We start from the raw sequence: 57,103 nt of genomic DNA on the forward strand, positions 1-57,103 counted from the left end.
CGCCGTAGGTATCGCGCTCGCCGCGCTGTTCCTCACGCCGCTTCTCTACTTCTTGCCGGTTGCGACGCTGGCTGCGACGATCATCGTGGCGGTTCTGTCTCTGGTGGATTTCTCGATCCTCAAGAGCACATGGGGCTACTCAAAAACCGATTTCGCCGCCGTTCTCGCGACGATCCTCCTGACGCTCGGGTTTGGTGTGGAGACGGGCGTGTCCTCTGGTGTGATCCTCTCGATCGCGATGCACCTCTACAAAACCTCGCGGCCGCATATTGCAGAGGTCGGTTTGGTGCCGGGTACGGAGCATTTCCGCAACATCAACCGTCACGACGTTCTGACGACGACGGATGTGGTGACGATCCGTGTGGACGAGAGCCTCTATTTCGCAAATGCGCGGTTCCTAGAGGACTATGTTCTCGACCGGATTGCGGACGACAAGGACATCAAACACGTGGTCCTCATGTGTCCGGCGGTGAACGAGATCGACCAATCGGCACTTGAGGCGCTCGAAGAGATCAACAAGCGTCTCGACGATGGCGGGATCAAGCTTCACCTCTCCGAGGTGAAAGGCCCTGTGATGGACCGCCTGCAGAAATGCCATTTCCTGCACGAGCTGACGGGGCAAGTGTTCCTGAGCCAGTATGCCGCGATGAAGGCGCTCGGGGATGTGACGGTGCCGCCGGTGGCGTCAGAGACCGACGAAGACAAGGTGGCCTGAACGCTCTGACAAGTTGATAAAACGCCCTTCCGATCTCGGGAGGGCGTTTTGCGTTAGGCTCCCATCCGCGCTTTGAGGACCCGCGCGACGATCTGCGCATGATCCGGCTCGATCAGCCACGAACACGCCGCTTCCCACGCGAGGGCGGCGGTTTTCTCTGCGGCTGTGGCCGATGCTGGGCGCGTGCGGAGCGTGTCAAACGCGAGGACATCGACGCGCGCCTCGTCCCAGTCAAGGAGCGCGGGGCCATCAGGCGTGTGCAGCAGGTTGCCTGCCGCCAAATCCCCGTGAATGACCCCGAGCGGACCGTCACAGGCAGTCCACGCCTTTCGACAGAGTGCGAGCAGGTCGGCGGGCAGGGCGGCGAGATCGACGTCACCGCCGTCCATGACCGTTAGGAGGTCGCGGGAACTCGCAAAGCCGGGACGTTGGTCCATTTGGCCAACTTCGCTATGGAACCGGTCGATATGGCCCGCGATTTGGGGGAGGTCTTCTGCGAGGAACGGACGCCCGTCGATAACCGGCTCGCAGGTCCATCCATCGCCATTCAGTCGCCCGTCCTGTGTCTCGATCAATTGCGGCACGATAAATCCGGCGCGCTCTGCGACCTCCAAGACGGGAGGTAGCCAGCGCAATTGCGCCTCGGTGCGACGCGTCGATTTGAACACGACATCGCGTTTGAGTTCCGTCGTCCGGAACACCGCATTCCGATGCCCGCCGCCGACGGGTTCAATCGGGGCGTCGATGCCCCAGAGGTGAACGGGTGGTAGGGTCAATTGATCAACCTTGCTGGACGAAAGTTAAAACTTCTGACACGTGAATGCCCAGGCGCACGTGAGGGATCGTTTACTCGTATGTGCCGACGGGTCAACGGATTTTGCAGGAGGGTCGCGCGGATTTGCGGATTTGACAGGGGGTAGGAAAGCTGTTTCGGTCCCGCGAACAATCCTGCTGATTGAGCGGCTGCAAGGAGAACGGAATGACACTCAAACTCGACACTGGATGGCGCTTGCGCGATGAGACTGGCGCGCATGAATTTGAGGCCAATCTGCCTTTCGATGTGGTGTCGTCGCTCTATGACTGCGGCGCGATTCCCGATCCGTATTGGGGACGGAATGCCGAGGGGTTGCGGTGGATTGCTGAGCGGAAGTGGACGGCAACGCGGAGCTTTTCACTCACTGACACGGCGGACGAGCTTGTCCTCTCTGGCCTCGACGGGGTCGTAGATGTTCTGATCAATGGCCAGAGCGTTCTCACAACCGAGAATGCGTTCCGGACGTGGCGGGTCAATCTCTTCGAGGTGGCGAATGAGGGCGAGAACGAGATCACGCTGCGGTTCCGGTCGGTCATTGAAGAAGCTGCCAAACGACAGGCCGCGCAGCCGTTCATTCAACCCTATGCCGAAATGAATTGCCCAATTCCCAACATTAACATGCTGCGCAAACAGCAGTGCGATTTCGGGTGGGATTGGAACTGTGCGCTCGCGCCCTTTGGCGTCGCTGGCATGATCCAGATCGAGCCAGCGGGTGCGCCGCGCATCACGCATATCAATGTCGATCAGGAACACCACGATATCGAGTCGGAGAGTGTCTCGCTCACCGTCGTTGCAGACCTCTCGAATGTGCCCGACGGTTCTGAAGTGAAAATGCAGTTCGCGGACCGCGAGCGGATCGCCGTCGCTGAAAACAACCGCGCCGAAGCAAAGTTCTTTGTCGAGGTGCCGGAGTTCTGGTGGCCTGCGGGGCAGGGGGCGCAGACGCTTTACGATCTGTCGGTCGAGGTCGTCGGGCGCCGTGTGACCCGCCGCATCGGCCTTCGCCGGATTGAACATGTGACCCATGTGGACGACCACGGGCGGGGCTTCAAATTCCGTGTGAATGGCCGTGATGTTTACGCCAAAGGCGCAGCGTGGATTCCCGCAGACGCGCTCTCTGGCCGTATCCGTCAGGACCACGTACGCGCGCTGCTTCAGTCCGCTGTGGACGCCAATATGAACATGATCCGCGTGTGGGGCGGCGGGCGATATGAGCCGGATTGGTTCTATGATCTGTGCGACGAACTCGGACTGATGGTCTGGCAGGACTTTATGTTCGCCTGCGCCATGTATCCTGCGGACCCCGCGTTTCTGGAAAATGTCGGCGAAGAGGTGCGGGAGCAGGTCCGGCGTCTGTCACATCACGCTTGTCTGGCGCTCTGGTGCGGGGACAATGAAATCATCGGGATGCTCGAGGAATTGCCGGAAGCGCGCAAGCACCGCGACCGCTATCTCGTGCAATATGACCGCCTCAATCGCCATGTTGAAGCCGTGCTCAAAGCCGAGGACCAGAACGCAAATTGGTGGCCGTCTTCGCCGTCGCTCGGGCCGCTCGACTTCGGGGACGCATGGCACAGAGACAGCTCCGGTGACATGCATGTCTGGAGCGTATGGCACGAGAACAAACCGTTCGAGACCTACCGCGATCTCACCCCGCGTTTCGTGAGCGAGTTCGGGTTCCAATCCTATCCCTCGCTAGATGTGATCGCGTCCTTTGCGGAGCCGAAAGATTTCAACATCGCGGCGCCGGTGATGGAAAGCCACCAAAAGAACGCGGGCGGAAACGAGCGGATCGCGGCGACGTTGATGCGCGAATTCCGTTTCCCCGAGGGGTTCGGAAATTTCGTATACCTCTCGCAAATCCAGCAGGGGCTCGCGCTCAAAACGGCCGTCTCCGCGTGGCGTGCGCAAAAGGGGCACAACTGGGGTGTTCTCTATTGGCAGCTCAACGACACATGGCCTTGCGCCTCGTGGTCGACGCTCAATTATGGCGGCGGCTGGAAGCTCTCGCATCACATGGCGCAGCGGTTCTATGCGCCTGTGTTTGTCGCTGTAGTGCCAGAGGCCGACACATATGTTTTCAAAGTTATGAATGACTTGCCGGAGAATGTTGAAGTCTCCGTGCAGGTCGCGGCGGTGAATATGTCCGGCGAAGCGCGACCGCTCGCGGATGCCGTGATTTCGGCGTGGCCGAGCAAGGCGCTCGAACTCTTTGAGTTGCCGAAGGAGGCTCTGCAAGAGGACGAGATTTTCGTCTATACTTGGCAATATGACGGTGGGGCGAGCGGCGATTTCTTCGCGCCGAAGCCGTGGAAAAGCTACGATATGATCGATCCGGAGATTACGGTGGAAGTCACACGGGACGCGGGGAAATATGAGATTGTTCTGACGAGCACGGCACTCGCGCCCTTCGTTGCGCTTGAGGCCACTGTCGCTGGGCATTTCAGCGCGAATGCGATCATGCTTTTGCCGGGAATGCCTGCGACAATCACGTTTGAGCCAAAGGAGCTGAACGCCAAGGCGGAATTCACGCTCCGCGACCTGTACTCGGCGACCTATGGAGGGACTCAATGAAGCGATCCACGATCAACGAGATCATCCGCGAGTCGGATGCCTTTATGAAATCCTTCGGCTTCACTTTGCCGCCGTTTGCGTATCTGTCGCCGGAGCAATTGCAGGCCCATGTCGTGGAAAACAGTCCGATGATCCGCGACCATATGCTCGGGTGGGATATCACCGACTACGGGCAGGGCGATTTTGAGAATCTCGGGCTGTTCCTGTTCACTGTGCGCAACGGCTCAGCCGCCAATGTGGCGCAGGGCATGGGGCCGCTCTATGCGGAAAAACTGCTGATCTCCGAGGAAAACCAGATCAGCCCGATGCACCACCATATCAAAAAGACGGAAGACATCATCAACCGCGGCGGCGCGACGCTCGTGCTCGAACTTTGGACGCGTGGTGACGAGGGTGGTCTCGATCCGAATGCGCCGGTTGAGGTGATGACCGACGGACAGAAGCGGGTGCTCAAAGCCGGTGAACATCTCGCGCTTGCGCCGGGTGAGAGCGTTACACTGGAGCCGTGGCATTGGCATGCGTTCTGGGGGGAGGGCGGTCGGGCTCTGATCGGGGAAGTGTCGAATGTGAACGACGACCGGACGGACAATATCTTCCGCGACCCGATCGGGCGCTTTTCGACCATAGAGGAAGACACCGCGCCGCTGCATCTGTTGGTGAGTGATTACGACGCTTGGCTCGCCTGAGAGGAGGGCAGGCTGCGCCAAGTCATTGTGGCCTGTCTAACGCCCCTCTATGATTGACGAAAATAACGGGAGAATCCGCCATGGCGGGATGGGTGTCGCGTCTGATGATTTATGATCTGGAGGAGGCCGAGGCCTCCCCAGTGCTTGAGACCGGTATGGAGATCGCCGCGCCGAACTGGACTCCGGATGGCTCTGCTCTAATCGTGAATGGCGAAGGCAGCCTGTTCTGGGTCGATCTGGATGAACCAGACCTGTTGGAAATCGACACTGGCCTCTGCATCAATTTGAATAATGACCACGGCGTTTCTCCGGACGGAGATACGCTCTTTTTCACCGATCACACCTATGGTGGTCCGGCGAAAATCTGGCGGCAGAATATCGGCGATGACAGTGATCCCGTGCAAGTAACACGCAAAGAGCCGTCGTGGTTTCATGGCATTTCTCCTGATGGGCACATGATCTGTTACGCTGCCGTGCGTGAGGGGCTGTTCGGCATCTACACCGCGCGGGCCGACGGATCGCACGAGAACTGCGTTATCGAGGGCGCACATCACTACGACGGGCCTGATTTCTCCCATTGCGGGCAATGGATTTGGTTCAACTCAGACCGGTCCGGCACGTCCGAGATTTGGCGCGTGCGCACGGATGGCTCGGGACTTGAGCGTATGACCGAGGATGCCGAGGTCAACTGGTTCCCGCATCCCGCGCCTGACGGCGAGAAAGTCGTCTACATGGCCTATTCCGAAGGGATTGTAGGGCACCCTGCGGGGATGCATGTCGATTTGCGGCTCTGGACGTCAAAAGACCGAAAACCGGAAACGCTTGTGTCGCTCTATGGCGGGCAGGGGACGTTTAACTCCCCATGCTGGTCGCCGGACGGGATGGCTTTTGCCTATGTCGAATACGCGGAGTGAGCGACAGGTTTAGTCGCTCAGTGTCCGACGGATCGCATCTTTCCAGCCGCTGTATTTCTCTTCGCGTAGAGCCTCGTCCATCGTGGGGGAGAACGTCGCGTCGACGGCCCATTGCCGTGCGAACTCTTTCGGTTCCGGATAGAGCCCCACGGACAGCCCCGCGAGATAGGCCGCCCCGAGCGCGGTTGTCTCCAGATTGCGGGGGCGGTCTACGGGTGCACCGAGGACATCGGCGAGAAACTGCATCGCAAAGTCATTGCCGGACAGCCCGCCATCGACGCGAAGGGTCGTGTCCTGATCCGTCTCCCAATCCGCTTTCATCGCCTCGATGAGATCGCGTGTCTGGTAGCCGACGCTTTCGAGGGCCGCGCGCGCGAATTCATTCGGGCCTGTGTTGCGCGTGAGGCCGAACATGGCACCCCGCGCCTCCGCATCCCACCACGGCGCGCCGAGGCCGGTGAACGCGGGCACCAGATAGACGGTTTGCTCCGGATCGGCCTTTTGCGCCATCTCAAGCGTCTCGGACGCGTTGCCAATCATGCCCAACCCGTCCCTGAGCCACTGCACCACCGCGCCCGCGACAAAGATCGAGCCTTCGAGCGCATAGGTCGGTTTGCCGTCGAGTTGATACGCGATGGTCGTCAGCAGGCGGTTCTCGGACCGCACCGGCGTCTCGCCGGTGTTCAGGAGCGCAAAGCATCCCGTCCCGTAGGTCGATTTCATCATGCCGGGTGTGAAGCAGGCCTGACCGACCGTCGCGGCCTGCTGGTCTCCAGCAACGCCACGGATCGGGATCGTATCGCCAAAGAGCGTCGTTTCCCCGAAATCCCCTGAGCTATCACGCACTTCGGGCAGCATCTCGAGCGGGATGCCGAGGCGGTCGCAGATCGTTTCGTCCCATTGGTGTTCATAGATGTTGTAGAGCATCGTGCGACAGGCGTTCGTGGCATCCGTTGCATGCACGCGGCCCTCGGTGAGGAGCCAGATAAGCCATGTATCCACCGTCCCGAATTTGAGCTGACCCGTCCGCGCCATCTCATGCGCGCCCTCATATTGATCCAAAATCCATGCGAGTTTGGTCGCGGAGAAATAGGGATCGAGCAGCAGTCCGGTGCGGGCAGTGACCTCTTCCTCAAACCCGTCCTTGCGCAGCCGCGCGCAGAGATCGGCCGTCCGGCGGTCCTGCCAGACGATGGCTTTGTGGAGTGGTTCGCCCGTCTCCGCGTCCCAGACAACGGTGGTCTCTCGTTGGTTCGTGAGGCCAATCGCCGCAGGGCGCGTGCGCGTCTCATCAAGGATCTGTTGGATGCAGTGTTTTGAAGTATGCCACAAATCCATGGCGTCATGTTCGACCCATCCAGAGCGGGGGAAATGCTGGGCGAATTCCTCCTGCGCGCTCGTGATCGGGGTCAGGCCGCTGTCAAACAGGATCGCACGGGTAGAAGTGGTGCCCTGATCAAGGGCGATAATCGTTTCGCTCATAAAATGCCTCCCAGTGCCTCAACGATAGGGCGATGGGGGCGAGGCGACAAGCGAGGGCGCGTGATGGCGCATCCAGTCATCTACTGCGGCGATTTCGGCGGCGGACATGTAGAGCCCGAGCTTGGTGCGGCGCCAGAGCACATCTTCGGCGGTGCATGCGAATTCTTCCCGCACGAGATAGCGCAGCTCGGCCTCTGTAAGCCCATGGCCGAAGTCGTCTCCGAGATCATCAAAGGTCACTGCGCCCTCAAGGATCATCTTTGCGTTGCGGCCATAGAGGTGGATCAAGCGGTCCGCGAGGTCGGGCGTTAGGAAGGGGAATTCGGCTGTGAGGGCCATCACTTCCTCAGACGCGTTGCCGTAAGTAAAGGCACCCGGCAGTGGCGCGCCCGCCGTCCACGGGCCTTCGCCTGTCACATGGTCGGAGAGTTTCTCAAGCGCCGCCTCGGCGAGTTTGCGATATGTCGTGATCTTCCCGCCGAACACGTTGAGCAGAGGTGCGCCATTTTCGTCGAGCGACAACACGTATTCCCGCGTCGCGGCCGTGGCCGAACTCGCCCCGTCTTCATAGAGCGGGCGCACGCCGGAGAAGGAGTGCAGAATGTCTGCCTCTGTGAGCGGCGTCTTCAGGTATTGATTTGCGAAGTTCAGGAGGTAGCTCTTCTCTTCCGGCGTGGCATGCGCCTCCAAAGGGTCGCTTTCATGCGCGCCCTCCGTTGTCCCGATCATCGTCAGGTCTTTCTGATAGGGCAGGAAGAAGATGATCCGCCCATCGGTGCCTTGTAGGAAGTAGGCCTTGTTATGCTCCGCGAGGCGTTTCACGATGATGTGGGAGCCGCGCACGAGGCGCACGGACTCCTTGGAGTTCATCCCGACAACGCCCGTGATGATATCGGCGACCCACGGCCCGCCGGCGTTTACCAAGGCCTTTGCGTAGAACGTGCCCTTGCCTGCGACCTCGATCACCCATTGGTCTCCGTCGCGTCGCGCAAAGGTCACCTTTGCACCCGTCATGATCTGCGCCCCATGCGCACGGGCGTCCATCGCGTTCAGGATCACAAGGCGTGCATCATCCACCCAGACGTCGGAATATTCGAACGCGCGTCTGAACCCCTCTTTGAGCGGTGCGCCTTCCGGTCGTCCCTTGAGATCATAGCCCGTCGTGCCAGGGAGGATCTTCCGTTTGCCGAGTGTATCATACATCCACAGCCCGATCCGGATGATCCAGCCGGGGCGCTGCCCCTTCAGCCAAGGCATCGTGTAGCGGAGGAGTTTCGAGATCGGCGTGTCCGCCTCAAATCGCATGTCTTTCGAAATCGGCAGGATAAACCGCATGGGAAAGGCGATATGCGGCATGGCTTGGAGCAGCACTTCGCGTTCTTCGAGCGCCTCACGCACCAGTCGAAACTCGCCGAATTCGAGATAGCGCAGCCCGCCGTGGAAGAGCTTGGAGGACGCAGACGATGTGGCCTGCGCCAGATCGCCCATTTCCGCCAAAGCGACCTTAATCCCGCGTCCTGCGGCGTCGCGCGCAATGCCGCATCCGTTGACCCCGCCGCCAATAATAAAGAGATCGTAGACAGTGTCTGCGCGGGTGGTCGGGGAGTCGATGTCGTGAGGCATTTCTGGCTTTGTCCTAAGTTTTAGAGACCCCCTAAGGCTGTGGCATGACAGCTATTTGTCAAGTGCAGGTTTTTCTTCACAATCTTTGTGCGCACTTGCCATTTCTCTATGGATGGGGGACTCTGCCACAAATCCCATCAAGAAGGTAGCCGCATGAAATTCTTTCCCATGTTCCTCCGGATGCAGGACCGCGATGTGCTCATTGTCGGTGGAGGCGAAACAGCGGCGCAGAAGGCGCGGTTGATGCTCAAATCCGAAGCGCGCCTGACCTTTGTGGCGCCGGAGTTGGATATCGAGCTGGAGGCCTTGGTGCATGAGGGGAAGGCTTTTCATGTGTCCGGCGCGATCACGCCCGAAACCTTCAGGGACGCGCAACTCGTCTTTATCGGCACTGGTTGTCCGGGGATTGATGCCTGTCTGCATGATCTCGCCAAACTCGGCGGGGCGCTCGTGAATGTCGTCGACCAACCGCATCTCTGTGAGGCGACGACGCCCTCTATTGTGGACCGTGATCCGCTCGTAGTCGCAATTGGCACCGAAGGGGCAGCCCCCGTTCTGGCCCGTCAGGTAAAAACACGGCTGGAGGAAATTCTCGAACCACGCCTTGGCGATCTCGTGGCTTTTGGTGGTCGGATGCGTGAGGCCGTGGCCTTCCGCGTGCCGCGTGAGAAACGGCGCGGGTTCTGGCGGTGGGTCTATACGGACGCGCCGCGCAAGCTCTACGCGCGAGGCGCAGAGCGCGAGGCGATGGAACAGATCAAGGCCGCGATTGAGGCGGGCGGTGCGCCGTCAGATAAGGGCGCGGGGCAGGTGAGCCTCTTGCCCGTGTCTGCGACCGATCCGGACCTTCTGACCCTGCGCGCCGTGCAGCGGCTTCAAGAGGCCGATCTGGTGGTTTGTGCGGACCCGTCCTTCGCGCCGATGTTGGAACTTGCCCGCCGTGATGCGGAAAGGGTGATCGTTGGACAGGATCACGGCACAGAGGACTGGTTGCTGTCGGATCAGCGGAATGTCGTTCTGGAAGACTTCGAGAAAGGCGCGCGGGTTGTCTGGCTCGTCGCGCGGCGCGATGCGGAACGGGCGGCGCTCGGGCTGCCGGATGATGTCGAACGTGTGCCTGCGGTCAGGGTATAGGAGAGAGATATGAGCGATTTGGAACATCGGATTGCCGTCGCGCGCGGCGAAGCGCCTGCAGATATCGTGCTCAAGAACGGGATGATCTTCGACCTGATGACGGGCGAACTCATTGCGGGCGATGTGGCAATTGTCGGCGACCGGATCGCGGGTGTGTTCGAGAGTTATGAGGGCAAGCGCGAGATCGACGTCACTGGCAAAATTCTCGTCCCCGGATTCATCGACACGCATTTGCACATCGAAAGCTCTCTGGTTACGCCGTTTGAATTTGACCGCTGCGTCCTTCCGCGTGGGGTGACGACGGCGATCTGTGATCCGCACGAAATCGGCAACGTCATTGGCGCGGCAGGTATCAGGTATTTCCAAGAAGCGTCGCAGCACACACTCATGGATATCAAGGTGCAGCTTAGCTCCTGCGTGCCCTCCACCCATATGGAGACCTCAGGCGCGGAGTTGCTCGCAGAGGACCTCGCAGAGTTGATGGGGCATCCGTCCGGTATCGGCCTCGCGGAATTCATGAACTATCCGGGGGTGATCTATCGAGACCCCGAAGCGATGAAGAAAATCCGCCTCTATGAGGACGCCCATATCGACGGCCATTGCCCGCAGCTCTCAGGACGCGATCTCAATGCCTATATCTCCGCCGGTATCCGGACAGAGCATGAGGCCACGACCGTCGAAGAGGCGCGTGAGAAGCTTCGCAAGGGGATGCGGGTGCTGATCCGTGAGGGGTCGGTGTCGAAGGATACGCACGCGCTGCAACCGCTGCTCACGCATTTCACCGCGCCGTATATGTGCCTGTGCACCGACGACCGGAACCCGCTCGACATCGGGGAATATGGCCATCTCGATTACGTCATCCGGACGCTCATCGAGTTGGGTAGTCCTGCGCTGGCCGTCTACCGCGCTGCCACTTTATCGGCGGCAGAGGCTTTTGGTCTCAAAGATCGCGGCATGATCGCGCCGGGGAAACGGGCGGACATTGTGGTGCTCGATAGTCTCGAAAGATGTAATGCCGACATGGTCTTCGCCGGTGGTGTCGAAGTGAATGACGCCGCCTTCGCCGCGCGTGGCCATGTCGCGCCGGTGGGGCGTGGCTCTGTCAAAGCACCGCAGGTGCGCGCCGAGGATTTCCGCACGACCGGCAACCGCGAAGAGGTCGATGTGATCGGCATTCTCGAAGGCAAGATCATCACGGAGCACCTCAAGGAAACCGTGCCGATTGTGGACGGTGACAAGGCCCCCGATCCGGCGCGCGATCTGACACGCATCACGGTGATCGAACGCCACGGCAAGAACGGCAATATCGCGAGCGGGTTTGTGAAGGGGTTTGGCCTAAAGGCGGGCGCGATTGCGTCGACCGTTTGCCATGACCACCACAACATTGCCTGCGTCGGCGTGGACTACGACGACATGGCGCTTGCTGCCAATCGTCTTTCCGAGATCGAGGGCGGGTTCGTTGTGGTGAAAGACGGGGAGGTCCTCGCGGAACTTGCGCTGCCGGTCGCGGGGCTGATGAGCCTTTTGCCGTTCGAGGATGTGCGCGACCAACTTGTCGATTTGCGGGCTGCTGCGCGGACGCTTGGGGTGACTTTGGAAGAGCCGTTCCTGCAACTCGCGTTCCTCGCGCTGCCGGTCATTCCGGCGCTCAAGATCACCGATCGCGGCATGGTCGATGTGACGAAGTTCGAGATCATTTCCTGAATTCGTCGCCGTGTATTTTCGGCGGCGGCTGACTTGTCACAATAAGTGAACTGTTTAGTTCACTTTTGCGCCCTGTGCGCCTTGATCTTGCAGGGGACAGGGCAGATATCAGCGGTGATAGTTCGTTTATTCACGGAGAAACCAAATGAAGTCTCTCATCCTCCCCGCTGCTCTCATGTCGCTCACACTCGCCGCCTGTGCACCGATGGATAAATATCCGGTATCGCAATGCACGACGGCGGATCACTATCCGGTGGCTTGCCAAGACATCCACGAAGGCGACCATCCGCAGGACCTTCACGGCCTCGACGCGCTAATGGTGAATTAAGCGTTTTGAAAGAGGACGTCGGTCGAGAGATGGTCGACACAGGCCTCTGCCGACGAAAAATCGTCTGACGCAGTGTAAGCGGAGGGCGTGGCAATCACACGAAGGCCCGCCCTTTGCGCGGATGTGACGCCATTCTCGCTGTCCTCGAACGCGAGACAGGCGTGTGCCGGTAGGCTCAAACGCAGGAGCGCGAGCAGATAGACATCCGGTGCGGGTTTCTTATTCGCGACCTCGTCCCCTGCGGCGACCACGTCGAACACTTCATTGGCGGGCCGTCCCCAGCCGCATTGGCAGAGCGCATCGACATTCGGGCGGTTTGTCGTCGTCGCAACCGCGAGTTTGAGGCCCCGCGCGCGGGCCACTTCGATCACCTCCCGCACACCGGGCCGGAGGGTCAGGTCGCCGCGTGCGAGGATGTCTGCGTAAGTGCGCGTCTTGGTTTCGTGTAGCGTCGCGATCTCGTTGTCCGTCGGAAGTTCCGCACCGAGCGTCTCGCGATAATGGCGCATCCGCTCCTTGCCGCCCGTGATTTTAAGGAGCGCGGTGTAGGTCTCTCTGTCCCAGTGCCAGCCGAGACCGGCGGCCTCAAACGTCTCGTTAAAGGCGTGTCGATGGGCCTCTTCCGTTTCCGCGAGAGTTCCATCGACATCGAAGATTAAGGCTTTAAGCGTCATGGCACCTCTTCTGTCAATTTGGCGACGTGATCGGGCAGGGCCGCGAAGTCGGAAAAAATGACCGCCGCGCCGAGACTGTCTGCGGGCGCTTTACGATATCCTTCGGTGTAGAGCAGGAACGGAACGCCCGCGTTCTTCGCCGCCTCCGCGTCAATCTCGCTATCCCCGACGAAAAGGCATGGACCGTTTCCAAGTTGCGCAAAACCTTCGGTGAGCATCAGCGGGTCCGGTTTGTGCGTCGCGCAGCTGTCGCCCCCGAGGATCACATCGAAAAATGGCGTGAGACCGAGATGATCGAGAACCACACGGGCAGGGGCCTCCGGTTTGTTGGTCGCGACGCCGAGCGTATGGCCTGCGGCTTTCAGCGCCGAGAGCGCATCCACGACACCCGGATAGGGCTGCGTCAGGTCCACGGCGTTCATGTAGAGCGCGAGAAAGGCCTGATGAAGGCGGGGTATGTCGCTCTGCGAAATGTCGCGCGCGGCACACATTCTCTCGACAAAAACCTTCGCGCCGTTGCCCACAAAACTGCGGGCCTGCGTGAGGGACAGAGGCTCCTTGCCCTCGATTTCGAGCAGGCGGTTGGCCATGGCGTGAATGTCGGGTGCGCTGTCGATCAGCGTGCCGTCGAGGTCGAAGAGTATCTGGGGCATGGAGGGTCCTATGCGTCGTAATCGGTGCGTTATGCGGCAATCCGTGCGCCTTCTGCAGCGCGTCGGATTGCGGCGATATTCTCACCATAGACCTCGGGTTTGTCCACCGACCCGCCTCGGAAAACAGCAGACCCAGCCACAAGCACATCTGCCCCCGCATCGACAACAAGCGGGGCCGTAGTCGGGTCCACGCCGCCGTCGATTTCAATATGGATTGGGCGGTCTCCGATCATCTCGCGCAGGGTTCTGATCTTTTGCGTCATGTCGATGAACCTCTGCCCGCCGAACCCTGGATTGACCGTCATCACACAGACCAGATCGGTGAGATCGAGCAGGTGCGAAATCGCCTCCGCAGGCGTTGCCGGATTGAGGGCAACACCGGCCTTCATTCCCGCGCCGCGGATGGCCTGTAGCGTGCGGTGGATGTGCGGACCAGCCTCCTGATGGGCGGTGAGGATATCTGCGCCTGCCTCCGCATAGGCGTCGATATAGGGATCGACCGGCGTGATCATCAGGTGGACATCCATCACCGTGTTGACATGCGGGCGGAACGCTTTGACGGCAGGCGGGCCGAAGGTCAGGTTCGGGACAAAGTGCCCGTCCATGACGTCCACATGTACCCAGTCCGCACCTTGGGCTTCGATGGCCTGAATCTCCTGCCCGAAGTTGGCGAAATCGGCGGAGAGGATGGAGGGGGCGATTTTAACGTGGCGGGAAAAGGTCATTCTGCGGCTTCCTTTTGGAGAGGACGGTCAACGTCGAGACCTCCGGAGTAGACACGGCTGGCCCGCAAATCGGCCTCTGTGATGGTCGAAAGGGCTTTGGCGTCGAGCGGGCCTTTTGCCTCAGAGAACAGACGATTGGCCTGACGCAGGCGCGCGCGATCGAGGGCGTTGCGGATTGAGCGGGCGTTCGCGAAATGCGGCTGTGTGCGACGCAGGCCGATGTATTCGGCCATCGCGGTTTCTGCGGCGGCGTCGAATTCGTAGTTCTGCTCGGACAACATGAGCTCCGAAATCCGCAGTAACTCGTCATCCGTATAATCTGGAAAGTCGATGTGGTGGGCAATGCGGGAGCGAAAGCCGGGGTTGGCGGAGAAAAACCTGTCCATCCGGTCCGCGTATCCGGCCATGATCACCACGAGATCGTCGCGGTTGTTTTCCATGACTTGTAGCAGGATTTCGATGGCTTCCTGTCCATAGTCGCGTTCGTTGTCGGGTTTATAGAGATAGTAGGCCTCATCAATAAAGAGCACGCCGCCCATGGCTTTCTTGAGCACGTCTTTCGTTTTGGGCGCTGTGTGGCCGATGTATTGCCCGACGAGGTCGTCGCGCGTGACCGACACGAGATGCCCTTTGCGCACATAGCCAAGGCGGTGCAGAAGGCCCGCCATCATCCGCGCGACCGTGGTTTTGCCCGTGCCGGGATTGCCGGTGAAGGACATGTGCAGGGTCGGGGTTTCCGTCGAAAGCCCCATATCCCGCCGCGCCTTGTCCACGAGGAGGAGCGCCGCCGTCTCCCGAATGCGTTGTTTGACGGGGGCGAGGCCGATCAACTCCTCGTCCAATTCGCGCAGGACCTCCGCGACACCGGAGGCTTCGTATTCCGCCGCCAGATCGATGTGGGTTGGCCGATTGGTTTCCTCTTCGTGCATCGTGACCTCCGCGAGACTTTAGTGAGGGGAAGGGTGCATGGCGCGATTGAGGGTGCGCGCCATGCGGGGGGAGGATTAACGGCAGTCCCAGGCGTATTTCTGGGAGCGGCCTTCGAAATCCGTGCGTTGCATGTGGATTTTCGGTTCCTCGGAGGGGCGGTTCACAATGAAGGACATCTGCACCGTCTCGAACCCGCGCGTGTCGTCAAACGCCTGAATGCGGATGTAGGCGTCGGGATGCGCTTTGCGGCACTCGTCGAGCTCCATCATCGCGCCCTTGGCATCCCGCAGGTCGAACATGGGGTGGCCCCACATCTCCCAATAGGTGTTCCGCGGGTGCGGATCGTAGGTGTACTCGAGGCTCACGGCCCAACCCTTGTCGAGGATGTATTGCACCTGCGCGGTGATCTGGACGTCGTCGAGATCGGGCAGGAAGGAAAAGCAACCTTGGGTGATACGCATGATCTGTCTCCTTACATCGCAGGCGTTGCCGTCGGCACGAAGTCCGAGGTGTCGGTGGAGGTGTAGTTGAAGGTGATGTTGCCCCATGTGTCCAAGGCAGCCTCCAGCGGTTTGCACCACTTGGCGGCGTCGCGGAGGATTTCCGGGCCTTCGTTCTTGATGTCGCGGCCTTCGTTGCGGGCGAGGATCATCGCCTCCAGAGCCACACGGTTTGCCGTCGCACCGGCCTGAATGCCCATCGGGTGCCCGATGGTGCCACCGCCGAACTGAAGCACCACGTCATCGCCGAAAAGGTCGATCAGTTGGTGCATCTGCCCCGCATGGATGCCGCCGGAGGCAACCGGCATGACCTTTTTGATGTCGGCCCAGTCCTGTTCAAAGAAGATCCCGCGCGAGAGATCGATCTCGTTATGAGTCTCGCGGCAGACGTTGTAATAGCCCTGCACGGTGAGCGGATCGCCCTCCAGCTTGCCCACGGCGGTGCCGCAGTGGAGATGGTCCACGCCCGCAAGGCGCAGCCACTTCGCGATGACGCGGAAGGATATGCCGTGGTTTTTCTGGCGGGTGTAGGTGCCATGCCCAGCGCGGTGCATGTGCAGGATCATATCGTTCCGGCGGCACCATTCGGAGATGGACTGGATCGCGGTCCAGCCCACGATCAGATCGACCATAACGATGACGGAGCCGAGCTGTTTGGCGAACTCCGCACGGGCATACATTTCCTCCATCGTGCCCGCCGTGATGTTGAGATAGTGGCCTTTGACCTCGCCCGTCTCGGCCGACGCCTTGTTCACCGCCTCCATGCAGTAGAGGAACCGGTCGCGCCAGTGCATGAAGGGCTGGGAGTTGATGTTCTCGTCATCCTTCATAAAGTCGAGACCACCCTTGAGACCCTCATAGACCACGCGGCCATAGTTCTTGCCGGACAGGCCGAGTTTCGGTTTCGTCGTCGCGCCGAGCAGCGGTTTGCCGAATTTGTCGAGGCGTTCGCGCTCGACCACGAGACCGGTCGGCGGGCCTTTAAAGGTTTTGCAGTAGGCGACAGGGAAGCGCATGTCTTCGAGACGTGCGGCCAGCAGCGGTTTGAACGAAAACACGTTCCCGATGATTGACGCCGTGAGGTTCGCGATGGAGCCTTCTTCGAACAGGATCAGATCGTAGGCGACATAGGCGAAATACTGGCCCGGCTGTGCGGGCACTGGTTCGACTTTGTAGGCCTTCGCGCGATACTGGTCGCAGGCGGTGAGGCGGTCGGTCCAGACCACGGTCCACGTCGCGGTGGAGCTTTCGCCCGCGACAGCCGCCGCCGCCTCAATCGGGTCAACGCCGTCCTGCGGGGTGATGCGGAAGAGGGCGAGGACATCGGTGTCCTTCGGGACGTAATCGCCATCCCAATAGCCCATCTGGGCGTATTTCAGGACACCTGCGGAATAGCGTTTTTTCTTATCGGTGATCTCGGTGGATTTGCTCATGTCATTCATTTGGAAACCTCCTCTCGTTTCCGGATTAAGCGGCCTGATTGGCGGCAAGTTGGGGGTCAAGCGCGCCGGATGCGTAGCGCTTGGCCATGTCGTCCATTGAGACGGGGGTGATCTTTCCGGCCTGTCCGGCGGTGCCGAAGCGTTCGAACCGGTCGCGGCAGAGCGCCTCTAACTCGTTCATCGCGGGGATCATGAATTTGCGCGGGTCAAATTCCTGCGGATTGTCCATTGCGACCTTGCGGAACTGGCCCGTCATCGCCATGCGGCAGTCCGTGTCGATGTTGACCTTACGTACCCCCATGCGGATGCCTTTTTCGATCTCCTCGACGGGGACGCCGTAGGTCTGGGGCATCTCTCCGCCATGCGCGTTGATCAGGTCCTGAAGCTCTTGCGGCACCGACGAAGACCCATGCATCACGAGATGCGTGTTCGGCAGTTTTGCGTGGATTGCGGCGATGGTGGCCATCGACAGGATGTCGCCATCGGGTTTGCGGGTGAATTTGTAGGCGCCGTGCGAGGTGCCACAGGCAATCGCGAGTGCGTCGCATTTGGTGCGGCGGACGAAATCCACGGCCTCGTCTGGATCGGTGAGGAGCTGGTCGTGAGAGAGCTTGCCCTCCGCGCCCGATCCGTCCTCGGCGGCTGCTTCCCCCGTCTCCAGGGAGCCGAGCACGCCAAGCTCCCCTTCGACGGAGGCACCGACTGCGTGCGCGGCCCGTGTCACGCGAGCGGTGATCTCGATGTTGTAATCATAGCTGGAGGGCGTCTTCATATCCTCTTCGAGCGAGCCGTCCATCATCACGGACGTGAACCCGTGACGGATTGCGGAGAGGCAAGTCGCGTCATTGTTGCCGTGGTCCTGATGGAGCACGATATGGTTGCGCGGAAACATCTCGGAGAGTGCTTCGACCATGTGCCGGAGCATGATGTCGCCCGCATAGGACCGTGCGCCGCGCGAGGCCTGCAGGATCACAGGCGCGTCGCAGGCCGAGGCCGCGCGCATGATGGCAAGCCCTTGTTCCATGTTGTTAATGTTGAACGCAGGCACGCCGTAGCCACGGTCCGCTGCGTGATCGAGAAGTTGTCTCAGGGTGATCAGGGCCATTGTCGGGTCCTCCGGTAAATGTCAGTGGATCAGGGTGCCCATGGCGACGGCGGTGTCGGCCATGCGGTTGGAAAAGCCCCATTCGTTGTCGTACCAGCTCAGGATGCGGACCATCCGGCCCTCCATCACCTTGGTCTGGTCCATGTGAAAGACGGAGCTGCGCGGGTCGTGGTTGAAGTCCACGGAGACATTCGCACGGTCGGTATAGCCGAGGATGCCGCGCAGAGTGCCGTTGGCGGCGTTGCGAATGGCCTCGTTGATCTCTTCGACCGTGGTGTCGCGGCTGGCCTCGAACACGAGATCGACGACCGACACATTCGGCGTCGGCACCCGGATCGCGACACCATCGAGACGTCCGTTGAGTTCCGGCAGGACAAGGCCCACCGCCTTCGCCGCGCCCGTAGACGTCGGGATCATCGACTGTGCCGCAGCACGGGCGCGGTAGAGATCCGAATGCATCGTGTCGAGCGTCGGCTGATCGCCCGTATAGCTGTGGATGGTGGTCATGAACCCTTTCTCGATCCCGACCGCGTCATTGAGGGTTTTCGCAACGGGGGAGAGGCAATTCGTCGTGCAGGACGCGTTCGAGACGATGAGATGCTCGCTCAGCAACTCCCGATGATTGACGCCGAAAACGACCGTCTTGTCGGCGCCTGTCGCGGGTGCAGAGACCAGCACGCGCTTGGACCCGTTCTCCAGATGCAGCGCGGCCTTGTCCCGTGCTGTGAAGATGCCTGTGCATTCGAGGGCGATATCGACGCCCTGCCACGGCAGGTTCGCGGGGTTGCGCTCTGCAGTGACCTCAATCGGGCCGGAGCCGATGTCAATCGCGTTACCCTTGACCGTCACTTCGCGCGGGAAGCGGCCATGCACGCTGTCGAATTGCAGGAGGTGCGCGTTCGTTTCCACGGGGCCGAGATCGTTGATGGCGACGACCTCGATGTCATTGCGGCCCGACTCTGCAATCGCGCGAAGCACATTGCGTCCGATGCGTCCGAACCCGTTGATGGCGACTTTGGTGGTCATACTGTCTGTTCCTTCTCGATGCGGCGTTTGGCCGAGGCGACGATGGCCTCAGGCGTGATGTTGAAATGGCGGTAGAGGTCTTTCGCGGGCGCAGAGGCGCCGAAGCCGGACATGCCGACAAACCCGTCGGAGCGTTCCAGAAACAGATCCCATCCCTGGCGCACGGCGGCCTCGATCCCGATGCGCGGGGCGCAGCCACGAACGGCGGCGCGGTAGTCGGGGGATTGACGCGCGAAGAGTTCGAACGAGGGGGCGGAGATGACGGCGGCGCGCAGTCCTTCGTCCGCGAGCAGTTTGGATGCGGCCATCGCAATCTCGACCTCCGATCCTGTGGCGATCAGAGTCACGTCACGACCGCCTTCCGGCTCATGGACCACATAGGCCCCGCGTGCCGTCAGGTTCTGATCCGTGTGACGTGTCCGAAGCGTCGGGAGCCCCTGACGCGAGAGCACCAAGAGCGTCGGCGTGCCGTCCGAGGTGGCGGCGATTTCCCAGGCCTCGGCGGTCTCAATGGCATCCATGGGACGGATCACCGTGAGGTTCGGCATGGCGCGGAGCGAGGCGATGGTTTCGACCGGTTGGTGCGTCGGGCCGTCTTCGCCGAGACCGATGCTGTCATGCGTCATCACATAGGTCACAGGGACGCTCATCAGCGCCGAGAGACGGATCGCGGGGCGGCAGTAATCGGCGAAGGCGAGGAATGTGCCTCCGTAGGGAATGAACCCGCCGTGAAGCGCAATGCCGTTCATCGCAGCGGCCATGCCGTGTTCACGGATGCCGTAATGGATGTAGTCGCCGGAATAGTCCTCCCGCGTCACGGCACGCATTCCGGAGGTCTTGGTGTTGTTCGATCCCGTCAGGTCCGCCGATCCGCCCACGGTGTTGGGCAGGGTGCCATTGACGATTTCGAGTACCATTTCAGAGGCTTTGCGCGTGGCGACCTTGGGGAGGTCTTGGCTCAGCGTGTATTTGTAGGCCGTGATTGCGGCATTGAGCGCGTCGGCGTCAGGCGCTTCATGCGCGGCGTCGAATTTGGCCGAGAGCGGGTGCTTCGCCTTGCGGGCGAGCCAAGCGGTGCGCGCCTCTGCGCCGCGTCGCGCGATCTGTTGCCATGCGGAGCGAACAGTGTCCGGCACTTCGAAGGCCGCATATCGCCAGTCGAGGGCTTCGCGCGCCGCTGCGATCTCGGTCTCACCCAACGGAGCGCCGTGCACCTTGTGGCTCCCCGCCATCGTCGGTGCGCCTTTGCCAATCACTGTGCGGCAGGCAATCATCGAGGGGCGACTGTCTGCGCGGGCGCGCTCGATCGTCCGCGCGATGGCCTCAGGATCGTGCCCGTCGACGGATTGCACATGCCAGCCGGCGGCCTCGAAGCGTTTGATCTGATCTGTCGAGGTCGACAGGTCAGTGCCCCCGTCGATGGTGATCCCGTTGTCGTCCCAGAAAACGATCATCCGACCGAGGCCCATATGACTCGCGAGATCAATCGCCTCGTGGCTGATGCCCTCCATGAGACAGCCGTCACCAGCAAGCACATAGGTCCAGTGATCCACCAAATCCTTGCCGAACCGCGCGTTCATCATCCGCTCTGCGAGCGCCATCCCAACGGCGGTGGAGATGCCTTGGCCAAGGGGACCTGTGGTGGTCTCGACGCCGAGCGTATGGCCGTATTCCGGATGACCGGGCGTATTCGACCCGAGCTGGCGGAAATTGCGAAGTTGGTCCGCGTTCATATCCGCATAGCCGAGCAAATGATGGATCGCGTAGACGAGCATGGAGCCGTGGCCAGCACTCATCACGAAGCGGTCGCGATCTGGCCATGTCGGGTTCTTCGGATCAATCGTGATGAAGCGATTGAACAGAACCGCCGCCACATCCGCGAGGCCCATCGGCGCGCCGGGATGGCCGGAATTCGCGGCCTCCACAGCGTCCATTGTCAGGACGCGAATGGCATTGGCCATCAGAGTTTCGTCAGCATGAACAGGGGTTTGCAACGTCATGGTAAAGTCCTCAGGCGCGTTTTGAATCGTTGACGAGGCGCAGGATCATCGGTGTGAAAATGAGCTGCATGGCGAGGTCCATCTTGCCGCCGGGGATCACGAGCGAATTGGCGCGGGTCATCCAGCTGCCTTCGATCATCGACATGAGATAGGGAAAATCGATCCCGCGCGGGTTCTTGAAGCGGATCACAACGAGGCTCTCGTCGGCCGTCGGAATCCAGCGTGCGATAAAGGGGTTCGAGGTGTCGACGACAGGGACGCGTTGGAAATTGATGTCGGTTTCCGAGAACTGCGGGCAGATGCAGTGCACATAGGCGTGCATCCGGCGCAGGATCGTGTCGGTGACGGCCTCTGTCGTGTAGCCGCGGCTTTTGCGGTCGCGATGGATTTTCTGGGTCCATTCGAGGTTGATCACCGGCACGACGCCGATTTTCAGATCAGCCTGTGCGGCGAGGTTCACCTCGTCGTTCACAACGGCCCCGTGGAGACCTTCGTAGAACAGGAGGTCAGAGCCTTCATCAAACGGGGCCCAGTCGGTGAAGTGGCCGGGTGCGGTGCCATGACGTTCCGCCTCGATGTCGTCGTGGATGTAGTGCCGGGTTTCGCCTTTGCCGGTCTCGCCATAGGTGCGGAAGACGGCCTCGAGTTTCTCCAACTCATTGGCATCATAGCTGAAATGGCTGAAGGTTTCGTCACCGGCGGCTTTGCGTGCTTCGAGTTCGGCCTTCATCTCGGCGCGATTGTAGCGGTGAAAGGCGTCGCCTTCGATTGAGACGGTCTTGATCCCTTCACGGCGGAAAATCTGGTCGAACGTGGCCTTGACCGTGGTCGTGCCTGCGCCGGAGGAGCCGGTGACGGAGATGATCGGGTGTTTCTTGGACATGGGGTAATCCTGTGTCAGGCGCGGAAGAGGCCGCGGTTGCCGAAGAGGGCGGAGACCTCTTGGTCCGGCAGGTCGTGATAGGTGGCGACGCGTTCAACCTTGGTTTTCGTGCCAAAGACAAAGGGAACGCGGGCGTGGAGATGGTCGGGGGTGATCGTCAGAATGCGGGTCGTGCCGGTGGTGGCCATGCCGCCGGCCTGTTCGACGAGAAAGGCGATGGGGGCACATTCATAGATTAGTCGCAGGCGGCCATGGCGGTAGCCGTCGCGGTCGTCGGACGGGTAGAGAAAGATGCCGCCGCGAGACATGATCCGGTGAGTCTCCGCGACCAGAGATGCCACCCAGCGCATGTTGAAATTGCGGCCGCGGGGGCCTTGGTCTCCTGCCAGGCAGTCGTCGATATAGGCGCGGACGGGTTTGGACCAGTGGCGATAGTTTGACGCGTTGATCGCAAACTCGCTCGCATTTTCCGGAATGGCGGGGGGCTGCGGCGCCTCTTCGAAACAGCCCGTGTCGCGGTCGAGAACGAAATGCCGGACACCATCACCGAAGGTCGCGACGAGAAGGGTTTGCGGCCCGTAGATGAAATAGCCAGAGGCAATGAGGGCGGACCCGTCGCGCAGGAACGTCGCATCGCCGTCGTCGAGCGCGGGCTGGATGCCAAAGATGGTGCCGATGGAGACGTTTACGTCGATGTTCGATGAGCCGTCGAGCGGGTCAATGGCGAGAGCAAGCGCGCCGCCACGGTCGATCTCGACAACTGTTTCCTTTTCCTCGGACGCATACCAGCGGATGCCGGTGCCCTTCAGAGCGGTCGCAAAGGCGTCATCGGCGATCACGTCGAGCGCTTTTTGCGTGTCGCCATCGGTGTTCGCCCCGACCTCAGCACCGAGCCCGCCGCCGAGCGGTCCGTGGGCAATGGTGCGGCTCAGATCAGCCGCAACGTGACAGAGTGCGTCGAGCACTTTCGTCAGAGATGCAGGGATCTCGCCATGTATTGTGTGCATGTTGTGCGGCATCGGAGAGGCCTCCCTTCCTCGTCCAGGTCGGCTTCACCATTCGCGAATTGCGAGAATAAAAAAATTTAAAAATTTGGATAGAAGTGTAAATTAAATTTATGAAACGACTCGATTACATCACACTCAAACAACTCAAGACTCTCCAAACCGTCGTGCAGGCCGGCAATATTTCTGCGGCTGCGGAATTGCTCGGACTTACGGGACCTGCGGTACATAGTCAGTTGAAATCTCTTGAAGAAACGATTGGCTCCACTTTGCTCGACCGGCACGGGCGCGCGCGGAATGTGGTGACGCCGCAGGGGCAAATCCTGCTCGACGCCTGGGTGGAGATGCGCGCGACGCTTGAGCGCGCGATCACGAATATCAACGCAATTGATCAGGGCAAATCGGGCAGTGTGGTGCTCGGGGTTGTGTCGACCGGTAAGTATTTTGCCCCCAGAATCGTCGCGCTGTGCCGCAAGGTCTTCCCCGATATCGACGTCTCCCTGAGAATCGCGAACCGCCGCGACACGATCATTGGTCTCGAGAAAGGGGCCTTTGATCTCTGCATCATGGGCCGACCTCCGAGAGCGCCACTCACGGACGAGGTCATCTTGGGCCCGCACCCACATATTGTGATCGCCAGCGCGGACCACGAATTGGCGCATGGCGGCAAGGTCCCTCGTGAGGCGCTCATGAGCGAGACGTTTGTGATGCGTGAGCAGGGGTCGGGCACACGTATCCTCGCCGCGCGCTTTCTCGACGAGATCGGCCACGGCCATCAGGCGGCAACCGTCGAGATGGACAGCAACGAGACGATCAAACAGGCGGTTCTGAACGGGCTGGGCCTTGCCATGATTTCGGCCCACACAGTCGCGGAGGAATTGGCGAGCGGGCGGCTCGTGGCGCTCGACATCGACGGATTGCCGATTGACCGGACGTGGTATCTCTTGTCGCCGAAGGATCACCCGCTCACTCCAGCGTCCGAGCGCATTCGCGATTGGCTCGTGACGCATCGTGAGGATTATTTTCCGAAAGTCTGAAAAGCGGCATCGTTTGGCGCGAATGCTTGGCAATTCGGTCGAGACGGACTATGTGCCTGCGGCATGACGGATCAACTCACACAGGCTGCACGTCTCTCGGTCGCTCCGATGATGGATTGGACGGATCGGCATTGCCGGTATTTCCATCGTCTGATGTCGCATGAGGCGTTGCTCTATACCGAAATGGTGACGGCTCCCGCGCTTGTGCGTGGCGGGGCTTTGCATCTGCTCGACTTCTCGTCGGAGGAGCATCCGGTGGCGCTTCAATTGGGCGGTTCCGAGCCGGAGGAACTCAAAGAGGCGACCAAGCTTTGCGTGGCGCATGGCTATGACGAGGTGAACCTCAATGTCGGCTGCCCCTCTGATCGCGTTCAGTCTGGTGCGTTTGGCGCTGTCCTGATGAAGTCCCCCGATCTCGTGGCAGAGTGCGTCGCGAAGATGATGGAGGGCGCGGGGGATGTGCCCGTCACCGTGAAATGTCGGATCGGTGTGGACGATCAAACGCCCGAAGAGGTGTTGCCCGCGTTTCTCGAAAAGATGCAATCGGTTGGCGTGACACGGATCACAGTGCATGCGCGCAAAGCGTGGCTGCAGGGCCTGTCTCCTAAAGAAAACCGCGATATTCCGCCGCTCGATTATCCGCTCGTGCATCAAATGAAAGAGGCGTTCCCCGCGCTGCACCTGTCTATCAATGGCGGGATTGCCGATCTTTCGACTGTTGAGCAGGAGTTGGAGGTCATGGACGGTGTGATGGTCGGACGCGCCGCGTATCATCAGCCCTATGACATTCTCGGCCACGCGGATCAGACGATCTACGGGTCTGACCGCGCGCCTTTGAGCCGTCACGACGTGGCGCTGGCGATGGAGGACTATATCGGTCGTCACGTTGCTGCAGGTGGCAAGCTCGCGCAGGTGACGCGGCATATGCTCGGGCTGTTTGCGGGCCAACCTGGGGCGCGGCGCTGGAAGCGCGTGTTGTCAGAGGGTGCCCATAAAGAGGGCGCGGATTTTGCATTGGTGCGTGAGGCGCTGCCGCGATAAGTGGACCATCAGATCAGATGAAAAAAGAGAGGCGCTGAGGCCTCTCTTTCTACTTTACTCAGCCGCTTTTGGGCCGTGTCCGGTTTCAGGATGTTCCGGCTCGACCTCCATAACGCTTTCGGGCGTCGCGGGCGGTTGCTCCGCCGGTCGCTTGGGCGCCTCTTTCTCTGACGGCTCTGCGGCGCGGTGGGCCTCGTAACCCACAGGCGCCCCCCAGCCCCCATCTCCAGTCGTCCAAACGAACTCGGGGTTCTTCGCGCGTTTCGCTTCACGGCTCAGGCGATAGTCCTCTGCCGTCCGGCTCTGGCGTCCGAACAGCGTCGCAAGGCGCATCGACAGGTGATGTACGATGTCCCAGAACCAGACGCGCAGCGCGAGCATGGCGGGCGTGAAGATCAGTGTCAGAACGGTCGCGATGCCGAGGCCAAAGACCACCGCCGTCGCGAGGTTCGTCCAGAACTGCGCCGTCGGAGAGTTGATCGTATAACCGCCATTGATGAAGTCGAGCGAAAGGCCGAACATCATCGGGGTAAGGCCCGCCATCGTTGTGATCGTAGTCAGGAGCACAGGTCGGATGCGGTCCTCCGCTGTGCGCACGATGGCCTCGATCTTGGGCATATAGCGCGCGTATTCCTGATAGGTGTCGATCAGCACGATGTTGTTGTTCACCACAATCCCCGCGAGCGCGACGATCCCTGTTCCGGTCATGATCATGCCGAAGGTCATATCCATCACCAACAGACCGATCAGCACGCCAGCCGTCGACATGACAACGGCGAGCAGCACCAGAACGGAGTTGTAGAAGCTGTTAAACTGCGCGAGCAGGATGATGAACATGAGCGCGAGGGCGGCGCCGAACGCCTTGCCGAGGAAGGCCCCCGTTTCGCGTTGTTCCTCGTCGTCGCCGGTCCATTCCCACGCGATTCCCTGCGGGAGCGGTTGTTCGGTTTCGAGCCACTCTGTCAGCGTATCAATCCGCTCGGTCGCTGTGATCGTCGTCCCGTCTTCGCGGGTTTCACCAGAGGCCACGCCTGCTTTCACGTCGTAGTAGCGTTTCTGGTCCACACGGTCGATCTGGGCGAGTTTTTCGACAGGTTCGCGGGTGATGAAGTTCGAGAGCGGCACGAGGCCGTCGGAGGTGCGGACCTTGAGCGTGTCGAGCGTCGAGAGTACGCGGTCTTCTTCAGGCAGGCGCACTCGGATTTCAATCTCTTCGTCAGAGCTATCGACACGCATCGTGTCGAGCAGAATGCCCCGCGTCACGAGCTGGATCATCCCGCCCACGGTCGCCACGTTCGCGCCGTAGCGTCCGGCCTTCTCCACATCCACGTCGATCTGCCAGTCGATGCCGGGCAGGGGACGTGTGTCTTCAATGTCGGTGAGGGCTTGAGTGGCGTCGAACTTTGCGCGCACGATTTCGGTGGCCTCTTCTAGGACCGCGAAATCATCTCCTTTGAGACGCAGGTGCACCGGTTTCGCAGACGCCGGACCCATCGCGAGGTTCAAAGTTTCGGTCTGAATGCCAGGCAACTCGGCAAGCTGGGCTTCGATCTGGGCGAGGACGTAGTCGCCGTCATACTCGGGGCGCACGTGCGTGTCTTTGAAGAACAGGAACCCGTCTTTGGTCTCCGTCGGGCGGTCTTCCCACGGGATGAGTTCGACCTGAATTTGCCCGATTGTGTCGCGCGGTGCTGATGTGCCGCCAGTGTTCGCGTTCAGCCCTCCTTCACCCGCAAAGACGAAGGCGTTGTCCACACCAGGCTGGTTGAGCACGATCTCTTCGGCTTCAGCGACGAGTGCGTCTTTTTCGGCGAGCGACAGGTTGCCGCGTGCTTTCACGTAGATGATGGCCTGTTCCGGCTCGGTCGCGGCGAAGAACTCCACACCTTTGTTGTTCGCGCCGTAGTACCCGAAGATCGAGATGACCGAGAAGATCACCGCCCCAATCGCGACCACCGGCATGACCGGATTGCCCGCGATGAAATGGGTGAAGTGGCCGAAGGGCGTGCGTTTATAGCCTGCGTCGACCTTCTTGCGGCTGCGTTCGATCCGTGCCGCGGAGAGCGTGATGCCAGTGAGGGAGGAGCCGACAAGGAACAGGAGGCCGCCCAACATAACAGGCGCGAGGCCTTCTGTCTCCGGCGCCATGAGATAGGCGGGATTCATGAGCTGCATGAGCCCCATGAAGACGAGATAGGCGGACGGCACCACAAGCACGGCGCGCAGCCAGTAGGGGGCCACAGCGCGCAATCCTGCGGACGCTCGGTCAAAGACACGCGCAATCCGGCCAGACACCCCACCCATAACGGGCAGGTAGATCAGGGCCACAATAAGGGACGCAGACAGCACGAAGATGATCGTGACTGGTAGCATCCCCATAAACTCACCCGCGATCCCCGGCCAGAACAGCATCGGCAGGAAGGCACAGAGTGTGGTGGCCGTGGAGGACACGATCGGCCAGAACATGCGCTTCGCGGCTTCGACAAAGGCGGTCATGGGGCCTTCGCCCTCATCCATTTTTCGGTCGGCGTATTCGACCACGACGATGGCGCCGTCGACGAGCATCCCGACTGCGAGGATGAGGCCGAACATCACGATGTTGGAGATCGTAATCCCCATGAGGCCGAGCAGGATGAAACACAGAAGGAACGACGTCGGGATCGCAAAACCCACGAGGAGCGAGGACCGGATGCCGAGGGCGGCGAGCACCACCACCATCACGAGGGCGATAGCGGTAAGAACGGAGCCTTCAAGTTGGCTCACCATGGAAGACACCTGACGCGACTGGTCGTTCGAGGTGCCGACGATGATCGCCTGTTGTAGCGGTTCGGGCCATGTGTCGAACTCGGCCTGCACTTCCTCTTTGACGAGAGCCACGGTGTCGATGATTGGATAGCCTTTGCGTTTGACGACTTGCAGAGCGACGGTCGTCTCGCCGTTAAATCGTGCGGTGCCGAGGCGATCTTCGAACGTCAAACGGATCTCTGCGAGATCGCCGAGGGTGATGACGCGGTCGCCATTCACCTTCACGGGCAGGTTCATCACGTCCGCTTGATCGTCAAAGGAGGCCGGGATTTTGACGGAGAAGGTGCCCTGATCCGTTTCGATTTCGCCCGCTGCAACGAGTTGGTTGTTGGCGGTGACGACGTTTATCAACTCACTCGCGGTGACGTTGTAGCTCTCCAACCGCAGAGGATCGATGATCACTTCTAGCATCTCGTCGCGGTGGCCGGTGAGTGCGGCGTCTAGGACGGGTTCGAGCCCTTCGAGACGGTCCTGCATGCGCTTGGCATAGGATACCAGTGTCCGCTCCGGCACGGGGCCGGTCAGGTTTACGATCAGGATCGGGAACTCCGAAAAGTTCACCTCACTGATCGTGTAGCTGTCCGCGCCCTCGGGGAATTCGGATTGCACCCGACCCATCCTATCGCGCACATCGGCGATGATCTTTGTCTTGTCCCAGCCGAATTCAAACTGAAGCCAGATACCCGCATAGTTCTCCGCCGCCGTCGCCGACATGACATCGAGCCCGTCGAGGTCGGACAGTTCGGTCTCCATCGGTTTGACGAGGAGCTTTTCCGAGTCCTCGGCAGAAATGCCGGGGAAGGGGACAGAGACATAAAGTCCGGGAATTTCGATGTCCGGCTCGCCCTCTTTGGGCAGGCTCACATAGGCATAGGCCCCCGCAATGAGTGTCAGCGCCACGAAGGCGAGGACCATGCGGGCGTGTTCACCCGCCCAATCGACGATGCCTCTCATTGGCCGGACTCCATCGCATTGGCTGCGCTGTGTGGATCGACCAGAACGCCCTCACGGACAAATTCCTGACCAACTGTGATGATGCTGACCGTTTCCGGCAGGCCAGCGACCCAAATGCCTTCGCGTGTATCACGCAGGATGGTCACTGGGGCGAATTCGACGAGGTTGTCGTCCCCCACGAGGCGCAGACCGATCTGGCCCTCGTCATTCAGGGTCAGCGCACTTTGCGGCACGAGGTGGGCGAGGGTGCCCTCTGAGGAGATCGCCATTTCGACCGTCTGACCATCGCGGATCGCGGCATCGGGATTCGGGATTTGGATTTCCACGCGGAAGGTCCGGGTCGCTGTGTCGGCAGAACGTGACAGGAAGGTCACCTGACCGTTCACCGTGTCGCCGGAAATGAGACGCGCCATCGCGGGCGATCCGACAGAGATTTTCCCGACTTCCGTCTCGGGCGCGTAGGCCACGAGTTTGATCGGATCGAGTTGCAGGATCGTGGCACAAGCCGCACCGGCGGACAGAAGAGTGCCCAGTTCTGCTGTGTCGCTTTCGAGCAGGCCGGAGAAGGGGGCTTTGACGGAGAGGTTTTCAATGTCGCGGTCGACTTGCGCCAGAGCGGCGCGCGCGCTCTCGACACCGGCTTCGGCCGTCAGGACTTGGGTCTCGGATGCATAACCGCCCGACGCGAGTTTGCGTGCGTTTGCGAGGGCGACCTCTGCTTCTGCGAGCGCGGCCTGCGCCTGCGCCCGTGTCGCATCGCGGGTGCCGCGGTCGATCTCACAAAGCACGTCACCTGTCGCGACAGTTGCGCCTTTGCGCAGAGGCTCGTTGATGACGCGCCCCGAGGTCTCGGCGGTCACAGTTACGTTGCGCGCGGCTTCTGTCTCTCCACGGAGGATGACCGCGCTGTCGAGGGTTCGGGCGGTAGAGGGCGTGGCCACAACAGAAACAGCGGTTTGCTCGGCTGCGGCTTTCTGCGCGGGCGGTGCGAACCGGTTGTCTTCCGCCTGAACGGTTTCCGTCGCGGCGGTGTCGTCCCCTGTGATCCGGTCGCGCTCGAAAATGAACAGATAGAGCACGACACATACAAGAACGGCGGTGAGAACGGGGATAATACGCATCGGCTGTCTCTTCTGTCTGGGTTCACGATGTCGGGGTGTGCCGACGGCGTTCGTTACGGAGTTAATAGTATTAACATTGTGCTCAACATGGGGAATTCGCCAAAAGATCACAAGGTCGCGATTTAAAAAATAGAATATGTCACCTCAATCGCAACATTACGTCACAGATATAAGAAAACTTCGCGCTCTCGCTGCGGCATTCCGTTTGAGAGACCTCTCTTTCCGGAACCGTGCACCGAGACTTGGCATTCCCGCGTGGATCAGGGTAAGAGGGGTGCGATAGAAATTCTTCAATTATCTCGCGACATCAGCGGGGTCAGGGGCAAAAGTGAGCCAGAGCGATTCCTTTATCGAAGAAGTGACTGAAGAGGTCCGCAGAGATAAATTCTATGCCTTTCTGAAGAAATACGGCTGGATCGGTATTCTGGCCGTCGTGGTTCTCGTCGGTGGGGCGGCGTTCAACGAATACAATAAGGCCAAGAACCGCCAGCAGGCCGAGGCCTTCGGTGATGCAATCTCAGCTGCGCTCGGGGCCGACAATGCGGCTGCGCGGGCTGATGCGCTTGCGACTGTTCCTGCCGAGGGGGATGCGCAAGTGATTGCTGCAATGTTGCGCGCAGGCGAGCTCGAAGCCGCAGGTGATCCGAAAGCCGCGATTGCTGTGCTTGCTCCGCTGACGGCCGACGACATGCTTGATCCTGTGTATCGCGATCTCGCAGTCCTCAAAACGGCGATGATCGGTGCGGCTGACATTGCGCCAGAAGATCGTATTGCGCAACTCGCCGCCATCGCGAGCCCCGGTGCGCCGTATCGTTTGCTCGCAGAAGAACAGATTGCTGCGGCTCAGGCCGAAATGGGGGATGTCGGCGCAGCGATTGAGGGATATCGTGCGTTGTCTCAGGATGTTGCGGCAAGTTCGGCCTTGCGTCGTCGCGCCGCGCAGATGATGGTTGCGCTTGGAGCCGATCCGGCAGCCGAGTAAGAGTAAGCGCAGGGACGACGGAATAAGGGAGAATGCAGGCATGATCGGTCAAGCAGCAAAAGCGGGTCTTTTCACTGCGCTCCTTGTGCTCGCAGGGTGCGCAAACCAAGACACGATTCTCGTTGGCGAGCGGCTTGATTTGCGTGACGGGTCTGTTCTCGGCGGGTCTATCGCCGAAATTCCCGAAAACCGGACCGTCGATATTTCTCTTGGCAATCCAGTGAGCCGCGATGCCTGGACCATGACAGGATCGGGCCGACTGCATAATGCGGGCCACAATGCTTTCACGAGAGATGTGCCCGCGTTGGTCTGGAAATCCCCGATCGGACAAGGCGAAACGCGCAAACTGCGCCTGACCGTGGATCCGGTCGCTGCACAGGGTCTCGTCGTAGCGATGGATGCCGAGGCACGTCTGACGGCAGTTTCCGCCAGTTCGGGCGAGGTGGTGTGGAGCGTTGATCTGACAACCGTGGGTGAAAAGGCTGCGGGCGTTTCCGGTGGTGCTCTGGCGATCTCTGGCGATGTCCTCTACGCGACGAGCGGATTTGGTGATCTTGTTGCACTGGATCTGAAAACAGGTGGTGAACTCTGGCGTCAGCGTCTCAACGCGGTCGGCGCTGCAGGTCTCAATGTTTACGACGGTCTTATTTACGTTGTCGCTGGCGACGGGCAGGTCTGGGCCGTCAATACCTCTGATGGTCGTGTGAAGTGGCAGCTCTCCGGTCCCGAGACAGTTACATCACGCGTCGGGGCGGCGTCTCCGGCCGTGACAGATCGCATTGCCGTGCTTCCGTTTGCCTCCGGCGATATCTACGGTGTTTTCCGCAAGGGCGGTCTGCGTCTGTGGTCAGCATCAATCGCGGGGCAGCGACAGGGCGTCGTTTACGCCAATGTCTCCGATATCACGTCTGATCCGGTGATTGTCGGCAACACGATGTATGTCGGCAACCAAGCGGGGCGCTATGCCGCGTTCGAACTTGAAGGTGGCACACGTCTTTGGACGGCGGACGAGGGCGCCTACAGCCCCGCTTCTGTTGTTGGCGGCTCGCTCTTCATCGTCACGGATCGCAACGAACTCGTTCGCCTGTCCGCGCGCACCGGGGAACGGATTTGGGGCGTGCAACTGCCGCTCTACACCAAGCAACGTGAACGCCAACGCAAAAGCGTCTTTGCCCACTACGGGCCGATTGCCGCGGGTGGCAAAATCTGGGTGGCCTCCAACGACGGATGGCTGCGCGGGTTCGATCCGGCCTCGGGCACGCAGGTCGCGCGCGTTGAATTGCCGAAGGGCGCAGCCTCCGATCCAATTGTCGTCGGCGGCGTCATGTATGTGCTGCTCGAAGACGGCTCTCTCGCTGCATTGCGCTAAATCTCTTGTCAGGCGACCCTGATCGGGTGTATCGGGGCCGCTTGAACACGTCCCGGAGGACATTATGAGTTTTTCTCTTGCCATTGTCGGTCGCCCCAATGTTGGCAAATCCACGCTATTCAACCGCCTTGTTGGGCGCAAACTCGCTTTGGTCGATGACCAGCCGGGCGTGACACGGGATTTGCGTGAGGGCGAGGCGCGTCTTGGCGACCTCCGGTTCACTGTGATTGACACGGCCGGTCTCGAAGAAGCCACTGACGAAAGCCTCGAAGGCCGTATGCGTCGCCTGACCGAACGCGCAGTCGATATGGCGGATGTCTGTCTGTTTCTGGTCGATGGACGTGCCGGTGTTCTCCCCGCAGACGAAGTGTTCGCTGATATCCTTCGCAAACGCGCAAAGCATGTGATCGTCGCGGCGAACAAGGCCGAGGGTCAGGCAGGCGAAGGCGGATATTTTGAGGCCTACGGTTTGGGTCTCGGAACACCGTTGCGTCTCTCCGCTGAGCACGGCGAGGGGATGCCCGATCTCTATGACGCGCTCAAGCCGCTCGCTGAAGGCTTCGATGAACGTGCGGCAGCAGAGGCCCCCGAGGTTGACGTAGAGTTGACCGAAGAAGAGCAGGAGCTCGGCGAAGGTGAGGACATCGGCGGTCAGTCGCGCGAATTCACCAATGACAAGCCGCTCCAGATCGCCGTCGTTGGCCGACCGAATGCAGGCAAATCGACGCTGATCAACAAGTTGCTCGGTGAAGATCGCCTTTTGACCGGACCCGAGGCCGGGATCACCCGCGACTCGATTTCAGTTACGATGGACTGGAATGGCACGCCAGTGCGTGTGTTCGACACCGCCGGGATGCGCAAGAAAGCCAAGGTTCAGGAAAAGCTCGAAAAGCTCTCTGTCGCCGATGGTCTGCGCGCGGTGAAATTCGCTGAGGTCGTGGTTGTTCTCTTGGACGTCTCCATTCCGTTCGAGCAGCAGGATCTCCGGATCGCCGACCTCGCGGAACGTGAGGGCCGTGCCGTTGTCGTCGCCGTCAACAAATGGGACGCCGAAACCGACAAGTCGAACAAGGCGAAAGAACTGCGCGAAGAGTTCGCGCGTCTTCTGCCGCAGCTGCGCGGTGCGCCGCTCGTGACCGTGTCTGCGATGACGGGCAAAAACCTCGACAAACTGCAGGAAGCCATCCTTCGCGCGCACGCCATCTGGAACCGTCGTGTGGCGACCTCGCGTCTCAACAACTGGCTCACCGCCATGACCGAAGCCCACCCGCCGCCCGCCCCGGGTGGTCGCCGGATCAAGCTTCGTTACATGACACAGGTGAAAGCGCGTCCGCCGCAATTCGTGGTGATGTGTTCGCATCCGGATGAGCTTAACGATAGCTATAAACGCTACCTTATCAATGGCTTGCGCGAAGACTTTGACATGCCGGGGACGCCGATCAGACTGTTCTTCCGCTCTCGCGCAGAGAAGAACCCGTATAAAAACAAGACGAAGTCAACGCCTTCGCGCCTGCGTAAGCACCTCGGCAAAGATCGTGCCGATGCGCCGAAGGTCAAAAAGCAGCGCCCGCCGAAACGGTAATCCAACGGGTGGTTCAGACATAAAAAGAGGCGGGGACTTCCCCGCCTTTTTCTTTGTCCGTTTGTCGCGATTGGCTCAGATATCGAGTTCCACCCAGATCGGCACGTGATCCGACGGCTTCGCTTTCGCGCGGGTGTAGGCGTCGATCTGACAGTCTACGAGATGATCGGCAGCTTGCGGCGACAGCAGGAAATGGTCGATCCGGATGCCATCGTTCCGATCAAACGCGCCCGCTTGGTAATCCCAGAACGTGTAGGTTTCCGGCGCGGTGTTCCTCACGCGCAATGCATCCGTCAGCCCGAGCGACGTGAGTGTCCGATACTTCGCGCGGCTCTCAAGACGGAAGAGAGCGTCGTCTTTCCATGCCTCGGGGCGTTTGGCGTCCTCCGGCTGCGGGATCAGGTTGTAATCGCCGGCCATGAGGAAAGGCTCCTCTGCCGCAAGCAACTCTTTCGCGCGGGCGGTCAGGCGATCAAACCATTTGAGTTTGAAGTCATATTTGGAACCGGGAACAGGTGTTCCGTCGGACTGGAGGTCCACCGGATTGCCGTTCGGCAGGTAGAGGCCGCAAATCCGGAGCGAGTCTTTGGCGCCGATGACAGTTGCCTCAATATAGCGGGCCTCGATATCATCCGCCCCCTCGCGTCCCATGCCTTCGCCACCAGGTAGACCGCGTGTGACGTCTTCGAGCGGGAGTTTGGACAACAGTGCCACGCCGTTGAACGACTTTTGTCCATGGGTTTCAACGGTGTAGCCCATGTCCTCAAACAGCTCGCGCGGGAAATTTTCGTCGATGGATTTGATTTCCTGCAGGATCGCAACGTCCGGTTCGGCCTCTTTGAGCCAGTCTTTCAGGGCCTCGGCGCGTGCTTTGATGCCATTGATGTTGAAACTGGCGATTTTCATCGGGCTCTCCGTCTTTTCGATCTTTGTAGGGGGCTTAGCCCGCCTCCGCAATGGCGCGTCCGCAGGCGGCGGCGGATGCCCATGCCCATTGGAAGTTATACCCGCCGAGCCAGCCGGTCACATCGACGACCTCACCGATGAAGTAGAGACCCGGGACGGTTTTGGATTCCATCGTTTTGGACGATAGCGCGTCGGTGTCAACGCCGCCAAGGGTGACTTCGGCGGTGCGATAGCCTTCGGACCCGGTGGGTTTGAGGGGCATTGCGTGGAGGCGATCGGCGAGGTCCGTGAGGGCCTTGTCCGATTGATCGGCGAGGTTGCCTTTGAGGTTCCACTTGTCCGCGAGTGCTGTCGCGAGTTTCGCGGGCATGAGGGTGGCAAGGACTGTCTGCATCTGTTTGCGGCCCTGCGTGCTTCGTGCTTCTTTCAGGGCTTCGAAGACGTCGGTCGTGGGCAACATGTTGACGTTGATGTCGTCGCCCTCACGCCAGTAGTTTGAAATCTGGAGGATAGACGGGCCGGAAAGACCGCGGTGCGTAAACAGGAGCGCTTCGTCAAAGGATGTGCCATTCGCGCTCACACGGGCGTCCAAGGCCGTGCCCGCCAGCGGCGCAATCCAGTCGAGTTCATGCGGCGCAAAAGTGAGCGGCACGAGGCCGGGGCGGGTTTCGAGAACGGGCAGACCGAACTGCTCCGCAATCCGATAGCCAATGCTCGTCGCGCCCATTTTAGGAATGGATTTGCCGCCGGTCGCGACCACGAGATTGCGGGTTTGGACGGTTTTGCCTGACAGAGTGACTTGGAAGCCCGCACCGTCACGCTCGATCAGTCCGACCTCTGTTGACAGGCGCAGTTCGGCCTTTGACGCTTCCGCCAGAAGCATGTCGATGATGGCCGACGATTTCCCGTCGCAAAACAACTGCCCGAGCGTCTTTTCGTGCCACGTGATGCTATGAGAGGCGAGCAGGTCGATGAAATCCCACTGTGTGTAGCGCGCGAGCGCGGACTTGGCGAAATGCTTGTTCTGGGAAATGTAGTTGTTCGCGGTCGCGTAAAGATTGGTGAAATTACACCGCCCACCGCCGGAAATGCGCACTTTCTCAGCAGGTCGTTTCGCATGATCAACCACGAGCACACGGCCCCCCGAAAGGGTCGCGAATTTCGCGCAGAAAAGCCCTGCGGCCCCTGCACCCAAAATGATCGTGTCAAACTGCTCCATGCGTTGCTTTGAACAGTCCGCACGGCATTTTGCAAGATGTCTGACGTGACTGCAGCCGCGCATTACAAACGGAAAGGCGCCCCGCCGGAGATGGCGGGGCGCCCGAGAGACAGGGAGACAACGAGAGGTGGTTAATCGTCGCTCACGACAGCGGTCGCGGCAGGGCCCGTCGAGCCGTCCGTCACGAGCACAGCCATGACGTCGCCTAGGCCTGGCCTGGTCAGGCGGATACGCACATCCTGATTTGCGCCCGCGTGGACGTCTTCAGACCCGAGCAGGGCACCCATAGCGCCGACGTGTTCCTGATAGATCCGCACGACGCCGTCACTGTCGGCCCGCACGAGGTCGAGGGTGATTTCGCTCCTCGTATCTTGGGCGTGTCCGGGCAGGATGTAGTTTGTTCCGGCAAATGCGGCCGATCCCGCGCTGGCGAGGAGGGCTGCGGCGAAAGCAGATTTTGCGACAATAGAGGTCATAACAGAAGTCCTTTCGAATTGGTTTTGCGGGCAAAGGGTCTGGCGCGCCAATCGTGCCGCAGCGAGCGTCAGTCGATGGCGGGCGATCCGGAACTTCGTCCGTTCTGTTAAAGAACTAGTGTCGTAGAGGCGGAATTTAAGGAATTGAGAGTTCACAACAAAAAACGTTTTGATCACGGAGAATTTCATCCGGTCGCGGAGGTTTGAACGGGCTGACGTGCGGAGGGATCTGTCAGGAACGTAAGTCGCGGCAACAAAAAAGGCCGCCCACGGCGACCTTTCATCTGCTTCGGTGAAACAGAAATCACATCGAGAACGAAACTCCGCAGCCGCAAGCCGCAGTTGCATTCGGGTTCTCGATGACAAAACGAGCGCCGATCAACTCTTCGGTAAAGTCGATCACGGCGTTCTCTAAAAAGGGCAGGGAGACCGGATCGATCACCACGCTCGCCCCGTCGCCTTCCAGCACGAGATCGTCGGAGGCCGGATCGTCGAGCTTGATGTCATATTGGAAGCCGGAGCACCCACCGCCCTCGACTGCAACACGAAGCGCCTTGGACTCACCGGTCATGGCGTTGATCTCGGAAAGGCGCGCATAGGCACGCGGGGTGACTTTCGGAGGCAGAGTGAGGGACATGTCATCTTTCCCGGGCGTTTGGACTGAGAAAACAGCCGCTTGTTGCGATTTTGGCGCGACATGTGTTTGTCGCGGCGCATTACCCGCAATATAGTCATGATAAGGAACAGCGACAAGGACGGGCGGTCAACGCCTGATGAGGCAGATGCTAAAACCCTATGCCACGCAACCGTTTGAAACACGCGGGCGGCTCTATCCGGAGAAACTTTCGACGTTCAGATCGCCTTTTCAGCGCGACCGAGACAGGATTATCCACTCATCGGCCTTCCGGCGGCTGAAACACAAGACGCAAGTGTTTGTGGAGCATGAGGGCGATTATTATCGCACGCGCCTGACCCATTCGATTGAGGTCGCCCAAGTTGCGCGGACGCTCGCAGGGGCGCTCGGGCTGAATGAAGGGTTGGCGGAAGCCGTCGCACTTGCACATGATCTCGGGCATTCGCCGTTCGGGCATACTGGTGAGGATGCGCTCGAACTCCTCATGGCGCCCTATGGCGGGTTCGATCACAACGCTCAGGCGCTGCGCATCGTGACAAAGCTCGAAAAGCATTACGCGGATTTCGACGGGCTGAACCTGACGTGGGAGACGCTCGAAGGGATCGCGAAGCATAACGGGCCGGTCATCGGGCCGAACGCCGATAAGAAAAAGCACCCCGAAGACGAACCGCTGCCCTATGCGCTGCAAGAGGTGAACGACCAGTTCGACATGGAGCTCTACACCTTCGCCTCGGCGGAAGCACAGGTCGCGGCGGTGGCCGATGATGTGGCCTACAACCACCATGATCTGCACGACGGGTTGCGCGCGGGGCTGTTCACGGCGGCCGATCTCATGGAGCTGCCGCTCACAGGGCCGGCCTATGAAGAGGTGGACCGTGAATATCCGGGCCTCGATGCCTACCGACGCGACCATGAGGCGTTGCGGCGGATCTTTGGCTACATGGTCGAGGATGTGATCACCATTGCGACCAACCGCCTCGACAGTGCGAAACCCGAGACGGCGCAGGATATCCGCGATATGGACCGGACCATCATTCGCTTTTCCAAGCCGTTCTTCCAAAATCTGAAAGCGATTAAATCCTTCCTGTTCAAAAGGATGTATCGCGCCCCTACAGTTGTCGAAGAGCGCAAACGCGTCACCGAGATGGTGAACACGCTCTTCCCGCTGTTCATGCAAAAGCCTGAACTTCTGCCAGAGGAATGGCGGCAGGAAGTCGAAGCGGCGGATAGCGATACAGAACTCGCTCGGATCGTTCTGGACTATGTGGCGGGGATGACGGATCGGTTTGCGATTCAGGAATACGAACGTCTGTGTGGCTGAACGGCGCATTAGCGCTAATTTGCCTGATCTGAAGGAAAGTTAAGAAGGACAGGAGCGCAGCATGGCCACAGAACAGGTCGCAGGTTTAGGGGCGGTCGAGGCCTTTGCACTTGTTGGTGCGCTCGGGGTGGGCGCGCAGTGGGTTGCGTGGCGGTTCAAGCTCCCGGCGATTGTGCTGATGCTCGCGGCCGGTCTGATTGTCGGGCCAATGACAGGGGTTTTGGACCCGCAACGGGATCTCGGGACGCTCGTTCAACCTCTGATATCGCTCGCGGTGGCCGTCATTCTGTTTGAGGGCGGGCTGACGCTCGATCTTCACAAGCTCGGGGACGCGAAGGCGGGTGTGATGCGCCTCACGCTCATTGGCGCGCCGCTCGGCTGGCTATTGTCCTCTCTCGCATTGCATTTCGGCGCGGGTCTCGGGTGGGAGGCCTCTGCTGTGTTTGGTGGCATCATGGTCGTCACTGGCCCGACCGTGATTGCGCCCTTGCTCAGGCAGGCGAAACTGGCGCGGCGGCCCGCGAACCTTTTGCAGTGGGAAGCCATTGTAAATGACCCCGTCGGCGCTCTGGCGGCGGTTTTGGCGTTTGAATTTGTGCTGGTCGGAAGAGAGGCGGAGAGCCTTACGGACGCGCTCACTCAAATGGGGTTCGGGATCGTTCTCGCCCTGTTGGTGGGCATCGCGTCTGGTGCCGCCGTGTCCTATGCGTTCCGGCGCGCATTTGTGCCGGAATACATGAAGGTGCCGGCGCTCTTTGCGCTCTTGCTCGTCACCTTCGCCTTCCCGAACATGATGCTCCACGAAAGCGGCCTTCTGGCCGTGACTGTGATGGGGGTGATCATCGCGAATGCCGAACTGCCTTCCTTCGAGGAATTGCGCCGGTTTAAGGAGCACGCGACGATCCTGCTCGTGTCCGGTGTCTTTATTCTGCTCGCCTCTTCCATGGACTTTGCCTCTCTCGGGCAGTTGACCTGGCGCGCAGGGCTCTTTGTCGCTCTTGTGATTGTTGTCGCGCGCCCGCTCACGGTGTTTGTTTCACTGATCGGCACCGATCTGCCGCGCAATGAAAAGCGCCTGATCGCGTTCACAGGCCCGCGCGGTGTGGTTCTCGTCGCGGTGGCCGGACTTTTCGGTGAGCGTCTTGCAGCAGCAGGTGTGAGTGACGGCTCTGTTATCGGTCCGTTGGCCTTTGTGCTCGTTCTGGCGACCGTCGTGCTTCATGGCTTCACGCTTGCTCCGATGGCGCGGGCGCTGGGATTGGCTGCGACGGGCAAGCCGGGTGTGCTCATCCTCGGGGGCTCTCGGTTTACAACCTCGCTCGCCGAGGGGCTCAAGGCCGAAGATATTCCAGTTCTCATTGCCGACCCCAACCACGCGCGTTTGGTCCGCCCACGTGCTGCGGGCTTGCCAATCTTTTATGGAGACATTCTGGGGGAAGCGGCTGAAGACAGTCTTGAAATTCTCTCTTTCGAGACACTGATCGCAGCCACGGAGAATGATGCCTACAATACACTTGTGGCCACAGACTTGGGGTCGGAATTCGGACGTGATCAGGTTTGGCAACTGTCGCGTGTCAAGGGAGAGCAGGCGCGCCATGCTTTGCCCACGACATTGGGCGGGCGTCCGTTCGGGGCAGGGCGCACCTATGGCGATCTCGATGATCTGATGCGGAAGGGATGGAAGGTCAAAGTGACCCCGCTCTCCGAGGAGTTCGGGTTTGACGATTGGAAAGAACAGAACGTCGGCGCGCATATTCTCGGGCGGATCTCTGAGGATGGCGTGTTCAAACGTTTTCTCACTGAGGACGCAGAGCTTCTCTTCCCGAGCCGCGCCGAAGCCGCGATTGAGGAGCTGCCGGAAGACCAACGCGAAAGCGCGCGCGAGGCCCTCAAGCGCCGCCGGACAGAGATTAAGCTCAACAATGCGCGCGCACGGATGTCCGCAGGGGTGAAATTGGTCGCGCTTGTGGCGCCTGAGGTCGAGAATCCGAGGCAAAGCGCGACGAGGTGACGTCTCCCCGTTGACGTGGCGATTGGCCGTGGTAAACCCGCGCTCATACTAGAAATAGAGAGACGCTATGAACCTGTTCGCCGATATCCGCACGCTTGTCATCGACAGCCTCGACGCAATGGTTTCCGAGGGGCATCTGCCCGAAGGACTGAACTTTGCACATGTGGCGGTCGAACCACCGCGCGATCCGCTTCATGGCGATATGGCGACCAACGCCGCGATGGTGCTCGCGAAGCCTGCGAAATCCAAACCGCGTGACATCGCAGAGAAACTTGCGGAAAAACTCGGCGCCGACGCGCGCGTCGAAACCGTCGATGTGGCTGGTCCCGGCTTTATCAACCTGCGTCTCGCTGAGGGCGTGTGGTCCGGTCTTGTGACGTCTGTCCTGACGGAAGAGGGCTATGGTCGCTCCGACTTTGGCGGCAACAAGAAGATCAACGTCGAATACGTCTCCGCGAACCCCACAGGCCCGATGCACGTCGGCCATACCCGTGGCGCGGTGTTCGGCGACGCGCTCGCGTCTCTTCTGGCTTTCGCTGGCTATGACGTTACGCGCGAATACTACATCAACGACGGTGGCGCGCAGGTTGACGTGCTCGCACGTTCCGCGTTCGAGCGTTACCGCGAAGCCAACGGCCTGAGCCCCGAGATCGCTGAAGGTCTCTATCCGGGCGATTATCTCGTGCCGGTCGGTGAGGCGCTCAAGGAAAAGTATGGCGACAGCCTGCTCGACAAGCCGGAAGAAGACTGGCTCGCCGACGTGCGCGTCTTCGCGACAGATGCGATGATGGGCATGATCCGCGAAGATCTGGCGCTGCTCGGCGTTGAGATGGATGTGTTCTTCTCCGAGAAATCGCTCTACGGCACGGGTCTCATTGAATCCGCTCTCAAAGAGCTGGATGACAAAGGTCTGATCTACGAAGGCGTGCTCGAGCCGCCGAAAGGGAAAACGCCGGAAGACTGGGAACCGCGTGAGCAGACGCTGTTCAAATCCACCGAGCACGGCGATGACGTGGACCGTCCTGTCAAGAAATCCGACGGCTCCTGGACCTACTTTGCGCCGGACATTGCCTATCACTATGACAAGGTGAAGCGCGGCTTTGACGAGATCATTGACGTGTTTGGCGCTGACCACGGCGGTTACGTGAAGCGGATGAAAGCGGCTGTGTCTGCGCTGTCTGACGGCAAAGTGGCCTGTGATATCAAGCTGATCCAGCTCGTGAAGCTCTTCAAGAACGGCGAGCCGTTCAAGATGTCGAAGCGTGCCGGCACCTTTGTGACCCTGCGCGACGTAGTCGAGCAGGCGGGCAAAGACGTGACCCGTTTCATCATGCTGACCCGCAAAAACGATGCGTCGCTCGATTTCGACTTTGACAAGGTTTTGGAGCAATCCAAAGACAACCCTGTATTCTACGTGCAATACGCCCACGCACGCGTTTGTTCTGTCCTTCGCAAGGCCGCAGAGCAGGGCGTGACCCTCTCCGATACGCCGCGCTTTGACGATCCGGCTGAGGTGGCGGTTGCTCGCAAACTTGCCGACTTCCCGCGTCAGGTGGAAATCGCAGCGAAAGGCCACGAGCCGCACCGCATTGCGTTCTATCTCTATGAACTTGCGTCCGATTTCCATGCGCTGTGGAACAAGGGCAATGACAACGAAGCGCTGCGCTTCCTCCAAGACGACACCGACCTGTCGGCTGCAAAAATTGCACTGCCGCGTGCCGTGGCCGTTGTGATTTCTGCCGGTCTTGGTATTCTTGGCGTAACTCCGGCAGAAGAGATGCGCTAACCAAAGCCGCCTCTGTCAGAGAACCCGAGAGGGCGAACACGGAGAGGGGACAAAGATCCCCCGTTCGGCCTCTCACGAGCAGGCACTAACCCGTTGTAAATAAAGCGGGAAACGAGACGAGGCAAAGATGGTTCAGGACACGAATGCCCCTTATGGGGGCTATTCCCACGATTCATTCGCGACGCAGAATTCCCACATGCGGGCCCAGCCGCCTCTGTCGGCGCGTGCTCCCCATGACCCCTATGCGGCGCAGTATGGTGCCTCTCACGGGCAGCATGCCCCCGTGTATCCACATGCACATCAAGAGCCGCCTGTGAGAAATACGCCACAGTATGCGGCTCCGTCCCAGCCGTATCAGACCGATGCGAACGGCTATGCGCAGGCCGGTTATCAGCCATCCGGATATGCTGCACACGGCTATGAAGGCGACTATACAGATCATGTGCCCGAAGATTACGGCTACGCCGAGCCAGTCGAAGACTATGCGCGTCCAAAGCTCGGGGCAGCACAGTGGGGTGGCGCGGTTATGTCGCTCGCCCTGATCGTCGGTTTGGGTGTTTGGGGCTATAACCTCATGGTCCGCGATGTGCGGGGTGTGCCGGTCATCCGCGCGCTCGAAGGCTCCGCTCGCATCCTGCCGGATGATCCGGGTGGACAACTCGCAATGCATCAGGGCCTCGCTGTCAATTCTGTGACGACAGACGGCTCCGCCGCTGCTCCTGCTGACCGCTACGTTCTCGCTCCCGCTGCGACCGGTCTGAGCGACGAAGATCAGCCGATGGGGCAAATTGGAGCGCCCGTATTGGCATCCTACGAGCCGACGTCCGAGGCCTATTCTGTCAAGCCACAGCCGATGCCCGCCAATACGGTCGCGGATAATGTTGAGGCGATTATGGTCGAAGAAAGCCCACTCGAACTTGCAGAGATCGACACGGTCGGAGAGGTCGAGGCGCCGCTTGTCACGAATGCGATGCGGTCGCCGCTGCCAAAGCTGCGCCCGGCAGATGTTCCCAATGTTCAGCTCGCGTCGCTTTCGGGCAGCGCCAGCCTCAACGGGGTCGCCGATGACATCCTTGCCGCTATGGCCATGCCGCGCGAAATGTCCGCCGATGACGTTCCGACCGGTGCAAGCCTTGTTCAGCTGGGCGCGTTCCAGTCCGAAGATGTCGCCCGCACTGAATGGGTGCGCCTGTCTGCCCGTTTCGAGGACCTGATGGGCGAGAAAACCCGTGTGATCGAGCAAGCAGAGAGCGGCGGGAAAACCTTTTATCGTCTGCGCGCTTTCGGGTTTGCGGACGCGTCTGACGCGAACCGCTTCTGTTCCGCACTCACGTCCATGAACGCGGCCTGTGTGCCAACGGTCCAGCGATAATCATATGGGGCAGGGCGCATATATCTTCGGCTGTGAAGGCCTGTCCCTCACGGAGCGCGAGCAAGCCTTTTTCCGTGCGTCCGATCCGTGGGGATTCATCCTATTCGCGCGCAATATCGAGACGCCGGAACAGGTGTCCCGTCTTACGTCCGAGTTACGCGAGGCCGTTGGCCGCGATGCGCCGATCCTCATCGATCAGGAAGGCGGACGCGTTCAGCGGCTCCGCGCGCCGTATTGGCGTGAGTGGCTCCCGCCGTTGGATCAATGTCAAACCGCGCGTGATCCCGCCCGTGCGATGTGGCTTCGCGGTAGGATTATTGCGCATGAGCTCTTGTCCCTCGGTATCGACGTCAGCTGCGCGCCGATGCTCGATGTGGCGCGACCGGAGACGCATGAGTTTCTCTATAATCGCTGCTACGGCCTCGACGCGGCAACGGTTATTGAGATGGGCCGAGCGCAAGCGGATGGTCTCTCTGCGGGTGGTGTGGCTGGTATAATCAAACACATCCCGGGTCACGGTCGTGGGACGGTGGATAGCCACCTCGGCCTACCGCGGGTCTCCGCATCGCTGGATGAGTTGTCCGAGGACTTCGCTCCGTTCAAGGCGCTCGCGGACCTTCCGATGGCGATGACTGCCCATATTGTCTACGAGGCAATTGATGCGGACCTCTGCGCGACGCAAAGTCCGACGTGTATCGACCTGATCCGCAACGAGATCGGGTTTGACGGTCTGCTCATGACGGATGACGTCTCGATGGAGGCGCTCAGTGGCACAATTGCAGAGCGTGGGTTGGTATCGCTGCGCGCTGGATGTGACATCGTTTTGCACTGCAACGGCGACATGGCTGAGATGGAAGCACTTGCCTCGCTGGGCGCCCTTGAGCCGCGTGCTCAACAGCGGGCTGACAGCGCGGCGCATGCACGAGGCACCGCAACTCCAGTCGATCTGCAGGCCCTTGAGGCAGAGTTCGCGGCGCTTTTGCCCTGAGACGGCGCGTCAGGCGTTCAAAGCGCTTGTTTCCATGCGAAAACCGTTCGTATAGTTCCCCATGGCTGATCCCGATCAATTTGAAATCAACGATGTTTTGAGTGTTGAGCAACGGCTCGCGGCTGAAGCGTTGATTGTAGACGTTGACGGGTTCGAGGGGCCGCTCGATCTCCTGCTGCAACTGTCGCGCACGCAGAAGGTCGATCTGCGGAAAATTTCGGTCCTGCACCTCGCGCAGCAGTATTTGCTGTTCATCGAGAAAGCCAAAGAACTTCGGATCGAACTCGCTGCAGATTACCTCGTGATGGCGGCGTGGCTCGCCTTTCTCAAATCCCGCCTCTTGTTGCCGCCTGATCCGTCGGACGAAGGCCCGTCCGGTGAAGAACTCGCCGCCCACCTCGCGTATCAACTGCAACGCCTTGAGGCGATGCGGGAGTCGGCCGCGAAACTCATGGCGCGGGACCAGAAGGGGCGTGATTTCTTTGTGCGTGGCCTTCCGGAAGAGGTCGAGCGCCGTCGGAATATCACCTACACCGCGAGCTTGCTCGATCTGATGCAGGCCTATGCCCGCGTTCGGACAAAAGACGAATTCCGCCCGTTTGTCATGGACCGTGAAGCAATCCTGTCGATGGAACAGGCGCTAGAGCGCTTGCGCGGGTTGATCCCCTTTGCTGTCGAATGGGCGGATTTGTCGAGTTACCTGCCTGAAGGATGGGAGCTTGATCCAAAGAAACGCCGGTCTGCGACGGCCGCGACCTTTGCAGCGTCGCTGGAGCTTGCGAAGCAGGGGCAGGTAGAGTTGCGTCAGGGTGGGACCTTTGAGCCCATCCAGATCAAGGCAAGACGGAGATAACCAATGAACGACTTGCCAGAGCAGGAAGAAAGCCTTTTCGATGCGCCGCCTTTGGCGGAGCAAGAGCGCATGGTTGAGGCTGTTTTGTTTGCCTCTGCGGACCCTGTGACGGTGAACGATCTCGCCTCTCGCATGCCGCATGGTTGTAATCCGAAAGCGGCACTTGAACTCCTGCAGCGCCGCTATGAAGGGCGTGGGGTGCGTGTGGTGCGTGTCGGTGATAGCTGGGCCATTCGCACAGCGCCGGATCTCGGATTTCTTATGCAAAAAGAAACGGTTGAGACGCGAAAACTCTCCCGCGCGGCAATTGAGACTCTCGCGATTATTGCCTATCATCAGCCCTGCACCCGTGCAGAGATCGAGGAAATTCGCGGCGTTTCCGTGTCACGCGGCACGCTCGATCAGCTCATGGAACTCGACTGGATCAGGTTCGGGCGTCGTCGCATGAGTCCGGGCCGTCCAGTAACCTATGTCGTGACGCCGCACTTCCTCGACCACTTCGGTCTGGAGAGTGCGCGTGATCTGCCGGGGGTCAAAGAACTCCGTGCGGCAGGTCTGTTGGAAAGTCGTCCTCTGCCTGGATTGGACGCTACGGATGACGACGAGGATCAGGATGATCTCTTCGAGGACGAAAGCTGATCACGATGTGATGTGGCAGTGCAGCAATTTTGTGTTAGGGTCCGCGCAAACGATCAAAATATGTCGGAAGGTTTGACGCCATGAACATGGACCGGATCATCAATCAAGTCATCAACCGCGTCATTCGCACACTCGTGAATAAGGGTGTGAATGCAGGGATTAATGCGGGTTCGAAAGCAATCTCGAACCGTGGCGGCAAGAAATCTGCAAACGATGGTTCTGTCGAAATGGCGCAGCAGGGTAAACCAGACACCACACGCGTGGAGTAAGCGCGCTCACCGGTAACGCTGCCGCGTCACCGGGCCTGTGATCAGCTTTTGAAGTGTTTCGCGAGCTTGAGGCCCTGTCCCTGATAGTTGGAACTCAGGTCCGCGCCGTAGAGGCGGTCGGGTCGGCTTTCCATACGTTCATAGACGAGACGCCCGACGATTTGACCGTGCTCCAACACAAACGGCGCCTCGTGACAGCGGACTTCGAGAACGCCGCGTGATCCCTGACCGCCAGCATTTGCATGGCCAAAGCCCGGATCAAAGAAGCCCGCATAGTGCACGCGGAACTCGCCAACCATCGCAAGGTAAGGCGCCATTTCTGCGGCGTAATCTGGCGGGATATGGACCGCTTCGCGGCTCACGAGGATATAGAACGCGCCGGGGTCGAGAATGATCCGTCCGTCTTTGGCGTGGATCGGCTCCCAGTAATCCGTCGGGTCGTAATAGCCGATGTTGTCGAGGTCGATGACGCCTGTGTGCGGTTTCGCGCGATAGCCGACCAAATTGCCTTCAGCGGGCTTGAGATCGACCGAGAACCCGAGGCCCTGATCAATCACTGCCTCACTGTCGACGAGCGGCATCTCTTCGTGCAGTGCGAGCAGTTCCGTGTCCGTAAGCGTTGCCTGACCTGCGCGGAAGCGGATCTGGTTGAGGCGCATGCCGGGGCGGACAAGGACGGAGAAGGAGCGGGGGCAAATCTCGGCGTAAAGCGGTCCGGTATACCCAGGCGCGATGCGGTCAAACTCGACGCCTTCGTCCGTGATGAGGCGCGTCAGGAGATCGAGGCGGCCAGTGGAGCTCTTCGCATTGGCGACAGCCTGCACCCCCTCGGGGAGTGACAGGCACTCCATGAGCGGCACCACGTAAACACAGCCCTTTTCGAGGACAGCGCCGCCTTCCAAATCGATCTGGTGCATCTCGAAGGCTTCGAGGCGGTCAGAAACCGTGTTGCCCTCACCTGCGAGGAACGAGGCACGGACGCGCCATGCACGTGTCCCGAGGCGCAGATCGAGCGACGCAGGTTGAACTTGAACGTCCTCGACGGCTGGCGTCGCGGAAATTTCTCCGCGTTCGATCATCAGTCGAATGGCGTGATCGGCCAAAACACCCATTCAAGTCCCTCCCACGAGTTTGTTTTTCATTCCATTACCGTAAAAGGACAGCCAAGCCCAGAGGCCCAAATGACAAAACCGCCCGAGAGCGGTGGCTCACGAGCAGTTTTGTAATGGTCGGGCTAGCAGGACTTGAACCTGCGACCTTCCGTCCCCCAGACGGACGCGCTACCAGGCTGCGCTATAGCCCGACGTGGACCCCTTACATAGTGATTTCAGCGGGCGGGGCAAGCGGTATTTTCGCGAACAGTCCCGGAAATTTGCGAGCGTGAGTGCTCACTCGGACAGTCGGGCACAGAGCGCTTCGACACGGGCGAGTACAGCGCGCACCTCCGAAAGATCAAGCGCCTTCAAGTGCCGATGGTTGAGCTGTCCGGCGACCGCGCCATACGGCTGAAACTGCGCGCTCTCCACCGGGTCAACAGGAAGGTTTTCGCCCAATGGCGTTTGGGAGACCGGTTCTTCCGAAGGCAAAGGTTCGATTTCTTCGGGTGCCGTCTCCTCTAAGGTATGTTCTGCCAGTCCGGGCTCTGCCTCCGATGGCGCAATAGGCGCTCTCGGCGCGTATCGCCACGAAAAGTCTTCCGGAGTTCGCTTGATCGGCGCATCGGATTCGGCGCGAGGCTCTTCTGGAGTGACGGCCGCTGCCGGTTCATCGGCAGTATGCGAAATATCTTCCTCGATAAGCTCTGGCGTGACGCTCACGTCAGAGGGTGTCTCGAGATCGGCTGTTTCCGGTGCGCTCCCATCTTTCTCAGCGACGATATCGGCCTCTGTCGCGGCAGGGGGGACGGAGGGCATATCGAAATTGAACGTCGTTTGCTCGAACGCTTTCTTTTCGAGATCGGTTTTGTCCTCGGCAGCTGGCGCTTCATTCTTTTCGACAGGTGCCGGCGCGGATTTCATCCGCTCTGCGCCCAAGTCGTCGCCGAGATCAAGCTCGAGCGTTGCGTCTTGTTTCAAAGGCTTGCCGGAGGCAGGGCGCGCGAACGGCACGACTGTTTCTTCCGGTTCCGGATGGTCAAACTCATCCTGCGGAACCATCTCTGCCATCGGGGCAGGGGGAATCGGTGCAACTTTGTCTGGTGGCGGGGTGATCGGCTCCACCCCTTCGATCTCTGGCGAGAGTGAAGCGACATACTTAACGCCGCGCTCTCGCAAGAGTTTTTGCGCGCCTCGGATGGTCATGCCATCTTCGTGCAGCAATTTTTTGATGCCGCCAAGAAGCGCCATATCGGCGGGGCGGTAATACCGCCGACCGCCCGCGCGTTTCACGGGTTTGATCTGGGTAAATCGGCTCTCCCAAAAGCGCAAAACATGAGCTGGGGTCTCGAGCCAATCGGCAACCTCGCTAATTGTGCGAAAGGCGTCCGGAGATTTAACCATTTTAAATCAAGCCCTTAAGGAATTTAGGTCGCTTTGTTGCCGGCAGCCACGCGATCCTTCATCAGATGCGAAGGGCGGAAGGTCAGTACGCGACGGGCCGGAATTGGAGCCTCGTCACCGGTCTTCGGGTTGCGGCCGACACGTTCGGATTTGGCCCGAACGGAGAAGGTGCCAAAGGACGAAATCTTGACGCTTTCCCCCTCGACCAGCGCGTCGGAAACGTGTGCAAGCACACTTTCCACGAGGGCAGCGGATTCATTGCGGCTCAGTCCGACTTCGCGAAAAACGGCTTCGCTCAGGTCCATGCGTGTCAGTGTTTTGCTCATAAGTCTCCCCCTTTTGAACAGATGGTGAGGAGAGTGGCAGTTTGCTTAGCAGGCGTCAATATCAATGACTTAAAGAGAGTTTCTTACGCTGTGTTTTGCCGCCCTCTGGTTGTGTGGGCGGCAATGTTTGCGCGTCTTACCAGCGGATGACAACCGCACCCCACGCCAATCCACCGCCGATTGCTTCGGCTACGAGGAGGTCGCCAGGCTTGATCTGCCCACGATCGCGCCCGACAGACATGGCGAGCGGAATGGAGGCCGCTGAGGTGTTGCCGTGGTCCTGAACCGTCACCACCACCTGATCCATAGAATGGTTGAGCTTCTTTGCGGTGCCTTCGATGATGCGGATGTTTGCCTGATGAGGGACGATCCAGTCGATATCTTCCGGCGTCAATCCAGCCTTCGCGATCGCGGTCTCGGCGGTCGAGGCGAGTTTCTGGACTGCCTGACGGAAGAGGGCATTGCCTTGCATTCGAAGCTTGCCGGACGTGCCGGTGGTCGACACGCCGCCGTCCACAAACAGCATGTCTTTGTAGGAACCGTCAGAATTGAGATCGACGGAGAGAATGCCCTGATCCTCCGGAGTGCCGCTTTCTTCGCGGGCTTCCAGAACCAGAGCCCCCGCCCCGTCGCCGAACAGCACGCAAGTCGCGCGGTCTTCCCAGTCCATGATCCGCGAGAAGGTTTCAGCGCCGATCACGAGCACGCGCTTGGCCTGACCGGAGACGATCTGTGCGTTGGCGTTGGAGAGGGCGTAGATGAAACCTGCGCAGACGGCTTGCACGTCGAACGCAAAACCGCAGTTCGCGCCGAGCGCGTTCTGGATCATCGTTGCGACGGAGGGAAAGGTCAGGTCCGGCGTCGAGGTGGCAACGATGATGGCGTCGATATCTGACGGCTCCAGCCCGGCGTCTTTGAGGGCGGCACGAGCAGCCTCTGTCCCGAGCATGGAGGTCGTCTCATCCTCGGCCGCGAAATGGCGACGTTCGATCCCGGAGCGGGTGCGAATCCATTCATCGGTTGTATCGAGGGTTTTTTCGAACTCTGCGTTCTCGACCACACGGGCGGGGAGGTAATGCCCCACACCAGCGACGACTGCCCGGACTGCCATGGACAAGACCTTTTGTTAATTATTCCGTTGCGCCATTTTGCGCTGTGGCTACCGCAGATGCAACCCGTGCGGCCAGTCTCTCTGTGAACTGGGTCGCAGAGAGTTCGTAAGCCAGTTTGATAGCGGCGGACACGCCTGTCGAATCTGCGGACCCGTGCGATTTCACAACGGTGCCTTTGAGGCCGAGGAACACGCCACCATTCACGCGGCGCGGATCGATTCGCTTTTGCAGGCGTTTCAGAGAGGTGAGCGCGAGGACTGCGGCAATGCGCGACAGCGGTGTGGCCTTGAACGCCTCTTTGAGGAGATCCCCCACGAGTTTCGCGGTGCCTTCACCGGTCTTGAGCGCGATGTTGCCAGTGAACCCGTCGGTGACAATCACATCCACGCGGTTACCCGGAATATCGCCACCTTCGACGAATCCAACGAAATCATAGCCGCCGATGTCAGATGCCGAAGCGATCAGATCGTTTGCGTCTTTGATTTCTGTGCGGCCCTTGTGCTCTTCGGTGCCGACGTTGAGCAGACCGATGCGTGGGCGTTCGAGCTGGAGGCCGTTGCGCGCATAGGATGCACCCATCATCGCATATTGCAGCAGGTCGCGGGCATCTGCACGGATGTCTGCGCCAACGTCGAGCATGACATTGAAGCCCTGCGGGTTCCTCGAGGGCCAAAGACATGCGATGGCCGGGCGGTTAATCCCGTCGAGTTTGCGAAGACGGATCATCGAGGTCGCCATGAGCGCACCCGTGTTGCCACAGGACACAACAGCCTGTGCCTCACCGCTTTTGACAGCGTCGATGGCAGAGCGCATCGACGTATCCTGTCGGCGCATCGCCTGTGACGGCTTCTCATCCATCGTCACGACGCCGGGCACATCACGAATCTCGACGCGACCTTTGAGGTGGCGCTTCTTGTTCACAAGGCGCTCAAGCTCGGCGCCGTCTCCGTGAACGATAAATTTGAGATCGGGATTCTTGGAGGCAGAACGAGACATACCGGCGACAACAGTCGCCGGTCCACGATCTCCGCCCATAGCGTCGATAGACAACGTGACCTGAACGCCTGACTTTGCCCCGAGCCGACCTTTGGTTTGCACAGTCACATCCGCGGAAGCGGAAGGAGAGTGGTCAGAAGTCGGCATCGGGTCAGTCATGCGTCCGGCACGAAGTTTAGATGCAAAAACGCTTACGCAGCGTCGTCGTCGAGGTCGATCTCGTCGGCCTGAGCAACGACTTCACGGTCGTCGTAAGAGCCGCAAGCGCCACAAACGTGGTGCGGGCGCTTCAGTTCGCCGCAGTTCGGGCATTCAGCCGGGTTGCCAGCGACCAGAGCGTCGTGTGCGCGGCGCATGTTCCGCTTGGAGCGGGTGATTTTATTCTGAGGGACAGCCATGTCTCAACCTCGGTATAAAGGGGCGAAGGGCCATGAGGACCTCGTCCGCGGGTGGGAGGGGCATATGCCCCAAGTCAGGATCGGGCCTCATGCCCGGAAAACTTTGGCGCTTCATAGGCCCTTGTGGGCAGACTGTAAACCATGGTTTGCACCATGAAAAACGCGCCTGCGCCCAGTTGGGCAGACATACTGGGAAGCGAGGGCCGGAACATACTCGGAATTTGCCAAGTTTCAACCCTTTTGTTTAACGAATTTCAGCCCTCGTCAGAGCGCGACTCAGTCGTCCTTTTTGTCGAGTTTATCACGCAGAGCTTTCAGCGACGCGAAGGGTTTCGCATCCTCGTCGCTCATGGCCTTCTGACCCGGTTCGGTGAACTGCGTCACGCCGAGATCAGCCCCCTCGGCCCGTGGGTAATCAGGAGCTGCAAGGGCCAGTGCTTCTTCGGCCACAGTCGAGAGGATCAATTCGAGGGGGAGCGGCTCAATCGTATCGTCAGACGGCATTTCGTCTTCTCCGCCTTCATCAAACGCCTCATCAAAGTCGGAGAGGTAGCTACGTGTCACCTCGGTATCGATCCGCGTCGTCACCGGAGCAAGGGTCGCCACACACGGCTGCACGACGGTTGCGCCAAGCGTCGCTTCAAGCTGCCAATCGCGTTTGCCCACAGGCGTGAGTTTCCCTTCGAACTTCACCTTCCTCAAAGAGCTCAGGCCGAGCGCCGTTGCGATCTCTTCGCACTCCTCGCTCGTAGGTGTCATTCGGAACGGGTGGGCATGTGTTGGGGATAGCTCACGCAGCTTCAGGGATGCTCCCCAATTCGTGAGGCCGTCATGTCCCATGGTCGATGTCTCCTTGATCCTCCGGCTTGATCGTCCGGCACTGTTTCTATAAGCCGATTACGAGGCGCAGACGCACAAGGCAAGGGGGGCGAATGTCCGACCGACTTTTCCCGCAATTTTTTGGGACCTGGACAGGTCTTATCCTGAAGGGAGTATTGGCTCTTCTTCTGATGGTCTCACTTTCCGCGTGCGTCGCGCAATACCGCAATCACGGCTATGTTCCCTCTGATGACGAACTGGCGCAGGTGATTGTCGGCGTCGATACCAAAGACACCGTTGCGGATGTCATTGGTGCGCCGGGCGCAGAGGGCCTCCTCGAATCAAGCGGTTGGTATTACGTACGGTCCCGTTTCAAGCATTACGGAGCATTCGAACCGGCCGAAGTCGATCGTGAGGTCGTGGCGGTCTCTTTTGATTCTCAGGGGCGCGTGAGCAATATCGAGCGTTTCGGTCTCGAGGCCGGACGAGTGGTCGCTCTCGACCGTCGGGTGACGGAGGCCAATGTTCAGGGGGTCACCTTCCTTCAGCAGCTCTTTGGAAACCTTGGTCGCGTGTCGCCTGAGACGCTTCTGCAGTAACGCTGCTTTGCCTGAAAGATAAAAAAGCCGCCCTCCGAGGCGGCTTTTTCTTGTTCGCAACTTGCTGCCTTATTCGTCCGGCACGAACCGTATGGAGACGCCGTTGATGCAATAGCGCATCCCTGTGGTTTCGCGCGGGCCGTCGGGGAAGACGTGCCCGAGGTGCGCGCCACAATCGTCGCAGTGTACTTCGACGCGCCGCATGCCGTGCGTGAGGTCGAGCGTCTCGGCGACTGGCGCGCCGTCTTTTACCGCGTCAAACGATGGCCAGCCGCAGTGCGATTCGAACTTGTTCTCCTGCGCGAACAGCTCTGCACCGCAACAAGCGCAGGCAAAGCGCCCCGGGGTTTTCGGGAAACCCGGATGGGAGAAGGGCCGTTCTGTGCCGGCCTCACGGGTGACACGGTAGGTTTCGGGATCCAGTTCGGCCCGCCATTCCGCGTCGCTCTTTTCAATTTTAGGCATGTGCGTGTCTTTCTTTGATCTGCTTCTAAGATAAGGATGCGCGCGAAATCGACAAGCGTGTGAAAGCGGTCCCGATTTTCAAGAATCTGTCATATCTTGCGGGCAGAAGAGGACGTGCCCATTTAGGTTACGTGCATCAAAGGACTTGCGTGATGTTGACCCTGCTCAAAGGCCGCTATAGCGCCCGCTTCGCCGAGACAGCGGCGGATTTGGATGCGGCGCAACGGCTTCGGTATCTCACCTTCGTTGCCGACACGGGGGCTGAACCGCGTGTGGACGGCCGTGATGTCGATGCCTTTGATCCCCAATGCCGCCATGTCCTCATTGAAGAACGCAAGACCGGCCGCCTCGTTTGTACCTACCGCTTTCTTGATCTGGAAGCGGGCCGCGACATCACACGCAGCTATTCTGCGCAGTTTTACGGGCTTGAGGCGCTCGCGGATTATGAGGGTCGGATGCTCGAAATGGGCCGGTTCTGCGTGCATCCGGAGCTGAAAGACCCGGATGTCCTGCGCGTCGCGTGGGGGGTGATGACGCGCTACGTCGATGACAATGACGTTGCTCTACTGTTCGGATGTTCCTCTTTTCACGGAACGGAATGGCAGGACCACGCAGACGCTCTGGCAATGCTCAAACACCGCCACATCGGGCCGAAACGCTTTCTGCCGAAGGTCAAAGCCCCGAACGTCTTTAAATACGCCGCGCGACTCCGTCGGAAACCGGATGCCAAACGTGCGATGCTGAAAATGCCGCCGCTTCTGCGCACCTATCTGATGATGGGCGGCTGGGTGTCCGATCACGCCGTCGTCGATCCGGATTTGAACACGATGCATGTCTTTACAGGCGTCGAAATTAAATCCATTCCGCCAGCACGGAAAAAGCTTTTGCGCGCGGTTGCAGGGTAGGGTGACGCGCCGCGTCATATTGACCTTTCCCTCTGCCGCGAGTAGCGGAGTGGCATGGCACGCGCACCCGTATTACAGCTCACCGATATTTCGCTCACCTTTGGTGGAGACCCCGTCTTTGACGGGCTGTCCCTCGTTGTCCAGGAGGGCGACCGTGTCGCGCTCGTAGGCCGCAACGGCTCCGGCAAATCGACCCTGATGAAAGTTATGGCCGGTCTGGTCGAACAAGACCACGGGAGCCGCGTCCTCGGTCCTGGCATCACCGTCGGCTATATGGAGCAAGAGCCGGACATGTCCGGCTTTGCGACCTTAGGTGAATTTGCGGCGTCCGAACTCGACGCGGCCGAGAGCTACAAGGTCGACATGGTGGCCGAAGGTCTGAAGTTCGATCCCATGAGCCCGGTGGAGACCGCCTCGGGTGGTGAGCGCCGTCGCGCGGCGCTGGCAAAACTCCTGGCCGAGGCGCCGTCCCTGATGCTCTTGGACGAACCGACCAACCACCTCGATATCGAGGCCATTGCGTGGCTCGAAGAAGAACTGCGCACAACCAAAGCGGCCTATGTGATCATTTCGCACGACCGTGCTTTCCTCAATCATTTGACCCGTGCGACGCTCTGGATCGACCGTGGCGAAGTGCGGCGGCAGGAACAGGGGTTTGCCGATTTTGAGGCGTGGCGCGACAAGATCTGGGAAGAAGAAGACCAGCAGCGCCACAAGCTCAATCGCAAGATCAAGGCGGAGGCCCGTTGGGCTGTCGAAGGCATCTCTGCGCGTCGCAAACGCAACATGGGCCGCGTCCGTGCGCTACAGGACTTGCGTGCAGAGCGGGCGAGCCAGATTCGTCGCCAAGGTACGGCGGCAATGGAACTCGAAGTCGCGGAGAAGAGCGGCAAGCGGGTTGTCGAGGCGGAAGGCATTGGCAAGTCCTTTGGCGACCGGACCATTCTCAAGAATTTCTCGATCAAGATCGGTCGCGGCGACCGTGTGGCCTTTGTCGGGCCGAACGGGGCAGGGAAGACGACCCTGCTCAATATGCTCACGGGGGAGTTGGAGCCTGACGAGGGCACGATCCGTCTTGGCACCAAACTCGAAATGGCCGTGTTCGACCAGACGCGGAGCAACATTCGCGAGGATCTGAACCTCTGGGAGGCGATGACCTCTGACAAGGACATGCGTGTCTCCGGCAAGGCCGACCAGATCATGGTGCGCGGCACCCCCAAGCACGTCGTCGGTTACCTCAAAGAATTCCTGTTCAACGACGCGCAGGCCCGCGCCCCCGTCGCCTCGCTTTCGGGCGGTGAAAAGGCGCGTCTACTTCTCGCGAAGATCATGGCGAAACCGTCGAACGTTCTCGTGCTCGACGAACCGACCAACGACCTCGACATTGAGACGCTCGATCTCTTGCAGGAAATTCTGACCGATTTTGAGGGCACCGTTTTGCTCGTGTCGCACGACCGTGACTTCATTGACCGTGTGGCGACGCAGACCGTGGCCATGACTGGGGATGGCACAGCGACGGTCTATGCGGGCGGGTGGTCCGATTACCTCGATCAGCGTGGAGACGCGACTTTCTCGACGGAGAGGAGTGCCCCGAAGCCGGTGAAGGGAAGCAAGACAGCCGCGAAGCCAGCTGAAAAAGCACCGGAACCAAAAGCGCCGACCGCCAAGAAATCCGGCCTGTCCTTCACGGAAAAGCATCGTCTCGAAGCACTGCCGGCAGAGATCGAACGTCTTGAGGCCGAGATCGCAAAACTTGGTGAGCTTCTGGCCGATCCGGAGCTCTTTACCCGCGAGCCGGTGAAGTTCAGCAAGGCGACCGAAATGCTGACGGAACGGCAAACCGCCTTGGATGCTGCCGAGGAAGAGTGGCTTATGCTCGAGGAAAAGAATTCCGCCCCCTGAAGCTGGAATTCTTTGTTTTAGGCTAATTTCTGCCTGTTTTCCTTTGGGGCTCGGCGCCTTTTGACCGATTTTCTGGGCCTCACAAAAGGCTCACGCGGGCGTGACTGCTGCACCCCTGTTAATTTGAAACGTTTCGCCCATCTTCTGCGTTGAGATGTCGATGAAAGGCATCACCTCGAAACGAGGCAGACTAAGGAGAAAAAAGATGAAACGTATTGCAACTTCCGTTCTTGCACTTGGCGCTTTGGCAGTAGCGACCCCCGTGCTCGCTGGTGGTATGTCCGAGCCAATGCCGGAACCTGTTATCACCACGCCGGTTGCAGTGGCACCTGTCGGCGCTGATTGGACCGGCGCATATGTTGGTGGCACGCTCGGCTACGGCTGGGGTGACGACGTCATGGATGGTGGCGACGACATGACCTATGGTGTGTTCGGCGGTTACGACTATGATTTTGGTGACTTCGTGCTGGGTGGCGAGCTTGAATACCTCGGTTCCGACATGGAAACCGCTGGTGGTGACACGCTCGACGACCTGACCCGCCTCAAACTTCGCGCAGGTTACGACCTCGGTCAGACCCTTGTCTACGGTGTGGTCGGTGCAGCCTATGGTAACGCCGACATCGGTGGCACCTCTTACTCTGACACTGGCGTCGTCTACGGTATCGGTATGGACTACGCAGTGACTGACAACGTGAATGTCGGTGCAGAGCTGCTCCAGAACGACTTCAGCGAGTTCGACAACAGCGGGTCCGACTTGTCTGCTACGACGCTCGGCGCGCGCGTGAGCTTCCGCTTCTGATCA

Annotated in this window: 52 protein-coding genes and 1 tRNA gene (1 of these 53 only partly in view); 24 read left to right on the forward strand and 29 right to left on the reverse strand. The window is 59.9% G+C overall.

The annotated features are described in order from the left end of the window. Positions 1-715, forward strand: the final stretch of a protein-coding gene (locus LA304_RS09065) for a SulP family inorganic anion transporter (RefSeq protein ID WP_224502823.1). Its footprint begins 1,067 nt before the window's first position; only the last 715 of its 1,782 coding nucleotides appear in the window; its start codon lies off the left edge, out of view; it ends in the stop codon at positions 713-715. A 53-nt stretch (positions 716-768) separates the two neighbouring features. On the opposite strand, the gene LA304_RS09070 is transcribed toward LA304_RS09065, so the two are convergent. Continuing rightward, positions 769-1,491, reverse strand: a complete 723-nt coding sequence (locus LA304_RS09070) for a phosphotransferase (RefSeq protein WP_224502824.1) — start codon at positions 1,489-1,491, stop codon at positions 769-771. A gap of 203 nt (positions 1,492-1,694) precedes the next feature. Between LA304_RS09070 and LA304_RS09075 the strand changes: the two genes are divergently transcribed. From LA304_RS09075 to LA304_RS09085, 3 genes are all read left to right on the forward strand, one after another. Beyond that, positions 1,695-4,103 (forward strand): beta-mannosidase, encoded by a 2,409-nt coding sequence (locus LA304_RS09075; protein ID WP_224502825.1) that lies wholly within the window; start codon positions 1,695-1,697, stop codon positions 4,101-4,103. Then, on the forward strand, positions 4,100-4,789 hold the full coding sequence (locus LA304_RS09080) for a D-lyxose/D-mannose family sugar isomerase (RefSeq protein WP_224502826.1): 690 nt from the start codon (positions 4,100-4,102) through the stop codon (positions 4,787-4,789). Before LA304_RS09075 ends, LA304_RS09080 begins: the two co-directional genes overlap by 4 nt. A gap of 80 nt (positions 4,790-4,869) precedes the next feature. Further along, positions 4,870-5,703, forward strand: a complete 834-nt coding sequence (locus tag LA304_RS09085; RefSeq protein ID WP_224502827.1) for a TolB family protein — start codon at positions 4,870-4,872, stop codon at positions 5,701-5,703. 9 nt (positions 5,704-5,712) lie between these two features. On the opposite strand, the gene glpK is transcribed toward LA304_RS09085, so the two are convergent. Together glpK and glpD are read right to left on the reverse strand one after the other, a co-directional pair. Further along, positions 5,713-7,185 carry a glycerol kinase GlpK gene (glpK, locus tag LA304_RS09090; RefSeq protein ID WP_224502828.1) on the reverse strand — a complete coding sequence of 491 codons (1,473 nt, stop codon included), beginning with the start codon at positions 7,183-7,185 and terminating at the stop codon, positions 5,713-5,715. Between the two features lie 18 nt (positions 7,186-7,203). Then, positions 7,204-8,808 carry a glycerol-3-phosphate dehydrogenase gene (gene glpD / locus LA304_RS09095; RefSeq protein ID WP_224502829.1) on the reverse strand — a complete coding sequence of 535 codons (1,605 nt, stop codon included), beginning with the start codon at positions 8,806-8,808 and terminating at the stop codon, positions 7,204-7,206. A gap of 153 nt (positions 8,809-8,961) precedes the next feature. On the opposite strand from glpD, the gene LA304_RS09100 reads away from it, so the two are divergent. From LA304_RS09100 to LA304_RS09110, 3 genes are all read left to right on the forward strand, one after another. Next, the gene (locus LA304_RS09100) at positions 8,962-9,942 is read left to right on the forward strand and encodes a siroheme synthase (protein WP_224502830.1); all 981 of its coding nucleotides are present in this window, start codon (positions 8,962-8,964) and stop codon (positions 9,940-9,942) included. Between the two features lie 9 nt (positions 9,943-9,951). Next, entirely contained in the window at positions 9,952-11,646 is a 1,695-nt protein-coding gene (gene ade, locus LA304_RS09105) for an adenine deaminase (RefSeq protein ID WP_224502831.1), read from the forward strand. A 145-nt stretch (positions 11,647-11,791) separates the two neighbouring features. Beyond that, positions 11,792-11,974, forward strand: a complete 183-nt coding sequence (locus tag LA304_RS09110; RefSeq protein ID WP_224502832.1) for a hypothetical protein — start codon at positions 11,792-11,794, stop codon at positions 11,972-11,974. On the opposite strand, the gene LA304_RS09115 is transcribed toward LA304_RS09110, so the two are convergent. The 11 genes from LA304_RS09115 to LA304_RS09165 all read right to left on the reverse strand — a co-directional run bounded on the left by LA304_RS09115 (position 11,971) and on the right by LA304_RS09165 (position 22,931). After that, complete coding sequence (locus LA304_RS09115; protein WP_224502833.1) at positions 11,971-12,648, reverse strand: HAD-IA family hydrolase; 678 nt, start codon at positions 12,646-12,648, stop codon at positions 11,971-11,973. The genes LA304_RS09110 and LA304_RS09115 overlap by 4 nt on opposite strands. Beyond that, complete coding sequence (gene gph / locus LA304_RS09120) at positions 12,645-13,301, reverse strand: phosphoglycolate phosphatase (protein ID WP_224502834.1); 657 nt, start codon at positions 13,299-13,301, stop codon at positions 12,645-12,647. Before gph ends, LA304_RS09115 begins: the two co-directional genes overlap by 4 nt. Positions 13,302-13,330: 29 nt before the next feature. Continuing rightward, the gene (gene rpe, locus LA304_RS09125; protein WP_224502835.1) at positions 13,331-14,026 is read right to left on the reverse strand and encodes a ribulose-phosphate 3-epimerase; all 696 of its coding nucleotides are present in this window, start codon (positions 14,024-14,026) and stop codon (positions 13,331-13,333) included. Beyond that, complete coding sequence (gene cbbX / locus LA304_RS09130; protein WP_224502836.1) at positions 14,023-14,955, reverse strand: CbbX protein; 933 nt, start codon at positions 14,953-14,955, stop codon at positions 14,023-14,025. The genes rpe and cbbX overlap by 4 nt, the downstream gene beginning before the upstream one ends. A 75-nt stretch (positions 14,956-15,030) precedes the next feature. After that, positions 15,031-15,417 (reverse strand): ribulose bisphosphate carboxylase small subunit, encoded by a 387-nt coding sequence (locus tag LA304_RS09135; protein ID WP_224502837.1) that lies wholly within the window; start codon positions 15,415-15,417, stop codon positions 15,031-15,033. Between the two features lie 11 nt (positions 15,418-15,428). After that, positions 15,429-16,898, reverse strand: coding sequence for a form I ribulose bisphosphate carboxylase large subunit (locus tag LA304_RS09140; RefSeq protein ID WP_224502838.1), 1,470 nt, complete (start codon positions 16,896-16,898; stop codon positions 15,429-15,431). A gap of 25 nt (positions 16,899-16,923) precedes the next feature. Then, a complete protein-coding gene (gene fba / locus LA304_RS09145) occupies positions 16,924-18,003 on the reverse strand; it encodes a class II fructose-bisphosphate aldolase (protein WP_224502839.1) in 1,080 nt (359 codons plus the stop codon). Between the two features lie 21 nt (positions 18,004-18,024). Further along, positions 18,025-19,029 (reverse strand): type I glyceraldehyde-3-phosphate dehydrogenase, encoded by a 1,005-nt coding sequence (gene gap / locus LA304_RS09150; protein ID WP_224502840.1) that lies wholly within the window; start codon positions 19,027-19,029, stop codon positions 18,025-18,027. Beyond that, positions 19,026-21,029, reverse strand: a complete 2,004-nt coding sequence (gene tkt, locus LA304_RS09155; protein WP_224502841.1) for a transketolase — start codon at positions 21,027-21,029, stop codon at positions 19,026-19,028. Before tkt ends, gap begins: the two co-directional genes overlap by 4 nt. Positions 21,030-21,039: 10 nt before the next feature. Then, positions 21,040-21,912, reverse strand: coding sequence for a phosphoribulokinase (locus LA304_RS09160; RefSeq protein ID WP_224502842.1), 873 nt, complete (start codon positions 21,910-21,912; stop codon positions 21,040-21,042). Between the two features lie 14 nt (positions 21,913-21,926). Then, positions 21,927-22,931, reverse strand: coding sequence for a class 1 fructose-bisphosphatase (locus LA304_RS09165; RefSeq protein ID WP_224502843.1), 1,005 nt, complete (start codon positions 22,929-22,931; stop codon positions 21,927-21,929). 98 nt (positions 22,932-23,029) lie between these two features. On the opposite strand from LA304_RS09165, the gene LA304_RS09170 reads away from it, so the two are divergent. Together LA304_RS09170 and dusA are read left to right on the forward strand one after the other, a co-directional pair. Continuing rightward, the gene (locus LA304_RS09170) at positions 23,030-23,953 is read left to right on the forward strand and encodes a LysR family transcriptional regulator (RefSeq protein ID WP_224502844.1); all 924 of its coding nucleotides are present in this window, start codon (positions 23,030-23,032) and stop codon (positions 23,951-23,953) included. A gap of 63 nt (positions 23,954-24,016) precedes the next feature. Then, on the forward strand, positions 24,017-24,994 hold the full coding sequence (gene dusA, locus LA304_RS09175; protein ID WP_224502845.1) for a tRNA dihydrouridine(20/20a) synthase DusA: 978 nt from the start codon (positions 24,017-24,019) through the stop codon (positions 24,992-24,994). Positions 24,995-25,048: 54 nt separating this feature from the next. Here the strand turns inward: dusA and LA304_RS09180 are convergent, their stop codons facing one another. Continuing rightward, positions 25,049-28,753, reverse strand: a complete 3,705-nt coding sequence (locus LA304_RS09180) for an efflux RND transporter permease subunit (RefSeq protein WP_224502846.1) — start codon at positions 28,751-28,753, stop codon at positions 25,049-25,051. Next, positions 28,750-29,874, reverse strand: coding sequence for an efflux RND transporter periplasmic adaptor subunit (locus tag LA304_RS09185; RefSeq protein ID WP_224502847.1), 1,125 nt, complete (start codon positions 29,872-29,874; stop codon positions 28,750-28,752). Before LA304_RS09185 ends, LA304_RS09180 begins: the two co-directional genes overlap by 4 nt. A gap of 328 nt (positions 29,875-30,202) precedes the next feature. Between LA304_RS09185 and LA304_RS09190 the strand changes: the two genes are divergently transcribed. From LA304_RS09190 to der, 3 genes are all read left to right on the forward strand, one after another. Then, entirely contained in the window at positions 30,203-30,856 is a 654-nt protein-coding gene (locus LA304_RS09190) for a hypothetical protein (protein ID WP_224502848.1), read from the forward strand. 40 nt (positions 30,857-30,896) lie between these two features. Next, positions 30,897-32,225, forward strand: coding sequence for a PQQ-like beta-propeller repeat protein (locus tag LA304_RS09195; protein ID WP_224502849.1), 1,329 nt, complete (start codon positions 30,897-30,899; stop codon positions 32,223-32,225). A 64-nt stretch (positions 32,226-32,289) separates the two neighbouring features. After that, the gene (gene der, locus LA304_RS09200) at positions 32,290-33,807 is read left to right on the forward strand and encodes a ribosome biogenesis GTPase Der (protein WP_224502850.1); all 1,518 of its coding nucleotides are present in this window, start codon (positions 32,290-32,292) and stop codon (positions 33,805-33,807) included. A 75-nt stretch (positions 33,808-33,882) separates the two neighbouring features. Here the strand turns inward: der and xth are convergent, their stop codons facing one another. The 4 genes from xth to LA304_RS09220 form a co-directional block, all read right to left on the reverse strand. Continuing rightward, positions 33,883-34,713 carry an exodeoxyribonuclease III gene (gene xth / locus LA304_RS09205; RefSeq protein ID WP_224502851.1) on the reverse strand — a complete coding sequence of 277 codons (831 nt, stop codon included), beginning with the start codon at positions 34,711-34,713 and terminating at the stop codon, positions 33,883-33,885. Positions 34,714-34,747: 34 nt separating this feature from the next. Beyond that, positions 34,748-35,932, reverse strand: a complete 1,185-nt coding sequence (locus tag LA304_RS09210) for a BaiN/RdsA family NAD(P)/FAD-dependent oxidoreductase (RefSeq protein WP_224502852.1) — start codon at positions 35,930-35,932, stop codon at positions 34,748-34,750. A gap of 131 nt (positions 35,933-36,063) precedes the next feature. After that, positions 36,064-36,408, reverse strand: a complete 345-nt coding sequence (locus tag LA304_RS09215) for a hypothetical protein (RefSeq protein ID WP_224502853.1) — start codon at positions 36,406-36,408, stop codon at positions 36,064-36,066. Positions 36,409-36,712: 304 nt separating this feature from the next. After that, positions 36,713-37,045, reverse strand: a complete 333-nt coding sequence (locus tag LA304_RS09220) for a HesB/IscA family protein (protein ID WP_224502854.1) — start codon at positions 37,043-37,045, stop codon at positions 36,713-36,715. Positions 37,046-37,190: 145 nt separating this feature from the next. On the opposite strand from LA304_RS09220, the gene LA304_RS09225 reads away from it, so the two are divergent. The 8 genes from LA304_RS09225 to LA304_RS09260 all read left to right on the forward strand — a co-directional run bounded on the left by LA304_RS09225 (position 37,191) and on the right by LA304_RS09260 (position 46,281). Beyond that, the gene (locus LA304_RS09225) at positions 37,191-38,363 is read left to right on the forward strand and encodes a deoxyguanosinetriphosphate triphosphohydrolase (protein WP_224503086.1); all 1,173 of its coding nucleotides are present in this window, start codon (positions 37,191-37,193) and stop codon (positions 38,361-38,363) included. Positions 38,364-38,424: 61 nt separating this feature from the next. Beyond that, the gene (locus tag LA304_RS09230) at positions 38,425-40,374 is read left to right on the forward strand and encodes a cation:proton antiporter (protein WP_224502855.1); all 1,950 of its coding nucleotides are present in this window, start codon (positions 38,425-38,427) and stop codon (positions 40,372-40,374) included. A gap of 67 nt (positions 40,375-40,441) precedes the next feature. Further along, entirely contained in the window at positions 40,442-42,160 is a 1,719-nt protein-coding gene (gene argS / locus LA304_RS09235) for an arginine--tRNA ligase (protein WP_224502856.1), read from the forward strand. Between the two features lie 313 nt (positions 42,161-42,473). Continuing rightward, complete coding sequence (locus LA304_RS17900; RefSeq protein WP_224502857.1) at positions 42,474-43,532, forward strand: SPOR domain-containing protein; 1,059 nt, start codon at positions 42,474-42,476, stop codon at positions 43,530-43,532. 4 nt (positions 43,533-43,536) lie between these two features. Further along, on the forward strand, positions 43,537-44,520 hold the full coding sequence (gene nagZ, locus LA304_RS09245) for a beta-N-acetylhexosaminidase (RefSeq protein ID WP_224502858.1): 984 nt from the start codon (positions 43,537-43,539) through the stop codon (positions 44,518-44,520). 61 nt (positions 44,521-44,581) lie between these two features. Then, positions 44,582-45,373, forward strand: coding sequence for a segregation and condensation protein A (locus LA304_RS09250; protein WP_224502859.1), 792 nt, complete (start codon positions 44,582-44,584; stop codon positions 45,371-45,373). Between the two features lie 3 nt (positions 45,374-45,376). Next, complete coding sequence (gene scpB, locus LA304_RS09255) at positions 45,377-46,012, forward strand: SMC-Scp complex subunit ScpB (protein WP_224502860.1); 636 nt, start codon at positions 45,377-45,379, stop codon at positions 46,010-46,012. An 86-nt stretch (positions 46,013-46,098) separates the two neighbouring features. Then, entirely contained in the window at positions 46,099-46,281 is a 183-nt protein-coding gene (locus LA304_RS09260) for a hypothetical protein (protein ID WP_224502861.1), read from the forward strand. Between the two features lie 41 nt (positions 46,282-46,322). Here the strand turns inward: LA304_RS09260 and LA304_RS09265 are convergent, their stop codons facing one another. From LA304_RS09265 to LA304_RS09300, 8 genes are all read right to left on the reverse strand, one after another. Next, the gene (locus LA304_RS09265) at positions 46,323-47,393 is read right to left on the reverse strand and encodes a 2'-deoxycytidine 5'-triphosphate deaminase (protein WP_224502862.1); all 1,071 of its coding nucleotides are present in this window, start codon (positions 47,391-47,393) and stop codon (positions 46,323-46,325) included. Positions 47,394-47,507: 114 nt separating this feature from the next. Continuing rightward, positions 47,508-47,584, reverse strand: a tRNA-Pro gene (locus tag LA304_RS09270). Positions 47,585-47,669: 85 nt separating this feature from the next. After that, the gene (locus LA304_RS09275) at positions 47,670-48,779 is read right to left on the reverse strand and encodes a MerR family transcriptional regulator (RefSeq protein WP_224502863.1); all 1,110 of its coding nucleotides are present in this window, start codon (positions 48,777-48,779) and stop codon (positions 47,670-47,672) included. Positions 48,780-48,802: 23 nt separating this feature from the next. Beyond that, positions 48,803-49,105: an integration host factor subunit alpha gene (gene ihfA / locus LA304_RS09280; RefSeq protein ID WP_224502864.1), complete on the reverse strand. Its 303-nt coding sequence runs from the start codon at positions 49,103-49,105 to the stop codon at positions 48,803-48,805. A 136-nt stretch (positions 49,106-49,241) separates the two neighbouring features. Further along, positions 49,242-50,216, reverse strand: a complete 975-nt coding sequence (locus LA304_RS09285) for a beta-ketoacyl-ACP synthase III (RefSeq protein WP_224502865.1) — start codon at positions 50,214-50,216, stop codon at positions 49,242-49,244. A 19-nt stretch (positions 50,217-50,235) separates the two neighbouring features. Beyond that, the gene (plsX, locus tag LA304_RS09290) at positions 50,236-51,372 is read right to left on the reverse strand and encodes a phosphate acyltransferase PlsX (RefSeq protein WP_224502866.1); all 1,137 of its coding nucleotides are present in this window, start codon (positions 51,370-51,372) and stop codon (positions 50,236-50,238) included. 32 nt (positions 51,373-51,404) lie between these two features. Beyond that, the gene (rpmF, locus tag LA304_RS09295) at positions 51,405-51,611 is read right to left on the reverse strand and encodes a 50S ribosomal protein L32 (RefSeq protein ID WP_224502867.1); all 207 of its coding nucleotides are present in this window, start codon (positions 51,609-51,611) and stop codon (positions 51,405-51,407) included. 276 nt (positions 51,612-51,887) lie between these two features. Further along, entirely contained in the window at positions 51,888-52,370 is a 483-nt protein-coding gene (locus tag LA304_RS09300) for a YceD family protein (protein ID WP_318010685.1), read from the reverse strand. A 251-nt stretch (positions 52,371-52,621) separates the two neighbouring features. Between LA304_RS09300 and LA304_RS09305 the strand changes: the two genes are divergently transcribed. Beyond that, positions 52,622-53,029: an outer membrane protein assembly factor BamE gene (locus LA304_RS09305; RefSeq protein WP_224503087.1), complete on the forward strand. Its 408-nt coding sequence runs from the start codon at positions 52,622-52,624 to the stop codon at positions 53,027-53,029. 69 nt (positions 53,030-53,098) lie between these two features. Here LA304_RS09305 and msrB read toward each other — a convergent pair whose 3' ends face one another. After that, positions 53,099-53,494 carry a peptide-methionine (R)-S-oxide reductase MsrB gene (msrB, locus tag LA304_RS09310; RefSeq protein WP_224502869.1) on the reverse strand — a complete coding sequence of 132 codons (396 nt, stop codon included), beginning with the start codon at positions 53,492-53,494 and terminating at the stop codon, positions 53,099-53,101. A gap of 152 nt (positions 53,495-53,646) precedes the next feature. Here msrB and LA304_RS09315 point away from each other — a divergent pair, with 152 nt between their 5' ends. From LA304_RS09315 to LA304_RS09325, 3 genes are all read left to right on the forward strand, one after another. After that, positions 53,647-54,399, forward strand: a complete 753-nt coding sequence (locus LA304_RS09315) for a GNAT family N-acetyltransferase (RefSeq protein ID WP_224502870.1) — start codon at positions 53,647-53,649, stop codon at positions 54,397-54,399. Between the two features lie 54 nt (positions 54,400-54,453). Then, positions 54,454-56,301, forward strand: a complete 1,848-nt coding sequence (locus tag LA304_RS09320) for an ABC-F family ATP-binding cassette domain-containing protein (RefSeq protein WP_224502871.1) — start codon at positions 54,454-54,456, stop codon at positions 56,299-56,301. A 205-nt stretch (positions 56,302-56,506) separates the two neighbouring features. Next, positions 56,507-57,100 (forward strand): outer membrane protein, encoded by a 594-nt coding sequence (locus LA304_RS09325; RefSeq protein ID WP_224502872.1) that lies wholly within the window; start codon positions 56,507-56,509, stop codon positions 57,098-57,100. Positions 57,101-57,103: the final 3 nt, after the last annotated feature.

Source organism: Celeribacter litoreus, from assembly GCF_020165855.1.
GTDB classification, from domain to species: domain Bacteria; phylum Pseudomonadota; class Alphaproteobacteria; order Rhodobacterales; family Rhodobacteraceae; genus Celeribacter; species Celeribacter litoreus.

Bases quoted from the DNA above. Each gene is read 5' to 3' on its own strand.
- LA304_RS09075 (WP_224502825.1), top strand. From the start codon at position 1,695: ATGACACTCAAACTCGACACTGGATGGCGCTTGCGCGATGAGACTGGC.
- LA304_RS09080 (WP_224502826.1), top strand. From the start codon at position 4,100: ATGAAGCGATCCACGATCAACGAGATCATCCGCGAGTCGGATGCCTTT.
- LA304_RS09085 (WP_224502827.1), top strand. From the start codon at position 4,870: ATGGCGGGATGGGTGTCGCGTCTGATGATTTATGATCTGGAGGAGGCC.
- glpK (WP_224502828.1), bottom strand. From the start codon at position 7,185: ATGAGCGAAACGATTATCGCCCTTGATCAGGGCACCACTTCTACCCGT.
- glpD (WP_224502829.1), bottom strand. From the start codon at position 8,808: ATGCCTCACGACATCGACTCCCCGACCACCCGCGCAGACACTGTCTAC.
- LA304_RS09100 (WP_224502830.1), top strand. From the start codon at position 8,962: ATGAAATTCTTTCCCATGTTCCTCCGGATGCAGGACCGCGATGTGCTC.
- ade (WP_224502831.1), top strand. From the start codon at position 9,952: ATGAGCGATTTGGAACATCGGATTGCCGTCGCGCGCGGCGAAGCGCCT.
- LA304_RS09110 (WP_224502832.1), top strand. From the start codon at position 11,792: ATGAAGTCTCTCATCCTCCCCGCTGCTCTCATGTCGCTCACACTCGCC.
- LA304_RS09115 (WP_224502833.1), bottom strand. From the start codon at position 12,648: ATGACGCTTAAAGCCTTAATCTTCGATGTCGATGGAACTCTCGCGGAA.
- gph (WP_224502834.1), bottom strand. From the start codon at position 13,301: ATGCCCCAGATACTCTTCGACCTCGACGGCACGCTGATCGACAGCGCA.
- rpe (WP_224502835.1), bottom strand. From the start codon at position 14,026: ATGACCTTTTCCCGCCACGTTAAAATCGCCCCCTCCATCCTCTCCGCC.
- cbbX (WP_224502836.1), bottom strand. From the start codon at position 14,955: ATGCACGAAGAGGAAACCAATCGGCCAACCCACATCGATCTGGCGGCG.
- LA304_RS09135 (WP_224502837.1), bottom strand. From the start codon at position 15,417: ATGCGTATCACCCAAGGTTGCTTTTCCTTCCTGCCCGATCTCGACGAC.
- LA304_RS09140 (WP_224502838.1), bottom strand. From the start codon at position 16,898: ATGAATGACATGAGCAAATCCACCGAGATCACCGATAAGAAAAAACGC.
- fba (WP_224502839.1), bottom strand. From the start codon at position 18,003: ATGGCCCTGATCACCCTGAGACAACTTCTCGATCACGCAGCGGACCGT.
- gap (WP_224502840.1), bottom strand. From the start codon at position 19,029: ATGACCACCAAAGTCGCCATCAACGGGTTCGGACGCATCGGACGCAAT.
- tkt (WP_224502841.1), bottom strand. From the start codon at position 21,029: ATGACGTTGCAAACCCCTGTTCATGCTGACGAAACTCTGATGGCCAAT.
- LA304_RS09160 (WP_224502842.1), bottom strand. From the start codon at position 21,912: ATGTCCAAGAAACACCCGATCATCTCCGTCACCGGCTCCTCCGGCGCA.
- LA304_RS09165 (WP_224502843.1), bottom strand. From the start codon at position 22,931: ATGCCGCACAACATGCACACAATACATGGCGAGATCCCTGCATCTCTG.
- LA304_RS09170 (WP_224502844.1), top strand. From the start codon at position 23,030: ATGAAACGACTCGATTACATCACACTCAAACAACTCAAGACTCTCCAA.
- dusA (WP_224502845.1), top strand. From the start codon at position 24,017: ATGACGGATCAACTCACACAGGCTGCACGTCTCTCGGTCGCTCCGATG.
- LA304_RS09180 (WP_224502846.1), bottom strand. From the start codon at position 28,753: ATGAGAGGCATCGTCGATTGGGCGGGTGAACACGCCCGCATGGTCCTC.
- LA304_RS09185 (WP_224502847.1), bottom strand. From the start codon at position 29,874: ATGCGTATTATCCCCGTTCTCACCGCCGTTCTTGTATGTGTCGTGCTC.
- LA304_RS09195 (WP_224502849.1), top strand. From the start codon at position 30,897: ATGATCGGTCAAGCAGCAAAAGCGGGTCTTTTCACTGCGCTCCTTGTG.
- der (WP_224502850.1), top strand. From the start codon at position 32,290: ATGAGTTTTTCTCTTGCCATTGTCGGTCGCCCCAATGTTGGCAAATCC.
- xth (WP_224502851.1), bottom strand. From the start codon at position 34,713: ATGAAAATCGCCAGTTTCAACATCAATGGCATCAAAGCACGCGCCGAG.
- LA304_RS09210 (WP_224502852.1), bottom strand. From the start codon at position 35,932: ATGGAGCAGTTTGACACGATCATTTTGGGTGCAGGGGCCGCAGGGCTT.
- LA304_RS09215 (WP_224502853.1), bottom strand. From the start codon at position 36,408: ATGACCTCTATTGTCGCAAAATCTGCTTTCGCCGCAGCCCTCCTCGCC.
- LA304_RS09220 (WP_224502854.1), bottom strand. From the start codon at position 37,045: ATGTCCCTCACTCTGCCTCCGAAAGTCACCCCGCGTGCCTATGCGCGC.
- LA304_RS09225 (WP_224503086.1), top strand. From the start codon at position 37,191: ATGCTAAAACCCTATGCCACGCAACCGTTTGAAACACGCGGGCGGCTC.
- LA304_RS09230 (WP_224502855.1), top strand. From the start codon at position 38,425: ATGGCCACAGAACAGGTCGCAGGTTTAGGGGCGGTCGAGGCCTTTGCA.
- argS (WP_224502856.1), top strand. From the start codon at position 40,442: ATGAACCTGTTCGCCGATATCCGCACGCTTGTCATCGACAGCCTCGAC.
- nagZ (WP_224502858.1), top strand. From the start codon at position 43,537: ATGGGGCAGGGCGCATATATCTTCGGCTGTGAAGGCCTGTCCCTCACG.
- LA304_RS09250 (WP_224502859.1), top strand. From the start codon at position 44,582: ATGGCTGATCCCGATCAATTTGAAATCAACGATGTTTTGAGTGTTGAG.
- scpB (WP_224502860.1), top strand. From the start codon at position 45,377: ATGAACGACTTGCCAGAGCAGGAAGAAAGCCTTTTCGATGCGCCGCCT.
- LA304_RS09260 (WP_224502861.1), top strand. From the start codon at position 46,099: ATGGACCGGATCATCAATCAAGTCATCAACCGCGTCATTCGCACACTC.
- LA304_RS09265 (WP_224502862.1), bottom strand. From the start codon at position 47,393: ATGGGTGTTTTGGCCGATCACGCCATTCGACTGATGATCGAACGCGGA.
- LA304_RS09275 (WP_224502863.1), bottom strand. From the start codon at position 48,779: ATGGTTAAATCTCCGGACGCCTTTCGCACAATTAGCGAGGTTGCCGAT.
- ihfA (WP_224502864.1), bottom strand. From the start codon at position 49,105: ATGAGCAAAACACTGACACGCATGGACCTGAGCGAAGCCGTTTTTCGC.
- LA304_RS09285 (WP_224502865.1), bottom strand. From the start codon at position 50,216: ATGGCAGTCCGGGCAGTCGTCGCTGGTGTGGGGCATTACCTCCCCGCC.
- plsX (WP_224502866.1), bottom strand. From the start codon at position 51,372: ATGACTGACCCGATGCCGACTTCTGACCACTCTCCTTCCGCTTCCGCG.
- rpmF (WP_224502867.1), bottom strand. From the start codon at position 51,611: ATGGCTGTCCCTCAGAATAAAATCACCCGCTCCAAGCGGAACATGCGC.
- LA304_RS09300 (WP_318010685.1), bottom strand. From the start codon at position 52,370: ATGACACCTACGAGCGAGGAGTGCGAAGAGATCGCAACGGCGCTCGGC.
- LA304_RS09305 (WP_224503087.1), top strand. From the start codon at position 52,622: ATGGTCTCACTTTCCGCGTGCGTCGCGCAATACCGCAATCACGGCTAT.
- msrB (WP_224502869.1), bottom strand. From the start codon at position 53,494: ATGCCTAAAATTGAAAAGAGCGACGCGGAATGGCGGGCCGAACTGGAT.
- LA304_RS09315 (WP_224502870.1), top strand. From the start codon at position 53,647: ATGTTGACCCTGCTCAAAGGCCGCTATAGCGCCCGCTTCGCCGAGACA.
- LA304_RS09320 (WP_224502871.1), top strand. From the start codon at position 54,454: ATGGCACGCGCACCCGTATTACAGCTCACCGATATTTCGCTCACCTTT.
- LA304_RS09325 (WP_224502872.1), top strand. From the start codon at position 56,507: ATGAAACGTATTGCAACTTCCGTTCTTGCACTTGGCGCTTTGGCAGTA.